This window comes from Burkholderia cenocepacia, assembly GCF_014211915.1.
GTDB classification, from domain to species: domain Bacteria; phylum Pseudomonadota; class Gammaproteobacteria; order Burkholderiales; family Burkholderiaceae; genus Burkholderia; species Burkholderia orbicola.
On sequence record NZ_CP060040.1, the window covers coordinates 288,358 to 345,234 of the forward strand.

At 67.0% G+C, this 56,877-nt stretch carries 49 protein-coding genes and 1 pseudogene (1 of these 50 only partly in view); 32 read left to right on the forward strand and 18 right to left on the reverse strand.

Annotated features, from left to right (window positions below; all coding sequences use genetic code 11):
• Positions 1–151: 151 nt before the first annotated feature.
• The 5 genes from SY91_RS17865 to SY91_RS17885 form a co-directional block, all read right to left on the reverse strand.
• Complete coding sequence (locus SY91_RS17865) at positions 152–763, reverse strand: ankyrin repeat domain-containing protein (protein ID WP_023474439.1); 612 nt, start codon at positions 761–763, stop codon at positions 152–154.
• Positions 764–842: 79 nt separating this feature from the next.
• Entirely contained in the window at positions 843–2,378 is a 1,536-nt protein-coding gene (locus SY91_RS17870; RefSeq protein ID WP_023474440.1) for a catalase, read from the reverse strand.
• Between the two features lie 234 nt (positions 2,379–2,612).
• Complete coding sequence (locus SY91_RS17875) at positions 2,613–4,100, reverse strand: efflux transporter outer membrane subunit (protein ID WP_185921288.1); 1,488 nt, start codon at positions 4,098–4,100, stop codon at positions 2,613–2,615.
• Positions 4,101–4,113: 13 nt separating this feature from the next.
• The gene (locus SY91_RS17880) at positions 4,114–5,700 is read right to left on the reverse strand and encodes an MDR family MFS transporter (RefSeq protein WP_023474442.1); all 1,587 of its coding nucleotides are present in this window, start codon (positions 5,698–5,700) and stop codon (positions 4,114–4,116) included.
• The gene (locus SY91_RS17885) at positions 5,693–6,817 is read right to left on the reverse strand and encodes an HlyD family secretion protein (protein ID WP_023474443.1); all 1,125 of its coding nucleotides are present in this window, start codon (positions 6,815–6,817) and stop codon (positions 5,693–5,695) included. Before SY91_RS17885 ends, SY91_RS17880 begins: the two co-directional genes overlap by 8 nt.
• Before the next feature lie 91 nt (positions 6,818–6,908).
• On the opposite strand from SY91_RS17885, the gene SY91_RS17890 reads away from it, so the two are divergent.
• Positions 6,909–7,745, forward strand: a complete 837-nt coding sequence (locus SY91_RS17890; protein WP_034175292.1) for a CerR family C-terminal domain-containing protein — start codon at positions 6,909–6,911, stop codon at positions 7,743–7,745.
• Between the two features lie 33 nt (positions 7,746–7,778).
• On the opposite strand, the pseudogene SY91_RS17895 reads toward SY91_RS17890, so the two are convergent.
• Together SY91_RS17895 and SY91_RS17900 are read right to left on the reverse strand one after the other, a co-directional pair.
• Positions 7,779–10,246, reverse strand: a pseudogene (locus SY91_RS17895) (mechanosensitive ion channel family protein).
• A gap of 270 nt (positions 10,247–10,516) precedes the next feature.
• A complete protein-coding gene (locus SY91_RS17900; RefSeq protein WP_011548127.1) occupies positions 10,517–11,476 on the reverse strand; it encodes an LLM class oxidoreductase in 960 nt (319 codons plus the stop codon).
• Positions 11,477–12,692: 1,216 nt separating this feature from the next.
• Here SY91_RS17900 and SY91_RS17905 point away from each other — a divergent pair.
• The 4 genes from SY91_RS17905 (at position 12,693) to SY91_RS17920 (ending at position 16,300) form a co-directional block, all read left to right on the forward strand.
• Positions 12,693–13,607, forward strand: coding sequence for an NAD-dependent protein deacetylase (locus SY91_RS17905; protein WP_043886335.1), 915 nt, complete (start codon positions 12,693–12,695; stop codon positions 13,605–13,607).
• Positions 13,604–14,245, forward strand: a complete 642-nt coding sequence (locus SY91_RS17910; RefSeq protein ID WP_006479383.1) for a DUF938 domain-containing protein — start codon at positions 13,604–13,606, stop codon at positions 14,243–14,245. Before SY91_RS17905 ends, SY91_RS17910 begins: the two co-directional genes overlap by 4 nt.
• A 97-nt stretch (positions 14,246–14,342) precedes the next feature.
• Entirely contained in the window at positions 14,343–15,755 is a 1,413-nt protein-coding gene (gndA, locus tag SY91_RS17915) for an NADP-dependent phosphogluconate dehydrogenase (protein ID WP_006479382.1), read from the forward strand.
• A gap of 200 nt (positions 15,756–15,955) precedes the next feature.
• Positions 15,956–16,300 (forward strand): DUF4148 domain-containing protein, encoded by a 345-nt coding sequence (locus SY91_RS17920; protein WP_011548125.1) that lies wholly within the window; start codon positions 15,956–15,958, stop codon positions 16,298–16,300.
• A gap of 109 nt (positions 16,301–16,409) precedes the next feature.
• Here SY91_RS17920 and SY91_RS17925 read toward each other — a convergent pair whose 3' ends face one another.
• A complete protein-coding gene (locus tag SY91_RS17925) occupies positions 16,410–16,730 on the reverse strand; it encodes a hypothetical protein (protein ID WP_011694691.1) in 321 nt (106 codons plus the stop codon).
• Positions 16,731–17,140: 410 nt separating this feature from the next.
• On the opposite strand from SY91_RS17925, the gene SY91_RS17930 reads away from it, so the two are divergent.
• Positions 17,141–17,875: a peptidoglycan DD-metalloendopeptidase family protein gene (locus SY91_RS17930; protein ID WP_023474446.1), complete on the forward strand. Its 735-nt coding sequence runs from the start codon at positions 17,141–17,143 to the stop codon at positions 17,873–17,875.
• 65 nt (positions 17,876–17,940) lie between these two features.
• Here the strand turns inward: SY91_RS17930 and SY91_RS17935 are convergent, their stop codons facing one another.
• Positions 17,941–18,579 carry a Pr6Pr family membrane protein gene (locus SY91_RS17935; RefSeq protein ID WP_043886336.1) on the reverse strand — a complete coding sequence of 213 codons (639 nt, stop codon included), beginning with the start codon at positions 18,577–18,579 and terminating at the stop codon, positions 17,941–17,943.
• 226 nt (positions 18,580–18,805) lie between these two features.
• On the opposite strand from SY91_RS17935, the gene SY91_RS17940 reads away from it, so the two are divergent.
• From SY91_RS17940 to SY91_RS17960, 5 genes are all read left to right on the forward strand, one after another.
• A complete protein-coding gene (locus SY91_RS17940; RefSeq protein ID WP_006479377.1) occupies positions 18,806–19,342 on the forward strand; it encodes a cytochrome b in 537 nt (178 codons plus the stop codon).
• A 155-nt stretch (positions 19,343–19,497) separates the two neighbouring features.
• Positions 19,498–19,866 carry a DUF2946 domain-containing protein gene (locus SY91_RS17945; protein WP_023474448.1) on the forward strand — a complete coding sequence of 123 codons (369 nt, stop codon included), beginning with the start codon at positions 19,498–19,500 and terminating at the stop codon, positions 19,864–19,866.
• An 84-nt stretch (positions 19,867–19,950) separates the two neighbouring features.
• Entirely contained in the window at positions 19,951–22,083 is a 2,133-nt protein-coding gene (locus SY91_RS17950) for a TonB-dependent copper receptor (protein WP_043886331.1), read from the forward strand.
• A 220-nt stretch (positions 22,084–22,303) separates the two neighbouring features.
• The gene (locus SY91_RS17955) at positions 22,304–23,398 is read left to right on the forward strand and encodes a triacylglycerol lipase (protein ID WP_043886332.1); all 1,095 of its coding nucleotides are present in this window, start codon (positions 22,304–22,306) and stop codon (positions 23,396–23,398) included.
• Between the two features lie 3 nt (positions 23,399–23,401).
• Positions 23,402–24,436 carry a lipase secretion chaperone gene (locus SY91_RS17960; RefSeq protein WP_023474452.1) on the forward strand — a complete coding sequence of 345 codons (1,035 nt, stop codon included), beginning with the start codon at positions 23,402–23,404 and terminating at the stop codon, positions 24,434–24,436.
• A gap of 30 nt (positions 24,437–24,466) precedes the next feature.
• Here the strand turns inward: SY91_RS17960 and SY91_RS17965 are convergent, their stop codons facing one another.
• Complete coding sequence (locus SY91_RS17965) at positions 24,467–25,990, reverse strand: PLP-dependent aminotransferase family protein (protein ID WP_023474453.1); 1,524 nt, start codon at positions 25,988–25,990, stop codon at positions 24,467–24,469.
• Positions 25,991–26,097: 107 nt separating this feature from the next.
• Between SY91_RS17965 and SY91_RS17970 the strand changes: the two genes are divergently transcribed.
• The 5 genes from SY91_RS17970 (at position 26,098) to SY91_RS17990 (ending at position 32,367) form a co-directional block, all read left to right on the forward strand.
• A complete protein-coding gene (locus tag SY91_RS17970; protein WP_006479371.1) occupies positions 26,098–27,210 on the forward strand; it encodes an ABC transporter ATP-binding protein in 1,113 nt (370 codons plus the stop codon).
• 77 nt (positions 27,211–27,287) lie between these two features.
• Positions 27,288–28,334 carry an ABC transporter substrate-binding protein gene (locus SY91_RS17975; RefSeq protein ID WP_011548116.1) on the forward strand — a complete coding sequence of 349 codons (1,047 nt, stop codon included), beginning with the start codon at positions 27,288–27,290 and terminating at the stop codon, positions 28,332–28,334.
• A 111-nt stretch (positions 28,335–28,445) separates the two neighbouring features.
• A complete protein-coding gene (locus SY91_RS17980) occupies positions 28,446–29,702 on the forward strand; it encodes an ABC transporter permease (protein WP_011548115.1) in 1,257 nt (418 codons plus the stop codon).
• 37 nt (positions 29,703–29,739) lie between these two features.
• Complete coding sequence (locus SY91_RS17985; RefSeq protein WP_006479368.1) at positions 29,740–30,576, forward strand: ABC transporter permease; 837 nt, start codon at positions 29,740–29,742, stop codon at positions 30,574–30,576.
• A gap of 372 nt (positions 30,577–30,948) precedes the next feature.
• Complete coding sequence (locus SY91_RS17990) at positions 30,949–32,367, forward strand: MFS transporter (protein WP_012338487.1); 1,419 nt, start codon at positions 30,949–30,951, stop codon at positions 32,365–32,367.
• Between the two features lie 64 nt (positions 32,368–32,431).
• Here the strand turns inward: SY91_RS17990 and SY91_RS17995 are convergent, their stop codons facing one another.
• The gene (locus SY91_RS17995) at positions 32,432–34,165 is read right to left on the reverse strand and encodes a protease pro-enzyme activation domain-containing protein (protein WP_006479366.1); all 1,734 of its coding nucleotides are present in this window, start codon (positions 34,163–34,165) and stop codon (positions 32,432–32,434) included.
• 646 nt (positions 34,166–34,811) lie between these two features.
• Here SY91_RS17995 and SY91_RS18000 point away from each other — a divergent pair.
• Genes SY91_RS18000 through SY91_RS18010 form a run of 3 tightly spaced genes read left to right on the forward strand, consistent with a single transcriptional unit; the run spans position 34,812 to position 36,006 of the window.
• Positions 34,812–35,135, forward strand: a complete 324-nt coding sequence (locus tag SY91_RS18000) for an ArsR/SmtB family transcription factor (protein WP_023474459.1) — start codon at positions 34,812–34,814, stop codon at positions 35,133–35,135.
• Entirely contained in the window at positions 35,135–35,566 is a 432-nt protein-coding gene (locus SY91_RS18005) for an SRPBCC domain-containing protein (RefSeq protein WP_006479364.1), read from the forward strand. Before SY91_RS18000 ends, SY91_RS18005 begins: the two co-directional genes overlap by 1 nt.
• Entirely contained in the window at positions 35,563–36,006 is a 444-nt protein-coding gene (locus SY91_RS18010; RefSeq protein ID WP_006479363.1) for a DUF1801 domain-containing protein, read from the forward strand. Before SY91_RS18005 ends, SY91_RS18010 begins: the two co-directional genes overlap by 4 nt.
• Positions 36,007–36,183: 177 nt before the next feature.
• Here SY91_RS18010 and acnA read toward each other — a convergent pair whose 3' ends face one another.
• From acnA to SY91_RS18035, 5 genes are all read right to left on the reverse strand, one after another.
• A complete protein-coding gene (gene acnA, locus SY91_RS18015) occupies positions 36,184–38,901 on the reverse strand; it encodes an aconitate hydratase AcnA (protein WP_023474460.1) in 2,718 nt (905 codons plus the stop codon).
• A gap of 52 nt (positions 38,902–38,953) precedes the next feature.
• On the reverse strand, positions 38,954–40,405 hold the full coding sequence (locus SY91_RS18020) for a bifunctional 2-methylcitrate dehydratase/aconitate hydratase (RefSeq protein ID WP_023474461.1): 1,452 nt from the start codon (positions 40,403–40,405) through the stop codon (positions 38,954–38,956).
• Positions 40,406–40,424: 19 nt separating this feature from the next.
• Positions 40,425–40,940, reverse strand: coding sequence for a hypothetical protein (locus SY91_RS18025; RefSeq protein ID WP_006479359.1), 516 nt, complete (start codon positions 40,938–40,940; stop codon positions 40,425–40,427).
• A 230-nt stretch (positions 40,941–41,170) separates the two neighbouring features.
• A complete protein-coding gene (locus SY91_RS18030; RefSeq protein WP_023474462.1) occupies positions 41,171–42,178 on the reverse strand; it encodes an HpcH/HpaI aldolase/citrate lyase family protein in 1,008 nt (335 codons plus the stop codon).
• Between the two features lie 185 nt (positions 42,179–42,363).
• Positions 42,364–43,350, reverse strand: a complete 987-nt coding sequence (locus SY91_RS18035; protein ID WP_006479357.1) for a malate dehydrogenase — start codon at positions 43,348–43,350, stop codon at positions 42,364–42,366.
• 288 nt (positions 43,351–43,638) lie between these two features.
• Here SY91_RS18035 and SY91_RS18040 point away from each other — a divergent pair, with 288 nt between their 5' ends.
• The 7 genes from SY91_RS18040 to gltA all read left to right on the forward strand — a co-directional run bounded on the left by SY91_RS18040 (position 43,639) and on the right by gltA (position 49,571).
• Positions 43,639–44,463 (forward strand): GntR family transcriptional regulator, encoded by an 825-nt coding sequence (locus SY91_RS18040; protein ID WP_006479356.1) that lies wholly within the window; start codon positions 43,639–43,641, stop codon positions 44,461–44,463.
• Between the two features lie 168 nt (positions 44,464–44,631).
• Positions 44,632–45,048: a succinate dehydrogenase, cytochrome b556 subunit gene (gene sdhC / locus SY91_RS18045; RefSeq protein ID WP_023474464.1), complete on the forward strand. Its 417-nt coding sequence runs from the start codon at positions 44,632–44,634 to the stop codon at positions 45,046–45,048.
• A 4-nt stretch (positions 45,049–45,052) separates the two neighbouring features.
• Positions 45,053–45,421 carry a succinate dehydrogenase, hydrophobic membrane anchor protein gene (sdhD, locus tag SY91_RS18050; RefSeq protein WP_006487767.1) on the forward strand — a complete coding sequence of 123 codons (369 nt, stop codon included), beginning with the start codon at positions 45,053–45,055 and terminating at the stop codon, positions 45,419–45,421.
• Between the two features lie 3 nt (positions 45,422–45,424).
• A complete protein-coding gene (gene sdhA / locus SY91_RS18055) occupies positions 45,425–47,200 on the forward strand; it encodes a succinate dehydrogenase flavoprotein subunit (RefSeq protein ID WP_006479353.1) in 1,776 nt (591 codons plus the stop codon).
• 22 nt (positions 47,201–47,222) lie between these two features.
• Entirely contained in the window at positions 47,223–47,924 is a 702-nt protein-coding gene (locus SY91_RS18060) for a succinate dehydrogenase iron-sulfur subunit (protein WP_006479352.1), read from the forward strand.
• Between the two features lie 6 nt (positions 47,925–47,930).
• Entirely contained in the window at positions 47,931–48,203 is a 273-nt protein-coding gene (locus tag SY91_RS18065; RefSeq protein WP_011548107.1) for a succinate dehydrogenase assembly factor 2, read from the forward strand.
• 66 nt (positions 48,204–48,269) lie between these two features.
• Positions 48,270–49,571, forward strand: coding sequence for a citrate synthase (gene gltA, locus SY91_RS18070; protein ID WP_006479350.1), 1,302 nt, complete (start codon positions 48,270–48,272; stop codon positions 49,569–49,571).
• Between the two features lie 71 nt (positions 49,572–49,642).
• Here gltA and SY91_RS18075 read toward each other — a convergent pair whose 3' ends face one another.
• On the reverse strand, positions 49,643–50,638 hold the full coding sequence (locus SY91_RS18075; RefSeq protein WP_023474465.1) for a helix-turn-helix domain-containing protein: 996 nt from the start codon (positions 50,636–50,638) through the stop codon (positions 49,643–49,645).
• A gap of 70 nt (positions 50,639–50,708) precedes the next feature.
• Between SY91_RS18075 and SY91_RS18080 the strand changes: the two genes are divergently transcribed.
• From SY91_RS18080 to SY91_RS18100, 5 genes are all read left to right on the forward strand, one after another.
• Positions 50,709–51,098, forward strand: coding sequence for a VOC family protein (locus SY91_RS18080; RefSeq protein ID WP_023474466.1), 390 nt, complete (start codon positions 50,709–50,711; stop codon positions 51,096–51,098).
• A gap of 110 nt (positions 51,099–51,208) precedes the next feature.
• Entirely contained in the window at positions 51,209–52,459 is a 1,251-nt protein-coding gene (locus SY91_RS18085; RefSeq protein WP_023474467.1) for a DUF1479 domain-containing protein, read from the forward strand.
• 208 nt (positions 52,460–52,667) lie between these two features.
• Positions 52,668–53,426, forward strand: coding sequence for a dimethylarginine dimethylaminohydrolase family protein (locus SY91_RS18090; protein WP_023474468.1), 759 nt, complete (start codon positions 52,668–52,670; stop codon positions 53,424–53,426).
• Between the two features lie 97 nt (positions 53,427–53,523).
• Complete coding sequence (locus SY91_RS18095; protein WP_023474469.1) at positions 53,524–53,988, forward strand: Lrp/AsnC family transcriptional regulator; 465 nt, start codon at positions 53,524–53,526, stop codon at positions 53,986–53,988.
• 102 nt (positions 53,989–54,090) lie between these two features.
• Positions 54,091–55,653, forward strand: a complete 1,563-nt coding sequence (locus tag SY91_RS18100; protein ID WP_043886333.1) for an amino acid permease — start codon at positions 54,091–54,093, stop codon at positions 55,651–55,653.
• Between the two features lie 52 nt (positions 55,654–55,705).
• Here the strand turns inward: SY91_RS18100 and SY91_RS18105 are convergent, their stop codons facing one another.
• On the reverse strand, positions 55,706–56,431 hold the full coding sequence (locus SY91_RS18105) for a glutathione S-transferase (RefSeq protein WP_034174868.1): 726 nt from the start codon (positions 56,429–56,431) through the stop codon (positions 55,706–55,708).
• A gap of 264 nt (positions 56,432–56,695) precedes the next feature.
• On the opposite strand from SY91_RS18105, the gene SY91_RS18110 reads away from it, so the two are divergent.
• A protein-coding gene (locus SY91_RS18110) for a TetR/AcrR family transcriptional regulator (RefSeq protein ID WP_006479342.1) crosses the window boundary here: on the forward strand, positions 56,696–56,877 show its 5' portion. It continues 424 nt past the right edge of the window; 182 of the gene's 606 nt are visible here — the first part of the coding sequence; its start codon is at positions 56,696–56,698; its stop codon lies beyond the right edge, outside the window.

Genomic DNA, 56,877 nt, shown 5'->3' on the forward strand with positions numbered 1-56,877 from the left:
AGGAACTGCACGACGAGGCGCGGTGCGTCTGCAGCTGGCTGGCCATGACGGGGCCGCTGGGCGCACACGTGCACGACATGGCGCCGGCATCGCGCGATGGCGACGCGGATCGGGTCAGCGAATGGGGCGCGCCATTTGACGCGCGGGCGCGCTACGGTTTGGCGCCGGCATTTCGCAGTGCGTCCGCGGCATACGTGTTGTCGTGCGTCAGCGCGAGTTGAAGCAGTGACTGGCCGCGCCGGTCGACATGGTTCGGATTCGCGCCATGCGCGACGAGCAGCGGAATCAGCTCGAAGCGGTTGAACAGCGTCGCGAATCCCAGCGCGGTTTCGCCGGCGCCGTTCGTCTGGTCGATCGGGCAGCGCGTGTCGATCAGGCGTCGCGCGATATCGGGCTCGTTCCGGAAGAGGGCGCCCATCAGCGCGGTGTTGCCGTGACGATCGCCGACGCACGCATCGGCGCCGACCGACAACAGGTAGTCGAGCGCCGCGGGCTGGCCGTCGTACGACGCGAGGATCACGGCCGTATAGCCGTGGCTGTCGGTGGCGTCGACCGGATAGCCGGCATCGTGCAACGCGCGCAGGATATCGACGCGGCCGACGCGCGCGGCGTCGAACCAGTCGCCGTCATAGCGGCGCAGCTCGGCAGGGGCGGCCTTGCCGTACGTCGGCTGGTCGGGCAGGTGCGCGCAGCCGGCGAGCGCGGCCAGCGCGAGCGCCGCCACGGCCGCACGGATCGTGTGGGGGAAGCGTTCGGATCGCATGAGGGTGTCCTGATGAAGTGGCCGGGCCGACGTGCGCGGCGCGTGTCGCACACGTCGGCAGCGACCGGAGTCGCGGGGATCAGTTGTCGCTCAGCTTCGCCGCGAGCGACTGCACTTGCTGGACGTTCGCGTGAACGGCCTGCGCGAGCCGCGTACCGTAATCGGCGTCCGCCTTGTAGAAGTACGACAGCATCGCGTACTGGTTCTGCGCATTCTTCACCTGGCCGAGGTCGCCGGACAGCGCGGTGACGAGGTCGTCCTTGTCCTGCTGCGACAGGCTGCGGTAGTACTCGCCCGCCTGACGGAACGGCAGCTTCTTGCGTATCGCTTCCTGTTGCGTCGTGCCGCTGAGCGCCATGCGGACCGACTTGTACTGCGGGTCCTGCGCGAGTTCGTTCAGCGTCGACGGTTCGTAATTCACCTCGCCCTTGCGGTCGCCGGCGTTCATCTTGCCGTCCTGGTTGTTGTTGACGACCGGCACGACCGGGCGATTGATCGGCAGATCCATGTAGTTCGCGCCGAGCCGGTACATCTGCGTGTCGGCGTACGCGAACAGGCGATCCTGCAGCATCCGGTCCTCGGACGGCTCGATCCCCGGCACGAGCCGCGACGGCGCGAACGCCGATTCCTCGGTCGACTGGAAGTAGTTGTCGGGCACGCGATTGAGCGTCATCGTGCCGATCTTGCGTTCAGGCACGCCGGTCCACACCTTCGTATCGTCGAGCGCGTCGAAGTCGAAGCGGTTCAGATCCTTCGGCGTGAGCACCTGCACGTACAGGTCCCACTTCGGGAAATCGCCCTGTTTGAGCGCGCCGTACAGGTCGTTCGTCATCAGGTTCCAGTCGCGGCCGATCGACGCCGGGATTTCTTGCGGGCGCAGGCCGTGTACGCCTTGCTGGCTCTTCCAGTGGAACTTCACGTAGTGCACGTCGCCTTGCGCATTGACGAACTTGAACGCATGCACCGCGAAGCCGTCCATGCGGCGATACGAATCGGGCATGCCCTCGTCCGTGTACAGCCGCGTCAGCATGTGGGTCGCTTCGGGCGTGTGCGCGAAGAAGTCGAACGCGAGGTTCGGGTCCTGCACGCCGGTCACGGCGCTCGGCTTGTTCGCGTGCACGAAGTCGGGGAACTTGATGCCGTCGCGAATGAAGAACACCGGCCAGTTGATGCCGACCATGTCCCAGTTGCCCTGCTGCGTATAGAACTTCACCGCGAAGCCGCGCGGGTCGCGCGCCTGCTCGGGCGAGCCGCGATAGCCCATCACGGTGGAGAAGCGCACGAATACGGGGGTGCGGGTGCCCGGCGTGAAGACTTTCGCTTTCGTCAGGTCGGAGATGTCGGCGCTCGGCACGAACTCGCCGAATGCGCCGGTGCCGCGCGCATGCACGACGCGCTCGGGAATGCGTTCGCGGTCGAAGCGCTGCAGTTTCTCGATGAGCGCGGAATCCTGCAGCAGCACCGGGCCGGCGGGGCCGGCCGTCTGCGAATTCTGGTTGTCGCCGACGGGCGCGCCGGTGTCCCGCGTGAGTTCGGCGGCGTACGGAGAGGCGGAGAGTGCAACGCAGATTGCGGCGACTGCGTGCCGCAGCACGCGATGGGAGGATGAGGACATGACGATGGAACTCCTTGATCCGATCGGTGGTGGGGAAACCGACTGAATTAGAAGAGATCGTCAGACGATTGGCTAATTGATATTCGATATGTTTTCGATAGCCGTGGGATCGATGCGGCGCGAGCCCGTTCGTTGCGCAAGAACCGAAGCGGGATTGTTGCGCGCGCAATGAGTTATTGCTGGATTGTTTCAACGAGCATGATGCATCGGTCGCGCATGATTTGCGGCGGTGCGTCAACCGGCGCTTGCCTGCCAGCCGAGCCCGAGACTCTTCTGCACCGACACGTAGTTCTTGATCAGTTCGGCCTGTCCGGCGATCACGTTCTGCTGCGCGGCGAGCGCTTCACGTTGCGTATCGAGCAGGTCGATCATCGACGCGACACCCGCGCGATAGCGCTGGTCCATCAGCGCGCGCGAATGCACGGCCGACGTCTGCACCTTCGTCAATGCGACGACGTGCTCGCGCTGATGTCCGTAACGCTGCAACGCGGTGTTGGCATCCTGTAATGCACCGAGCACGGCCTTCTGATAATTCGCCTCCGCTTCATCGCGCGACGCTTCTGCCGCGCGTACCGCGCCACGCGTGCGTCCGAAGTCGAGAATGTTCCATTGCAGGTACGGCGCACCGACCCACGTGAAATTCTGCTTGCGGAACAGGTGGCCGGGGTCCGTCGCGCTGAAGCCGAGATCGCCGAGCAACGTCACCTTCGGAAAATAGTCGGCGACATGCTCGCCGATCTGCGCATTGCTGGACGCAAGCCGGCGTTCGGCCGCGCGAATATCGGGGCGCTGTTTCAGCAGCGTGGCCGGATCGCCGATCGCGACGCTGGCGGGCAGCGTCGGCAATGCCGCGTCCGCGGTCGACAGCGCCGCATCGAGTGCGCCCGGCGCGCGGCCCGTCAGGATCGCGAGCCGGTCGAGCGATTCGGTCACCTGGGCATCGAGCGGGATCAGCGACGCGCGCGTGTTCTCGACCTGCGTCGTCAGTCGCTCGATGTCGGCATCGGCCGCGACGCCGCGCGCGCGGCGCTGCTGCGTGAGTTCGAGCATCTGCTGCTGCAGTTGCGCGGTGCGCTTCGACAACGCAAGTCGTTGCTGCTGGTCGCGCAGGTCGACATACGCATTCGCGACTTCGGCCGCGATCGACACCTGCGTGTCGGCGAGATCGGCATCGACCGCTTCGGCCTGGGCGGATGCGGCTTCGACCGCGCGGCGCGTGCCGCCGAACAGGTCGATTTCCCAGGTCGCGTCGAAGCCCGCCGAATAGAGTTGCAGCGGCCCCGAGCCACCGAGCGACGGTGACGTGCCGCCCGATTGCTCCGAGCCGTTCGACGGCAGCAGCGAGCCGAGCGCGCTGACGTCCGGCTCGCGCATGCGGATGGCCGCGACGGTGGCCGACGATTTCGGCATCTGCGCGGCGCGCTGTTGCGAGAGCTGCGCGCGTGCCGCGCGCAAGCGGGCCTGCGCCGCGTGCAGATCGGGGTTGTACACGAGCGCGGCGACGATCAGCGCGTCGAGCTGGCGATCGTTCAGCGCATGCCACCACGCGCCCGGCGCGGGCAAGGCGGTGTCGACGCCGGTGGCCGGCGCACGCACGAAGGTCGATGCATCGGGCGCGGCGGGCGCGCCGCGGTAGTCGGGGCCGACCGTGCAGCCGGCGAGCAGGCACGCGGCCGCGCACAGGGTGAGCGCGGAGCGGCGGGGCAGGGAGAAGGGTTTCATCGCGTATGACGGGTCAATGGCCGGACGACATCGGTTGCGGCCCGCGCGGCGTTCTCAGCAGCAGCGCGAGCGGCACGCAGGCGAGCAGCGCGAGGCCCAGCAGATAGAAGGTTTCGGAATAGGTCATCACGACGGCCTGGATCTGGATCTGCTGCGCCAGCTGGCCGAGCGCGCGCAGGTTCGAATACGCGAGATCGCCGGTGTGCGCGAACCAGTTGGCCGCATAGGCCGACAGGCGATCCTGCCCGATCAGCGAGTTCGCGGTCACCGATTCGCGCAGCGCGGCCGTATGGAAGGTCGTGCGCCGGTCGATCACGGTGCCGATGATCGCGAGCCCGATCGAGCCGCCGAGGTTGCGCGCCATGTTGTAGAGTCCGGCCGCATCGCCCGAGTCTTCGCGCGCGACGGCCGCCATCGACGCCTGGTTGAGCGGCATCATCGCGAGCATCTGCGCGAGGCCGCGGATCAGTTGCGACCATACGAAATCGTGGCCCACGCTCTGTGCGGTCAGGCTGATGTCGAGCATGCAGCTCAGGCAGAACAGCAGCAGCCCCGCGATCACGAGGATGCGGAAATCGACCTTGCCGAGCAGGCGCGGCAGGATCGGCATCACGAGAAAGGCCGGCAGCCCCGACAGCAGCATGATCGCACCGGCCTGTTCCGCGTTGTAGCCGGCGACGATCGCGAGGAACTGCGGCAGCAGGTAGGACACGCCGTACAGCCCGGCGCCGACCGCGGACACGATCACGATCACGCTCGCGTAGCGCGGGTTGCGCATCAGCGACAGCCGCATGATCGGCCGCTTCGCGAAGCGCTGCGACAGCGCGATCAGGACCATCCCGACGAACGACACGATGCTCAGCGTGACGATCATCTGCGATTCGAACCAGCGTTCGCGCTGGCCTTCCTCGAGCACGACGGTCAGCGAGCTCAGGCCGATCGCGAGGCCGAAGATGCCGAGCCAGTCCGCGTTGAAGAATGCGCTCCATTGCGGGCGGTCCGACGGCAGCCCGAACACCAGCAGCGCCATCAGGAGCAGGCACACGGGCAGGTTCAGGAAGAAGCACCAGCTCCAGTTCACGTTTTCCGCGAGCCAACCGCCGAGCACGGGGCCGAACAGCGGCCCGAGCAGCACGATCAGGCCGAACAGCGTCATTCCGACCGGCAACTGCGACAACGGCAGGCGCGTGCGGATGATCGTCTGCGCGGTCGGAATCAGCGCGCCGCCGGTGAAGCCCTGGCCGATCCGGCCCGCGATCATCATCGGCAGCGAATGCGACCAGCCGCACATCATCGAGAATGCGATGAACAGCGCGGAGTTCGTCAGCAGGAAATTGCGCAGCCCGAACACGCGCGTGAGCCAGGCGGCGAGCGGGATCATCACGATTTCCGACATCAGGTAGCCGGTCGAGATCCATGTGCCTTCGGTGCCGGTCGCGCCGATTTCGCCCTGGATCTGCGGCAGCGCGGAATTCGTGATCGAGATGTCGAGCGTCGCCATCAGCGCGCCGAGCGCGCCGGCCGCGACCGCGATCCAGTCGGTCACGCTCGCGCGGCCTTCACGCGGCGGCAGGGGGATCGTGGCGGGCGTATCAGCCATGATGCTGCTCGTCGCGGGCCGAGCGCGTATCGACGTCGACCGTCACCGACAGCCCGGGCAGCAGCATGCGTTGCGCGCGGGCGTTCGCGGCGAGACGGATGCGCACCGGCACGCGCTGGACGATCTTCGTGAAGTTGCCGGTCGCGTTCTCGGGCGGCAGCAGCGCGAACTGCGCGCCGGTGCCGGGCGCGAAGCTGTCGACGACGCCGGACAGCGGGCCGTCCGGCAGCGCATCGACATGCAGCTCGACGGGCTGGCCGATGCGCATGTTGCCGATCTGCGTTTCCTTGAAGTTCGCGACGAGGTAGATCGAATCGACCGGCACGACGGTCAGCAGGCGCGTGCCGGGCTGCACGTATTGCCCGACGCGCACCGTGCGATCGCCGACGCGGCCCGCGAGCGTGCTGCGCACGATCGTGTTGTCGAGGTCGAGCTGCGCCTGCGCGGCGCTGGCCTGCGCGGCCTCGAGCTGCGCACGCGCCTGCTGAAGCTGGGCGGTGAACGATGCGATCTGCGTGCGAGCGGCGGCGATCGACGCGTTGTTCGCGGCGAGTGTCGCCGCCGCCTGGTCGCGCGTGCTTTTCAGGTCGGCCACGCGTTCGTGCGTTTCGGCGCCGGTCGCCGCGAGCGGCGCATAGCGCGTGTACTCGTCACTTGCGTGCTGCGCGTTGATGCGCGACACCTTCGCCTGCGCGTCGGCCTGCTCGAGATTCGCGCGCTGCTGGCTGATGTCGGCTTCGGCGCGCGCGATATCGGCGCGGCGGGCATCGACGGTCGCCAGCGCTTGCGCGAGCGCCACCTGGTACTGACGGACGTCGAGCCGCACGAGCGGATCGCCGGCCTTCACGGGCTGGTTGTCGCGCACGTAGACGTCGGTCACGTAGCCGGCGACCTTCGGCGCGGCGGTCATGCTGTCCGCCTGCAGGTACGCGTCGTTGGTGCTTTCGATGAAGCGGCCGACCGTCCACCAGCGGCCGAGCCAGACCGTGCCGCCGACGGCCGCGAGCACGGCGGCCACGAGCAGGATGCGCCGCCTCGTTCCGCCGTTGCCGTTGCGCGGCGTTGTTCCGTTTTCCTGACGATCTGCTTTCTGTGGCGGGTCTTGTGGCGTCGACATTCGGGATCCAAATTATTCCAAGTGGAAGAATTATTCCAGTTGATAAAATTGTGTCAAGTAGAATGTGGATCGATCGAATGACGAGGAAGGCATGAACGAAGCGAAGAAGCTGCGCCGCACGTCGGCGGGCGGCTACGCGCGCGGCGACGAGACGCGCCAGCGGATCATCGAGGCGGCGATCGAACTGTTCGGCGAACGCGGGTTCGCGGGGGCGTCGACGCGCGAGATCGCCGCGATGGCGGGCGTGAACGCGCCGGCGCTCCAGTACTACTTCGAGAACAAGGAAGGGGTGTACCGCGCGTGCGTCGAGACGATCGCCGAGCACGGCTGGCAAGTGTTCGCGCCGGCGGTCGGCCATGCGCGGGCGATGCTCGACGGCCATGCGAGCGTCGATGCGCTGATCGATGCGTTCGTCGGGCTGCTGCGCGCGCTGTCGGACCGGATGTTCACCGCGCCGAAGACGATGAACCAGCGGATGTTCTTCGCGCGCGAGCAGGGCGGCCAGGAGCCGGCGAGCGCGAGCGAGATCCTGATGACGCGCATGCGCAAGCCGCTGAACGACGTGAGCGCGGAATTGATCGGCCGCATCACGGGGCGACCGGCCGACGATCCCGTCACGCGGTTGCGCGCGCTGAGCCTGTTCGGCCAGATCACGGTGTTCCACGTCGCGCAGCGTTCGGCGCTGCAGTTGCTCGAATGGGAGGCGTTCGAAGGCGAGCGCGCGGCGCTGGTGACCGACACGATTGCCGACCAGACGCGCGTGCTGCTCGAGCAATGGCATGCGCAGCGCGATGCGGGTGCCGCCGGCGCGGAATCGGCTGCGAAGCGCGCGCAGGGTGCCGCGGCGAAACGACGTGCGGCGAAGCCGGGGGCGGTACCGCCCGCCGCGAAAAGCACGACGCGCGTGAAGAAGCCCGCCGCGCGTTGAGCGCGGCGGGTCACCGGCCGCGGGCGATCGCGATCAGCCCGGCTTGCGCTCCGCTTCGTCGGGCGATGGCGGCCGGGCTGTCGTCTCGGCGGTATTCCGCGTGTCGGGGCGCGGGTCGTTTTCCTCGCTGCCGACCGGCCGCGATCCGTCCGCATAGGCGACGACACTGCGCTGCGGATTGGCAATCCGGATTCCGCGTTCGCGGAACGTCTCCGCGATCCGTCGGTTGAATTCGCGCTGCACGCCCCAGCGCGCCGAGTCCGTACATTGCATCTGCCCGGCCAGCGCGAGCGCCGCGCCGTCGACCTGGTCGATACCCCAGTAGCTGAAGTCCGACAGGATGCCGTCGTGGTATTTCGGATCGTCGCGCAACGCGGCGCCGATTTCCTTCAGCGTCGCGATCGCGCGCTCGATGTCCTCGCCGTACGCGATGCTCACCTTGACGGCCGCGTTGCCGAGCCCGCGATTCGTGTTGTTGACGGTCGTCACCGAGCTGAACGGGATCGTGTACAGCGATCCGTCGCCGGCGCGCAGCCGCACCGTGCGGATCGACAGGTATTCGACCGTGCCCGACACGCCGGCGAGCGTGACCCAGTCGCCGACCTGCATCGCGTTCTCCATCAGCAGGAAGATCCCGGTGATGAAATCCTGCACGAGCTTCTGCGACCCGAAACCGAGCGCGACGCCGAAGATGCTGGCGCCGGCCAGCAGCGGGCCGACGTTGACGCCGAGCTCGCTGAGGCCCGTCAGCACGACGACGAGCGCGATCATCACGAACAGCAGCGAGCGCAGCATCGGCAGCAGCGTGCGCAGGCGCGCGGCGCGCACCAGGTTGCCTTCGCGCGTCCAGCGCTGCAGCCGGCGCTCGATCGCGATGTTGGCTGCCTCCCACACGACGAGCGCGACGATCGCCGCGATCGCGATCGTCACCAGCGCGGACGCGAGCCGGTGGCCGATCGTGCCCGTCTCGAACGCGCGGAAGATCGGCACGCCCCAGATCTGCAGCAGCAGCACGACGGTCACGACGCCGATCGCCCCCGACACGATCTGGCGCAGCAGCGGGTAGTAGCGGTACGCGTGCAGATGAACGAGCGTGCGGTCGTCGTCGCGGCGCTGGAACAGCCGCGCGAGCGCGCCGAACACGACGATTGACACCATCCGCATCGCGATCATCACGGCGATCGAGCGGCCGCCGAGCGTGATCAGCACGCGATAGCCGTTGTGGACGTCGAGCGCCCACACGAACCACAGTGCCATCACGACGAAGACCGACACGGGCGCCCACGCGTCCGCGAGCGCGTTGCCGACGACCGTGAAGGCCGGACGATCCGCGCCGGCGGCACGAATCCGTGCCGCGACCGGCCGGCGACACTGCAGGATCAGCACCGAAATCATCACGTGCCCGACGAGGGCGACGGCCTTCAGCAGCGCGACATGGCCGGCTTCGCTCAGGCCGAAGTTCGCGGCGATCTCGACGGCCGCCGTGCACGCGCCGACCACGATCACGATCCGTGCGATCGAGCGTTGCACGAAATCGGCCCATGCGTCGCTGATATGCAGCAGCCGCAACTGCCGCGCATCGGGCTGGAAGAACAGCCGGCTGACGATCGTGATGAGCCGGCAGATCACGTAGGTGTCGATCAACGCTTCGAGCGCGGCTTCGATCGGCGTGTCTGCTTCGACGAGCAACGACATCGTCAGGCTCGCGACGCCGACGAACACGAGTAGCGGCACCGCGCGCAGCGCGAGACTGACGAGTGCGCGCGGCATCCGCTGCAGCAGCGTGGTGTGCCGGCGGGCGTGGCCTCGGCTTTGCGAGGATGCGGGGTGGCGCCTGCGGTGTCCGGGGCTGCGGTGTCGGGTGGGGTGGACGTATCGGGCGGCGGCGTGGGGGCCGCGTCCGGTGCGGCGGAATCGGACGCGGTGTGCTGCGACGTGTCGGCGCGGCGCGCGGCGACTGCCGCCAGCGCGCGTCGCAGCAGCCGCTTCGCGAGCCATTCGACGACGAGCGCTGGCAGGAGTACCGCCACGAGGATGCCGAGCGTGCGCGTGAGATCCGCACGCTGGTCGGCGCTGACGAGCTTGTCGTGCCACCAGCTTCCCACCGAACCGATATCGAGCAGCGAGCGCAGCGATTCCTGCAGCGCGTTGCCGATCTGAGTGGCCCAGCGCGATCCCTGGCGGACGAGCATCGAGGCGAGCCCGTTCGACGTGAGCGCGGCCGGCGCCGCGGCGGCCGATGCGCCGCTGGCCGCAGGCGCTGCGCTTGCCGGCACGGCGGGTGCGCTCAATGCGCCGACGGCCGCGATTGCGCGCAGCGTCGTTTCGACTTGCGCGCGATCGCGCGGGTTTTCGAGCACGTTCAGTGCCTGCCGCGCCTCTTGTGGCGTCAGTGTGGGCGCGGCGCCGGAGGCAGCCGACGCGGCGGCCGGAGCGGGAGCGGCCGCGTGGGCGGCCGAGACGACGGCGGCGAGCAGCCAGCCGAGGAGGATATGTCGCATGGAGTGGGCATGCGGGTGCGTCTCGTCACGCGGCCCGCGAGGCTGAATGATGGACGGAAGTTAACATGATTGCGATCGCGACCGAATAGTTCCGTCGCCGGCTATTCGGATCAGGCATGAGCGACGCGACGCAGGCGTCCCGTGTTCCCGATCGTAAGGCGTCTGTAACGCGTGCTTTCCGATGCCGATGGGCGAAGCGTCACCCGATGAGCGTTCGTCCGGTCTCGTTCCACGCTGGCATCACGTCAGGTGAATTCGGATTCCTATGAATCAGGCCGGATCGTCGTGAAATGCCGGCAAGACGTGCGCCGCGATTTCTTCGATGACGTCGCGCACGGGCCGGTCCGATCCGGGGTTCAGCGTGACATGGTGCGTTCCCGCCGTGCGCATGTCCCGCAGGATATCGGCCAACGCATGGCGCCCGGTTGCATAACCGAGCGGCAGCGCGGTGGCGGGCGTATCGGGATGTGCGGCGAGGTCGAGCCGCATCGATACGCCGAACGCGCGAAATTGCGGCGACGCGAGCCGGTCGACCGCCGCGCGCCACATCGAATAGCGGGCGCGCTGCGTATCCGGATCGCGGTGATAGGTCATCCAGCCGATCGAATGGCGGGCAATCCAGTCGACGCTCTGTCCGCCCGAGCCGACCGCAAGCATCGGCACCGCGTCGCCGTCGCGCGGCAGCAGCGTGAATTCGGGCGCATCGGGCGGCGCCTGGTCGGGCAGCACGCGCGACGGCGCGCCGAGCGCGGCCGCGACGACGTCCCAGTGCGCGCGATAGCGGTCGCGCCGGGTTTCCGCGTCGACGCCGAACGCCGCATATTCGGGCGGCCGGTCGCCGGAGCCGAGCCCGAGGATGAAGCGTCCGCCCGACAGCGTCGCGACCGACAGCGCGCCTTTCGCGATATGCAACGGATGGCGCAGCGGCAATACGATCGCGCCGCTGGCGAGCGCGATCCGGCGGGTGCGCGACGCCAGTGCGCCGAGCAGCACCCACGGGTCGAGATGGCCGACCGGGTCCGGATAGTCGGCGCTGTTCAGCGGCACGTCGCGAATCCACAGCGCGCGAAAGCCGAGCGAATCGGCCAGTGCCGCGAGTTCGAGTTGTTCGTCGAAGTCCGCGACGATATGGCCGCTGCGAAGCAGCGGAAGGGTGAGGCCGATCGACAGCCGCCCGTCAGCAAAGACACGCTGCGCGACGTCGGGGCGGGCGGGAACGGTTGGGGGCATGGCGAATCCTTGAAGGCGAGGCAGGGCGAACGCACAGTGTTCCGTGTCCGAATGCTAGCGTGTTTGCGCGATGCCCGAGCGGGACGGCGCCGCGCTGCGCTAAACGACCTGCGGCGTCGTGCCACGCAACACGAGCCCCCGCGTGACGCCACGCGTCGCGATGCGCGGTGGTCGCGGTCGGTGCCGTAGAACGGCATGCGTGTGCGAAGCGACGGCGAGTGTGATCACGGCGAGGGTGGGTTCGGGGCGGGCGGCGGCGAGCCGCGGGAAAGGGCAAGGCCGGCGCACGCATCCGGTCGAGGCGCGTCGCCAGCTGTGAGGCGATTGTAAGGCGACTGCCCGTCCCACGCAGAGCCGACGCGACGATGCCAATTGGTCTGGCGGCGCGTTTCAGTTTCGAAACGTTCGCGCTTTCTGACGGGGTGCGATGGCTACCCGCGGCCCGGCATGTGCCCGCGAGGCCTTGCGGCGTGAAGCATGGTGCGCTCCTTGCATGGTTGTATGGGCCGTGAGCGCGATCGCGGGTGTTGTCGACCCGGCAATCGCTTCAGTGGGTCGGATGTATCGGAGACGGGGACAAGAGAATGAAAAAAGACCGAAACGCAACGCAGCGTGTTGCAAACATGAATCGCCGACCTGCCCGGGTATTCGCTTCGCCATTGATTGCGGCGACGTGAGCGAGCGGCTTTCCGTTCCATCCGAGCAATCGGGTTCGTTCTGAACGACGACGTGCAGCCGTGACGCACGAGGCCGACCCGTGCCGGTCGGCCGTCGGGGATGCACCACGAACGCGGCGGATGGCCCCTGGCCTGGATCCCGGAATCGTCATGCCATGGCGCAACGCATGGCGCCGCGCGGCGAATGCGTTTGCATGCCGCGCATCGTGTCGGCGTGACGAGCCAGCGGCACAGGACCGGGCCGGGACAGCCGGTGACGCGCCGATGTGCGCGGCAGCGAGGAACACGTGGAGTCCGGGGAGCGTCCGTCGATCGCGGCATGACGGACGTCGCAACATTGTGCTGTCAGTTGATCCACTACCCCGATGGATCAATTGTTGAAGCGCCCGTCGCCGAGCGGCGACGGGCGTCTTTTTGCGTGCGACGGCTTGCCGTGGCGGCGGCCCGCCCGATCGCACGGCGTTCTGTATCATGTGCTGGCGTGCCTGGCTGCCCGTGCGGGCGCACGGCCTGCCGGCGCGACCGATCACGTTGCCAACATGAACGACAAAGCCTTGCCCGATCCCTCCCTCGCCGACGCCGATCCGGCCGCGCTCGATGCGCTGCAGACCTTCGTCGAGCGTCATCCGCGCCTGCTCGTGCTGACCGGCGCGGGCATCAGCACCGATTCCGGCATTCCCGGTTATCGCGACCGCAACGGCCAATGGATGCGCTCGCCGCCGATCCAGCTCCAGGAATTCCTCGGTTCCGATGCCGCGCGGCGCCGCTACTGGGCGCGCAGCATGATCGGCTGGCCGGTCGTCGGCCGCGCGCGGCCGAACGGGTCGCATGTCGCGCTGGCGCGGCTCGGCGACGCAGGGCGAATCGAGCGCCTCGTCACGCAGAACGTCGACGGCCTGCATCAGCGCGCGGGCAGCGACGACGTGATCGAACTGCACGGCGGCATCAACGGCGTGACCTGCCTCGAATGCGGCGCGCATCACGCGCGGGCGACGATTCAGACCGTGCTCGAAGCCGACAATTCCGAACTGCTGGGCGCGCAGGCCGAGCCCGCCGCGGACGGCGACGCGCATCTGGAATGGGCCGCGCTCGATACGTTCCGCGTTCCGGCGTGCCCCGCGTGCGGCGGCTTGCTGAAGCCTGCGGTGGTGTTCTTCGGCGAGAACGTGCCGCGCGAGCGCGTGGCGCTGGCGTCGCAGGCGCTCGATGCGGCCGACGCGCTGCTCGTCGTCGGCTCGTCGCTGATGGTGTATTCCGGTTACCGCTTCTGCGTGTGGGCGCAGGCGCAGCACAAGCCGGTTGCCGCACTCAATCTCGGCCATACGCGCGCCGACCCGATGCTGACGCTGAAGGTCGAGGCGCACTGCGCGCCCGCGCTCGACGCACTCGTGGCGCGGCTGGGGCTCGGGCGCAACAGCGCCAGCACCAGCGACACGACGGAGCATGCATCGTGACCGGCGCCGCTGCTTCGCCCGATCCGTCCGAGCGGCTGTCCGCGCCGGCGGCCGAACGCAATCGCGGGCCGATCCTCGACGTGCTGCGCCGTGTGCTGCCGGCGAGCGGCAGCGTGCTCGAAATCGCGAGCGGCACCGGGCAGCACGTCGTTCACTTCGCGCAAGCGTTGCCGGGCCTGCACTGGCAGCCGAGCGATCCCGATGCGCAGGCGCGGCGTTCGATCGCCGCGTGGGTCGCGCATGCGGGCCTCGCGAACGTCGCCGGGCCGCTGGCGTTCGACGTGCGCGACGCGCCGTGGCCGGTCGCGGCGCTCGACGCGATCGTCTGCATCAACATGATCCATATCTCGCCGTGGGCCTGTACCGACGCGCTGTTCGCGGGCGCGTCGCGCGTGCTGCGTCCGGGCGGCGTGCTGTTCCTGTACGGTCCGTACCGTCGCGAAGGCCGGCATACGGCGCCGTCGAACGAAGCGTTCGACCGGCAGTTGCGCAGCCGCGACCCGTCGTGGGGCGTGCGCGATCTCGAAACCGTGGTCGCGCTCGGGCTCGACCTCGGCCTCGACTGCAGCGAGGTCGTCGAGATGCCGGCGAACAACCTGAGCGTCGTGTTCCGGCGCCTGCCGCACGCGGAGCAATGACACGCAAGCGGGCAGCGCGGCCGGGTTTCCTCTATCCTTTCGCCTGTGCGCGCGGCCCGGCTCGGGTCGCGCCCCGTTTTTTCCGGAGAATTGACTAATGGGCAAACAAGCAATCGGTGTGATCGGGCTCGCGGTGATGGGCCGCAATCTCGCACTCAATATCGAGAGCCGCGGTTACGCGGTGTCGGTGTTCAACCGCAGCCGCGAGAAAACCGACGAACTGATCGCCGAATTCCCCGGCCGCAATCTCGTGCCGACCTATACGCTCGAGGAATTCGTCGCGTCGCTCGAAACGCCGCGCCGGATCCTGATGATGGTGAAGGCCGGGGAAGCGACCGATGCGACGATCGCCTCGCTCAAGCCGCTGCTCGAGAAGGGCGACGTGCTGATCGACGGCGGCAACACGCATTTCACCGACACGATCCGCCGCAACCAGGAACTCGCGCAGTCGGGCCTGCATTTCATCGGCACCGGCGTGTCGGGCGGCGAAGAGGGCGCACTGCGTGGCCCGTCGATCATGCCTGGCGGCCAGCGCGACGCGTACGATCTCGTCGAGCCGATCCTCAAGCAGATCGCCGCGAAGGCGCCGTCGGACGGCGAGCCGTGCGTCGCGTACATGGGTCCGGACGGTGCGGGCCACTACGTGAAGATGGTCCACAACGGCATCGAATACGGCGACATGCAACTGATCGCCGAGAGCTATTCGGTGCTGAAGGACGTCGCGGGCCTGACCAACGACGAACTCGGCGCGGTGTACACCGAATGGAACCAGGGCGAGCTCGACAGCTACCTGATCGAGATCACGTCGAAGATCTTCGGCAAGAAGGACGAAGAAACCGGCAAGCACCTCGTCGACGTGATCCTCGATCGCGCCGCGCAGAAGGGCACCGGCAAGTGGACGAGCCAGAACGCGCTGGATCTCGGCGTGCCGCTGCCGCTGATCACGGAGTCGGTGTTCGCCCGCGTGCTGTCGTCGCTGAAGACGGAGCGCGTCGCGGCCAGCAAGATCCTGTCGGGCCCGGCCGCCGCGCCGTTCGACGGCGATCGCGCCGCGTTCGTCGAAGCGGTGCGCCGCGCGCTGTACCTGAGCAAGGTGATCTCGTACGCGCAGGGCTTCGCGCAACTGCGCACGGCGTCGGAAGAATACGGCTGGAACCTCGATCTCGGGACGATCGCGAAGATCTTCCGCGCGGGCTGCATCATCCGCGCGCGCTTCCTGCAGAAGATCACCGACGCGTATGCGAAGGATCCGGCGCTCGCGAACCTGCTGCTCGACCCGTACTTCAAGGACATCGCCGCGAACTACCAGACGGCGCTGCGCGATGTGGTGGTGGCCGCGGTGAAGGCCGGCGTGCCGGTCCCGGCGTTCGCATCGGCGGTCGCGTACTTCGACAGCTACCGTTCCGAGCGGCTGCCGGCGAACCTCGTGCAGGCGCAGCGCGACTTCTTCGGCGCGCACACGTTCGAGCGCACCGACAAGCCGGGCAGCTTCCACGCGAACTGGTCGTAACCGGCTGGGCGAGGCGGCATTGTTGCGAAAATCTATTCTTTGAATAGGGTTTTTCTATCCCGGATGCCGACATTGTTGGCTCCGGGGAAACAGTGTTTTCGTTCTTTCATGGTTTTCCCTAGGTGCTGCCGGGACTAAACTCTGTTCCATCGCTGCAGACATGGTGTGTGCGGCGAAGCAAAAAAATCCCGGAGGTAATCATGAAATCGCTGATCGCAACGTTCGCTGCTGCTGCTGTCCTCGCCGTCCCCGCCGTCTCGTTCGCCCAACAGAACGCGCCCGTCACCCGTGCCCAGGTGAAGGCCGAACTGGTTCAGCTGCAACAGGCTGGCTACAAGCTGGGCAGCGACCGGACCAACTACCCGGAAGGCATCCAGGCTGCTGAAGCGCGCGTAAACCCGCAACAGAACGTCGCCGCTGCCGATACGACCGGCTACGGTGCGCAACCGGCCGCCGGCCAGGAATCGGGCGCCCCGGCTGCGGCCAAGACCGGCTGGCAAGTCAAGCGCGTCTCGGACGGCGCACCGGTCTACAAGGGTCGTTAATGGTACGGCCGCGCTGGCGACCGCATCCGACCCCCTGTAGTACGAAGCCCGTTGTTCCGCTATGCGGAACAACGGGCTTTTTCATTGGCGGCGCGCCAAGCGCCGGCGTTCAGTGCAGCGGGCGTCGGCCGCGCCCGATATCGCGGAACAGCGCTTCGGCCGGCTCCAGTACCTGCAGCCACGTTTCGTCGTAACCGCTCAGCGTGTCGAGCGCGTCGCGCAGCCGTTCGATCGCGAGGACCGGCAGCTCGACGCTGTGGCGCGTGGCGCCGGTCAGGTGCGTGACGCTCGCCAGCTGAACGAGCGCGTCGGCCGCTTCGGCGACGTCGGTCGCGAACAACAGGTGCCGGTTGAGCAATTCGACCAGACCGCTGGAACCGGCGAAATCGTCGGCGTCGAGCTGCACGGAGAGAAACGTCGCGTTATTCATTGTCATGCTCCTCGTTGTCGTTGGATCGCGCTGCGCATCACCGAGTATAGGCGGCGATCGAAGCGGACAATATGACGGGGCCGATACGGCAGGCGCGGCGACCGCGCCCGTGAACTCCCCAAAGCGCCCGCCTGGCACGGCTCGCCGGCGATTGGCGTGCCCAGGCGACGCCGCAAGATTGTTTCCGGCCCGGGCAACTGTCGGGGCCTTGACCGCGACAAATGGTATCTTTGCCGATCGGAACGACGCGAAAAAGGGGCCGGTGAGCTCATTCGCGCCGATGTTCCGCTGTGGAAACTGACGGCCGCGCGAGCGGTCGGATACTGGTTGATCCGGCCGTCGGGCCGGACATCGTGCGTCGCGCGCCGGGGGGCGGCGGGCGGCGCGACGACGCAAATCCGGGAGGACCCTTGAGAGAAACTATTCCCATCCACGACGCGCTCACGCGCTGGCTGCCGCAGGCGGCGCTCGTTGCCGCGGCCATCGCGCTGACGGGCTGCACGATGACGCCGTGGACCGACAGCTGGCAACCCGCGCGCCAATCGGCGCCCACGTCGGCCGCGACGCCGGGCGTGATTGCCGGCTATTACCGCGTGAACCCGGGCGATACGCTGGCGGGCATCGCGAACGCCTACGGGCAGCGCGTGCAGGACGTGGCCAGCTGGAACCACATGGCGCCCACGGACGCCGTGTCGCCGGGCCAGGTCCTGCGGGTCGCGCCGCCGCCGGCGGCGACCTCGTACGGGCAGCCGCCCGCGGCAGCCGCCCAGCCGGGTTCGCTCGCATGGCCGGCCACGGGCGTCGTGGCGACACCGTTCTCGGCCGGCAAGACGCGCGGCCTCGTGATCGCCGCATCCGGGCCCGACCATTCGGTGCGGGCCGCGGCAAACGGGCGGGTGGTGTACGCCGGCTCCGGCGTCAAGGCGTACGGTCCGCTCGTGATCCTGAAGCACGACAACGGGCTCATCACGGCCTACGGGCACAACGGCAAGCTGCTCGTCAACGAAGGCGACGCGGTGCGCCAGGGCCAGCCGGTCGCCGAAATGGGCACTGACGCGAGCGGTCGTTCGACGTTCGAGTTCGAAGTCCGCCAGAACGGCAAGGTCGTCGATCCGATGAACTTCCTGCCGCGCAACGGCGGCTGATCGTTGTCAGCGCCACGTGTGCGCCGGGCGGCGCACACGTTCCCGCTCACTTCATTTTTTCACCTTCATCCTTCCTTAAGCGTCGCGCTGCCAGACTGTCTCGCATGATTGCCGAGCCAGCGAATGCCCAGTGCGACCGCCGCCGCGCCGAGCGCGATCAGCGAACACTGGATCGCGACGGGCAGGTAGCCGTGCGGACGCGGATCGACGAACGGGTAGGGATACCAGTCCTCCACCGCGCCGCGCACCAGCGTATAGCCGAGATAGACGACCGGAAAGCCGAGCCACGCGAACGCACTGCGGCGCGGAATCGGCGAGCGCGGTTCGACGTACAGCCAGTCGCACAGCATCACGAGCGGCACGATCCGGTGCAGTACCCAGTTGTTGAACGCCGGCGTGACGTGGCGCACCGCATCGAGCCGCGCGAGCAGGAGTTCGTAGACGATCGCGGTGATCAGCACGTACAGCACCGCCGCGCCGCGCATCGATTCGTAGCGCGGCGAGCCGGGGCGCGCGATGCGCCACAGCCCCGCGGCCAGCATCGCGGCCGCGTAGAGGCTGCTCAGTTGCGTGAAGTAGCTGAGGTAGTTGCCGAGATGGAAGGTCGGCAGGCACCAGTAGTCGGCGACGCTGTGCAGCGTGGTGGACACCGCGAGCAATGCGGCGATCAGCCGATAGGCTGCAACGAAGAACGCTTTGCTCATGATGCCCGCGCGCCGTCGCACCAAAGCTTCATCGTGCCACAGCCGCCCGGGCGCGCGATGCGGATTTTCCATAGGCGGACCGCGTGCGGCGCGCGTCGACGATTCGTCGGATATTTGATCGCGCCGTGCAAAACCGGCCGCCCCTGCGGCTACAATCGTCACAGCCTTGCCGGGCGCGGCCGGTTGCAGCTGGCGCCCCCTCCCCGCATACAACACGAGACGAAGCATGAAAAACATCCTCGCGAAACAGACGCGCTACAGCTCGCCCGCGATCTTCTTCCACTGGGCCATCTTCCTGCTGGTCGCGCTGGCCTACCTGGCCATCGAGATTCGCGGACCGAAGGGTAGCGACAGCCGGGCGTTCTGGATGAACGTGCATCTGATGGCCGGGACGTTCGTCCTCGTGCTGTCGGTGCTGCGCGTGCTGTGGCGGGTCGTCAGCCGCGTGCCGGAAGCGATTCCGCAAGCCACGCTGCTGCGCTGGCTGTCTAAGCTCGCGCATGTCGCGCTCTACGTGTTCATCATCGCGCAGCCGCTGCTCGGCATCATGATGGTCAACATGGGCGGCAAGCCGGTGTCGCTCGACTGGCTCGGCGTGTCGTTCACGCTGTTCGGCCCCGACAAGGCGCTGCGGCCGACGATCAAGGAAGCGCACGAGCTGATCGGCAACGCGTTCTATTTCGTGATCGGCCTGCATGCGCTGGCCGCGCTCTACCATCACTTCATCCGGCGCGACGACGTGCTGCGGCGCATGGCGCCCTGATCGTCCGGCTCCGGACGCGCACGGAAGGCGAGGGCGCATGGTTGTGTTGACAACCATGCGCCCTCGCTTCGTTTACCGTCGCCCGCACTGGCCATCGCGTTGAACATTCTGTAACATCTCGGCTGCTTTTACATTCCGCTTACTCGTCGCCGCACATGCTGCACCGACATCGTCACCTGACTGCCTGGCTTGGCCTGCTCGCGATCTGGATCGCGATCGCGGCGCCGCTGGTGTCGCAGTGGCGTATCGCGCAGGCGGCCGTGCCCGAGGCGATCGTCTGTAGTACCGAGCATGGTGCGCATCGTTCGTCGGATATGGGCGGCATGCACGATCATGCGCTGCATCTCGACGCGTGCGGCTACTGCGGCTTCTTCGCTCATAGCCCGGCCATCGGCGCGCCTGCCGCCACGTCGGTCGCCTTCATTCCCGTCGTTTCCGTTTCCGCCGTCGCGTCGCCTGCCGTCGCGGCGCGCGGCGACCGCTATCCGCGCGCCTATCCGCGCGCACCGCCCGAGCGCGCCTGACGCGTTTCCCGCCGTTCCTATTTTCCGCCGATATCCGTGCGGCCCGTCGCGGCCGCGTGGAGGGCGTCACTCGGGCTTTCGATCATGACCAATTTCCTGTTGCGTGCGCCGCGGGCGCCACGCAATGCCGGTGCGCGGCCTCTGCCGCGCGTACTGAAACTCACCGTTCCTGCGCTGGCTGTCGGCGCGCTGGCCGCTAGCGCTGCCGCAGCCGAAACCACGCCGGCGGCCGGTGCGCCGTCGGGCGATGCGGCGATGCTGTTGCCGCCCGTCGAAGTCGTCGCGTCGCCGCTGTCGACGCCGCTCGTCGTCGTCACCGATCCGAAGGCGCCGCGCCAGCCGCTGCCCGCCAGCGACGGCGCCGATTACCTGAAGACGATTCCCGGCTTCACGTCGATCCGCAGCGGCGGCACGAACGGCGATCCCGTGCTGCGCGGGATGTTCGGTTCGCGGCTGAACATCCTGGCGAACGGAATGCCGACGCTCGGCGCGTGTCCGAACCGGATGGATGCGCCGACCTCGTACATCGCGCCGGAAAGCTATGACAATGTCACCGTCGTGAAAGGGCCGCAGACCGTGCTGTACGGTTCGGGCGCGTCGGCCGGCACCGTGCTGTTCGAGCGCGTGACGCCGCGTTTCGAGCGCCCCGGCATGCGCTTCGACGGCAGTCTCGTCGGCGGGTCGTTCGGCCGCAACGACCAGAACATCGACCTGACCGCCGGCACGCCTGATGCCTATGGCCGCGTGACCGCGAACCACGCGCATTCGCAGGACTACAAGGACGGCAACGGCAACACCGTGCCGTCGCAGTGGGACAAATGGAACGCCGATGCGGCGCTCGGCTGGACGCCCGACGACCATACGCGACTCGAGCTGACCGCCGGCACCGGCGACGGCTATGCGCGCTACGCGGGTCGCGGGATGGACGGCGCGCATTTCCGCCGCGAGACGTTCGGCCTGTCGTTCGACAAGCGGCATCTCGGCGACGTGCTCGACCGGATCGAGGCGCGCGTGTACTACAACGAAGCCGATCACGTGATGGACAACACTACGTTGCGGCAGCCCGACCCGACGAGCAGCATGCCGATGCGCATGGCCGCGGACGTACGGCGCCGCACGGTCGGCGCGCGTGCCGCCGCGACGTTCCGCTTCGGCGACGACTTCAAGCTCGTCACGGGCGTCGATGCGCAATCGAACCGGCTCGATTCGCGTGCGTCGATGGGGCAGCAGAACTACCGCGACCAGCCGTGGGATGCGCAGGCGGCCATGTGGAACGCGGGCGTGTTCAGCGAGCTGACGTGGTATGCGAGCGACGTCTCGCGTGTGATCGGCGGCGCGCGCATCGACTATGCGAGCGCACGCGACAAGCGCGCGATGAAGAGCGGGATGATGACGAGCAAGCCGAACCCGACTTTCGACGACGATCGGACGAAGGTGCTGCCGAGCGGCTTCGTGCGCTACGAGCGCGATCTCGCGTCGCTACCCGTCACGTGGTACGCGGGGATCGGCCACGCGGAGCGTTATCCGGACTACTGGGAACTGTTCTCCGCGACGCGCGGGCCGGCCGGTTCGGTCAATGCGTTCTCGGCGGTGCAGCCGGAGAAGACCACCCAGCTCGATATCGGCGCGCAATACAAGAGCGACCGGTTCGATGCATGGGTGTCGGCGTACGCGGGCTACGTCCAGGACTTCATCCTGTTCAACTATGCGGCCGGCATGATGGGCCCGACCACGCAGGCAACCAACGTCAACGCGCAGATCATGGGCGGCGAAGCCGGCGTGTCGTGGCGGCCGGTCGCGCCGCTGCGCGTCGAGATGTCGCTCGCGTATGCGTGGGGGCGCAACGTGGCGAGCGGCGATCCGCTGCCGCAGATGCCGCCGCTCGAAGCGCGCATTGGCCTCGAATACACGCGCGGCGCGTGGTCGGCGGGCGGCCTGTGGCGCATCGTTGCGCCGCAGCATCGCTACGCGCTGAACGAGGGCAACGTGGTCGGCAAGGACTTCGGCCCGAGCGCCGGATTCGGCGTGCTGTCGCTGCATACGCAATACAACGTCAGCAAGACCGTGCAGATCTCGGTCGGCGTCGACAACGTACTGAACAAGGCTTACACCGAGCATCTGAACCTCGCCGGCAACGCGGGTTTCGGCTATCCGGCGAACGCGCCGGTGATGGAGCCGGGGCGTACCGCGTGGATGCGCGTGAGCGCGAAGCTGTAGCCTGCAGCGCGTGTGTGCATCGCAGCATGCGCGCGCTTGAGTGCCGCACCGCCCGAACGGGCGGCGCGCGTCAACCGATTAGAGAACCGTATCTAGTCGGGGCGCAAACGTTCACGAGTCGTGCTTCACTCCCGCTTCGACACCCGCCGTGCGCGCGATGCGGCGTGCGTGTCGATCCGGTGTCATTCGCACCGGCAGCACAATAATCAGGAGAACATGCATGGTCAGATCGATGCGTTCCAGGGTAATGGCAGGGGCAGTGGCATGCGCGATGAGCGTCGCGCCGTTCGCGGGGACGACCGCGCTGATGACGCTCGCGACGACGCACACGGCGATGGCGGCAACCGCGCCCGCCGACAACTATGCGGCGACGCGCTATCCGATCATTCTCGTGCACGGGCTGACCGGCACCGACAAGTACGCGGGCGTACTCGAGTACTGGTACGGCATCCAGGAAAACCTGCAGCAGCATGGCGCGACCGTCTACGTCGCGAATCTGTCGGGCTTCCAGAGCGACGACGGCCCGAACGGGCGCGGCGAACAGCTGCTGGCCTACGTGAAGACGGTGCTCGCCGCGACCGGTGCGACCAAGGTCAATCTCGTCGGTCACAGCCAGGGCGGGCTGACGTCGCGCTATGTCGCGGCCGTCGCGCCCGATCTCGTCGCGTCGGTGACGACGATCGGCACGCCGCATCGCGGCTCCGAGTTCGCCGACTTCGTGCAGGGCGTGCTCGCATACGATCCGACCGGCTTGTCGTCGACGGTGATCGCCGCGTTCGTCAATGTGTTCGGTATCCTGACGAGCAGCAGCCACAACACGAACCAGGACGCCCTCGCCGCACTGAAGACGCTGACGACCGCGCAGGCCGCCACCTACAACCAGAACTATCCGAGCGCGGGCCTCGGCGCCCCCGGAAGCTGCCAGACCGGCGCGCCGACGGAAACCGTCGGCGGCAACACGCATCTGCTGTATTCATGGGCCGGCACGGCGATCCAGCCGACGTTTTCCGCGCTCGGCGTGACGGGCGCGACGGACACGAGCACGATTCCGCTCGTCGATCCGGCGAACGTGCTCGACCTGTCGACACTCGCGCTGCTTGGCACGGGCACGGTGATGATCAACCGCGCCTCGGGCCAGAACGACGGACTCGTGTCGAAGTGCAGCGCGCTGTACGGCAAGGTGCTGAGCACGAGTTACAAGTGGAACCACATCGACGAGATCAACCAGTTGCTCGGTGTGCGCGGCGCCTATGCGGAAGATCCGGTTGCGGTGATCCGCACGCATGCGAACCGCTTGAAGCTTGCGGGCGTGTGATCGATGGCGGCACGTGAAGGACATGCGCCGCTGGCGCGGCGCGCTGCGATCTATGGTGTCGTGGGGCTGGCGGCGATCGCCGGCGTCGCGATCTGGAGCGGCGCCGGACCGCATCGCGGCACGGGCGCCGCGGGTGACGCGCCGGATGCGGCCGCGGTGGGCAGTGTGGCGGCTGCCGCACCGCAGGCCGCCGTGCCGGCGGGCGCGGGCCTGCCGCCGTCGCTGGCCGGCTCTAGCGCACCGCGCTTGCCGCTCGATGCAGGCGGCCATCTGGCGAAGTCGCGTGCGGTACGCGATTTCTTCGACTATTGCCTGACCGCGCGGAGCGACCTGAGCGCGGCCGCGCTCGATGCGTTCGTCGTGCGCGAGATCGCCGCTCAGCTCGACGGCACGGTCGCGCAGGTGGAGGCGCTCGACGTGTGGCACCGCTATCGCGCGTATCTCGATGCGCTCGCGACATTGCGCGATGCGGGTGCGGTCGACAAGTCCGACCTCGCCGCGTTGCAGTTCGCGCTCGATCAGCGCGCGTCGATCGCGTACCGCACGCTCGGCGACTGGAGTCAGCCGTTCTTCGGCGTGGAGCAGTGGCGGCAGCGCTATGACCTCGCACGATTGAAGATCACTCAGGATCGCTCACTGACGGATGCGCAGAAGGCCGAGCGGCTCGCGGCGCTCGAACAGCAGATGCCGGCCGACGAACGCGCTGCGCAGCAGCGGGTGGACCGGCAGCGTGCCGCGATCGACCAGATCGCGCAATTGCAGAAGAGCGGCGCGACGCCCGACGCGATGCGCGCGCAACTGACGCAGACGCTCGGCCCCGAGGCCGCCGCGCGCGTCGCGCAGATGCAGCAGGACGATGCGTCGTGGCAGAGCCGTTACGCGGATTATGCGACGCAGCGTGCGCAGATCGAATCGGCCGGCCTGTCGCCGCAGGATCGCGACGCACAGATTGCCGCATTGCGGCAGCGTGTGTTCACGAAGCCCGGCGAAGCCGTGCGCGCGGCATCGCTCGATCGCGGCGCGGGCAGCGCGCATTGACGAAGCGGGCGCCGCCGTGTGCGGCGCGCTTCACGCCGCGCGCGTGATGTTTCGCGGCAGATGTTGCTCGATGGTATCGGCGAGCGTGTCGAACGCGGGGCGGATGCCTTCGTGCGCGACGCAGGCATAGCCGAGCAGCAAACCCTGCCGCGCGGTGTCGAGGTTGCTGTAGTAGCTGGTGAGCGGGCGCACGATCACGCCGGCGTCGAATGCGCTCTGCGTGACCGCGCGGTCGTCGCACGCGTCGGGCAGGCCGAGCACCAGATGCAGGCCGGCCTCGTCGCCCATCACCGGCAGCGCGTCGCCGAAGCGCGCGCGGATCGCGTCGATCATCAGTTGTCGGCGCTCGCCGTACAGCGTGCGCATTCGTCTGACGTGCGAAGTGAGGTGGCCGTCCATGATGAATTCGGCGAGCACGGCCTGCTGCATCAGCTGGCCTTCGCGATACAGCTCCGACAGCCCGGTGCGGAACGTGTCGACCAGATGCTCGGGCACGACCATGTAGCCCATCCGCAACCCGGGGAACAGCATCTTGCCGAGACTGCCGACGTAGATCACGCGGCCGCCGTCGTCGAGCCCCTGCAGCGACGCGAGCGGGCGGCTGCCGTAGCGGAATTCGCTGTCGTAGTCGTCCTCGATGATCCAGCAGCGGTGCTGGCGCGCATATTCGAGCAGCATGCGGCGCCGCGCGAGGCTCATCACCATCCCGAGCGGGTACTGGTGCGACGGCGTGACGAGCACGAGCCGCGGCGGATGCTGCATGTCGCTCGCGCGCGGATCGAGCCCTTCCTGGTCGACCGGCACCGGCGCCAGCGTGAGGCCGGCTGCCTGCAGCACGCTGCGCACGCCCCAGTAGCACGGCTCCTCGACCCACGCGCGATCGCCGATGTCGGACAGCAGCCGCACCGCGAGATCGATCGACTGATGGATACCGGTCGTGATGATCACCTGGTCAGGCGAGCATTTGACCGAGCGCGCGACGCGCAGGTAATCGGCGAGTGCGCGCCGCAGCGGCCGGTAGCCGCCGCCCGGCGCATAGGTCAGCAGCTCCGGATTGGCCTCCTTCCACAGCCGTGCCTGCAGGCGGCTCCACGTGCGGCTCGGGAATTCCGACACGTCCGGCACGCCTGGCATGAACGCCCCCCACTGGCGCCGCGAGACGCCCGCATGCTCGACCAGTTGCCGGCCGCGCATCGACAGGCTGCCCTGCGCGTCGGGCAGCGGCGGTTCGTCGGCCGCCGCCGGCGGCGGCGGGGCGCCCGGTACGCGGATCGCGGCGGCGTCCGGTCGCGTGTCGGCCACGTAGGTGCCGCTGCCAGTGGTCGTCAGCACGTAGCCTTCGGCGGTCAGCTGGTCGTACACGTGCAGCACGGTATTGCGCGCGATCGACAGGTCGCCCGCGAGCGTGCGCGAACTCGGGAGCTTTGTTCCTGGCCCCAATTCCCCCGTCAGAATCGCCTGCTGCATCAGCTGCAGCAGTTGCCGGTACATCGGCTCGGACGAGCTGCGGTCCAGACGGGCGGACAGCCAGTCGGCGACGATCACGGTATCCAAAGTGGTCCTACTAGGAATATTGAAATGGTTCCCTAGTATAGAACCGTGCGCGCCGTATAGTGGCTCGCATCTCAAAATCAATTGGCGCGGAACCAGGGGACAGCACGATGAAGTCCGATGATGTGATCGTCAGCTTTCGCGGCGTGCGGAAGACCTACGACGGCGAGACGCTGGTCGTCAAATCGCTCGACCTCGACATCCAGCGCGGGGAATTCCTGACGCTGCTCGGGCCGTCCGGCTCGGGCAAGACCACCTGCCTGATGATGCTGGCCGGCTTCGAATTCCCGACCGGCGGCGAAATCCGCCTCGACGGCGAGTTGCTGAACAGCGTGCCGCCGCACAAGCGCAACATCGGCATGGTGTTCCAGAACTACGCGCTGTTTCCGCACCTGACGGTCGAGCAGAACGTCGGGTATCCGCTGACGGTGCGCAAGCTGCCCGCCGCCGAGCGCGCGGAGCGCGTCGCGCACGCGCTGAAGATGGTGCAGATGGAGCGCTTCGCGAAACGCTATCCGGCGCAACTGTCGGGCGGCCAGCAGCAGCGCATCGCGCTGGCCCGTGCGCTCGTGTTCGAGCCGAAGCTGGTGCTGATGGACGAGCCGCTCGGCGCGCTCGACAAGCAGTTGCGCGAACACATGCAGTACGAACTGAAGGCGCTGCACGAGAAGCTCGGCGTGACCTTCGTGTACGTGACGCACGATCAGGGCGAGGCGCTGACGATGTCCGATCGCGTCGCCGTGTTCGACAAGGGCATCGTGCAGCAGCTCGACACCGTCGACCGCCTGTACGAATCGCCGTGCAACGAATTCGTCGCGAACTTCATCGGCGACAGCAACCGGCTGCGCGGCACCATCGCACGCGTCGACGGCGAATTCTGCGAATTCCGGCTCGACGACGGCACGAAGCTCGTCGGCCGCCATATCGGCGAAGCCGCCGAGGGCGCATCGGCCGTCGCGTGCATCCGCCCGGAGCGCATGAGTCTCGCCGCGCACGGCGTGAACGGTGCGAACGGTGCGAACGGCGCCGCCGCCAATTGCGTGAGCGGCGAGGCGCGCAGCCTCATCTATTTCGGCGATCACGTGCGCATGCGCTGCGCACTGCCGGGCCAGGACGAATGTTTCGTGAAGGTGCCGCTCGGCACCGGCGCGCTCGACGCGTTCTCGCCCGGCGCCCCGGTCTCGCTTGCGTTCTCGCCCGAACACCTGCGCGTGTTCGCGTGAGCATGGTTTACCCCGGTTTTTCGCAGCACGTCGTCAACAACAAAGCCCACTTCCACCACGAGAGGAGAGGAACCATCATGAAACGAGCAAGCTTTACCGCGCGCCGCACGGCGCTCGCGCTGGCCCTGGTCGCATTCGGCGCATCGGCCACCGCTGCCGAGCTCACGGTCGTCAACTTCGGCGGCGCGAACGGCGACGCACAGAAGGTCGCGTTCAACCAGCCGTTCGAGAAGGCGACCGGCAACAAGGTCACGGCCGTCGAATACAACGGCGAGCAGGCGAAGGTGAAGGCGATGGTCGAGGCGAAGCACGTCAACTGGGACGTGGTGGAAGTCGAATCGGGCGACCTGAACCGCGGCTGCGACGAAGGGCTGTACGAGAAGCTCGACTGGTCGAAGATCGCGAAGAAATCCGACCTGATTCCGGAATCGCCGCAGGTGTGCGGCGTCGGCTTCTTCGTGTGGTCGACGGCGCTGTCGTACAACGCGGACAAGCTGAAGTCGGCGCCCACCGGCTGGGCCGATTTCTGGAACGTGAAGAAATTCCCCGGCAAGCGCGGGATGCGCAAGGGCGCGCGCTACAACCTCGAATTCGCGCTGATGGCCGACGGCGTCGCGACGAAGGACGTCTACAAGGTGCTCGGCACGAAGGCCGGCCAGGATCGCGCGTTCAAGAAGCTCGACGAGCTGAAGCCGTACATCCAGTGGTGGGAAGCAGGCGCGCAGCCGCCGCAGTTCCTCGTCGCCGGCGACGTCGTGATGTCGACCGCGTACAACGGCCGCATCGACGCCGCGCAGAAGGAAGGCAAGAACCTGAAGGTCGTGTGGAACGGCAGCATCTACGACCTCGACTACTGGGCGATTCCGAAGGGTTCGCCGAACAAGGCGCTGGCCGAGCAGTACATCGCGTACTCGCTGACGCCGAAGCCGCAGCAGGCGTATGCGCAGCACATCGCGTACGGTCCGGCGAACATCGCGGCGATCAAGGCGCTCGACGCGAAGACGCTCGCGAACCTGCCGAACTCGCCGGCCAACGGCAAGAACGCGGTGCTGGAGGACATCGGCTTCTGGACCGACCACAGCGACGAGCTCGAACAGCGCTTCGCCGCATGGGCAACGAAGTAACCGGTCAGGCATCCTCACGGGTGTCGTGATGCAACCGGCCGCGCGACGCGTCGATCGCGTCGCGCGGCATTCCGCCGGCACGTGTCCGGCCGGAGAGACCAGTTGAATACGATGACGATCGCGCCTTCCTCGCCGTCGACCGCGGCGCTCAAGCGCGAGCTGAAGGCCGCCGAGGCCCGCAAGCGCACGATGGCGCTGCTGCTGGTCGCGCCGCTCGCGATTTTCCTGCTGCTGATTTTCGTCGTGCCGATCGGCACGCTGCTCACGCGTGCGGTGCAGAACCCGGAGATCGCGACCGCGTTGCCGAACACGGTCGCCGCGTTGTCGGGCTGGGACCGCAAGACGCCACCGGCGGACGCCGCGTATGTCGCGCTCGCGGCCGACATGACGAAGGTGGCCGACAGCGAGGCGATGGGCGCGCTCGCGCGGCGCCTGAACACCGAGATTCCCGGCTATCGCTCGCTCGTCGCGAAGACGGCGCGCGCGATGCCGCTGAAGGGCGACAATGACGCGGCGCTGACGCCCGCGCAGACGCGCGCCAAATTCATCGACCTCGATGCGCGCTGGGGCGACGTCGCGTACTGGCAGTCGATCGCGAAGAACGGCAGCCAGGTGTCGCCGTTCTACCTGCTCGCCGCGCTCGATCACAAGCAGGACGGCTTCGGTCACATCGTGCAGGCCGATCCCGACCAGTCGATCTATCTCGCGATCTTCGGGCGCACGTTCGTGATCGGCATCGCCGTCACGCTGTTCGCGCTGCTGCTCGGCTATCCGCTCGCGTACTGGATCTCGACGCTGTCGGAACGGCGCGCGAACCTCGTGATGATCCTCGTGCTGATTCCGTTCTGGACGTCGGTGCTCGTGCGCGTCGCCGCGTGGATCGTGCTGCTGCAGAGCGAAGGGCTCATCAACACGGCGCTGATCGGCAGCGGGCTGATCTCGCATCCGCTGACGCTGCTGTTCAACCGCGTCGGCGTGTACATCTCGATGACGCACATCCTGCTGCCGTTCATGATCCTGCCGCTCTACAGCGTGATGAAGTCGATTCCGCCGACCTACCAGCGCGCGGCCGTGTCGCTCGGCAGCCATCCGTTCGCCGCGTTCTGGCGCGTGTACGTGCCGCAGACCTATCCGGGCGTCGGTGCGGGCGCGCTGCTCGTGTTCATCCTCGCGATCGGCTATTACATCACGCCCGCGCTGCTCGGCGGGCCGAACGACCAGATGGTCAGCTATTACGTCGCGTACTTCACCAACGTGACGATCAACTGGGGCATGGCGTGTGCGCTCGGCGGGCTGCTGCTCGCGGCGACGCTCGTGCTGTATGCGGTATACGGGCGCTTCACGCGCACCAACGTGAGCCTCGGCTGAGCGCCGGGCACAGGGAAACGGGAAGGGGATGCCGACCATGAAACTCGCCAGGCCGCTGTTCGCGCCGCACATGTCGTTCGTCGAGCGCGCGTGGTACGTCGCGTTGCGCGTGCTCGTCGTGCTGACGCTGCTGTACCTGATCCTGCCGGTGCTCGCGATCGTGCCGCTGTCGTTCTCGTCGAGCACGTTCCTCGTGTATCCGATTCCGGGTTTCTCGCTGCGCTGGTACGAGAACCTGATCGCATCCGACGAGTGGCGCATGGCCGCGAAGAACAGCTTCATCGTCGCGCCGTCGGCGACCGTCGTCGCGACCGTGCTCGGCACGCTCGCGGCCATCGGCCTGACGAAAGCCGATTTCCGCGGCAAGGGGCTGCTGATGGCCGTGCTGCTGTCGCCGATGATCGTGCCCGTCGTCGTGGTCGGCGTCGGCATGTACCTGTTCTTCGCGCCGCTCGGGCTCGCGAATACCTACACGGGGCTGATCGCCGCGCATGCGGCGCTCGGCGTGCCGTTCGTCGTGACGACGGTGGCCGCGACGCTGCAGGGCTTCAACCAGAACCTCGTACGGGCAAGCCTGTCGCTCGGCGCGAACCCGGTCACGACGTTCTTCCGCGTGACGCTGCCGGTGATCGCGCCGGGCGTGATGTCGGGCGCGCTGTTCGCATTCGCGACGTCGTTCGACGAAGTGGTCGTCACGCTGTTCCTCGCCGGCGCGGACCAGACGACGCTGCCGCGCCAGATGTTCACGGGCATCCGCGAGAACATCAGCCCGACGATCGCGGCGCTCGCCACGATCCTGATCATTTTCTCGACGAGCCTGCTGCTCGCGCTCGAATGGCTGCGCGGCCGCAATGCGCGGCGTGCGGTGACCTGACCTGACGACGCGGTGGCGCGACGGCGGCGCACGCGTGCCACGCATCGGCGCATTGCCGATGCGTGATGTCGCCGGCAGACGCGGCCGGGCCGGCTGCCGGCGCCGACACGACGAAGCTGGGCGCGAGCCCGAAAGGCTGCCCGGCAATCGCCGGATCGTCGATCGTTGTGCGCATCGACGACGCCGCGCGCAAGGCACGGCATCCCGCAAGCTTTCGTTTCGCTGACTGACGGCGCGGCCGTCTGCACGTTCGGTGCGGCTCTGCAACAATACGGCTCGCGGTGTCGCGCGTTCCGTTCTTGCCGCACGGAGCGCTCGTCGCCGCGCCGCTCAATCCGCGACGCCGCGCGTCGCCCGTCAGCCGAGCCCATCTTGTCCGAATTCGCTTCCCCCGCCGGCGCGCACGAGCCGGCCGTCAACTGGCGCGCGATGTCCGCCGTGCTGCTGGCCGTCGCGCTCGCCACCCTCGACACCGCGATCGCGAACACCGCGCTGCCCGCGATCGCCGCCGACCTGCATGCGTCGCCGGCCGCGTCCGTGTGGATCATCAACGCGTACCAGCTCGCGATGGTCGCGACGCTGCTGCCGTTCGCGTCGCTCGGCGACATCGTCGGTCACAAGCGCGTGTATGTCGCCGGGCTGGCGGTGTTCACGCTGGCGTCGCTCGGTTGTTCGCTCGCGTCGACGCTGCCGATGCTGACGGCCGCGCGCATCGTGCAGGGCTTCGGTGCGAGCGCGATCATGAGCGTCAACGTCGCGCTGATTCGCGGCCTGTTTCCCGCGCACCGGCTCGGGCGCGGCGTCGGCTTCAACGCGCTCGTCGTCGGCGTGTCGTTCGCGGTGGGGCCGACGATCGCGTCGCTGATCCTGTCGGTGGCCGCGTGGCCGTGGCTGTTCGCGGTGAACGTGCCGCTCGGCGTGTTCGCGCTTGCAGTCGCGATTCCGTCGCTGCCGCAGACGGCGCGCGGCAAGCATGCGTTCGATCCGGTGGCCGCGCTGTTCAACGTGATCACGTTCGCGTCGCTGATCTTCGCGCTCGGCGAATTCGCGCAGCGTGGGCCGCTCTCGGTCGTGTTCGCGGCTGCTGCGGTGGCATTCTCGTTCGGCTGGCTGCTGATCCGCCGCCAGGCCGGGCACCCGGCGCCGATGCTGCCAGTCGACCTGTTCCGCCGGCCCGTGTTCACGCTGTCCGCGCTGACCGCCGTCTGCGCGTTCGCCGCGCAGGGGCTCGCGTTCGTGTCGCTGCCGTTCTATTTCGAAACCGTCCTGCATCGCAGTGCTGTTGAAACGGGGTTCCTGATGACGCCGTGGTCGGCGATCGTCGCGCTCGCCGCGCCGATCGCGGGGCGGCTGTCGGATCGTTATCCGCCCGGGCTGCTCGGCGCGATCGGCCTTGCATTGCTGAGCGCGGGCATGGTGTCGCTCGCCGCGCTGCCGGTGTCGCCGGGCGTCGTCGACATCGGCTGGCGGATGATGCTGTGCGGCGCGGGCTTCGGTTTCTTCCAGTCGCCGAACCTGAAGGCGCTGATGTCGAGCGCGCCGCCGGAGCGCAGCGGCGGCGCGAGCGGGATCATCGCGACCGCGCGGCTGATCGGGCAGGCGACGGGCGCGGCGCTCGTTGCGCTATCGTTCGGGATCGCGGGGCGCCACGGACCGACGCTTGCGTTGATGCTCGGTGCGGGTTTCGCGGGCGCGGCGAGCGTCGCGAGCGGGCTGCGGCTGTTCGCGCCGTCGCATCGGGCCGGCGCGCCGGTCGTGTCGGAGCCCGTGAAGGAGCCGGCGACGGAGTAGGGCACGGGATGTTCACGACCGGCGCGCGGCAAGCCATCGCCGCGCGCCGGTCTTCACGCTTCGCTCAGAACCCGCCCGACTTGATCAGCTGGTTGAGGTTCGCGATGTTCAGGCTGCCGAAGCCGGTCGTCAGATCCCAGCCGGTGCCGGCCTTGTAGCCATACCCCTGATAGCCGTTGTTGCCCGACACGACGTCGTAGCGCACGAGCGACGGATGCGACGGAATGTCCGCATAGAAGTTGCTGGCCGGGAAGCCGAGGCCTGTACCGTTCGCCGCGAGCAGGCGTGCCCAGAAGCCTGTGAAGATCGGTGCGGCGAGGCTCGTGCCGCCGATCTGCTGCAACTGGCCGTAGTTGTAGATGTACGCGCCCGTGCTTTGCGCGGCATCGAACGCGACGTCCGGCAACTGGCGATTGCTGCCCGACTGCCATGACGGCGCGGGCAGGATCGTGCTGACGCCGCCGCCTGTCGCCCACAGCTTGCCGTTCGAATCGAGCCCTTCGTTCCACACCGTCTCGTTCGAGAACGCGCCCGCCGACGTCGTATAGAGCGTCGTGCCGCCGATCGCGAGCACATGCGGCGACGAAGCCGGCCACGATACCGTGTAGTTCGAGCCGTCCGGATAGCCGCGGTTGTTGCACTCGTACACGCCTTCGTCGCCCGACGATACCGAGAACGTCTGGCCCTGCGCGGCGGCCGTCGTGAAGATCTGCTCCTCCGCGTCGAGCGTGCCGTCCGCGTTCGCATCGGTTTCGCACCAGCCGAGCGACACGTTGATCACCTTCGCGGTGTTGTCCGACACCGCGCGGTTGAACGCCTGTGTGAGGCCCGTGTTGCCGGCGGCGTTCAGGTCCGCCATGTAGAACACCAGCTTGCCGACCTGGCCGCCGGCCGAGCCGACGATCGACTGGCTGTCGAGATCCCATTCGCCCTGGCCGTCCTGGTCGTCGGTGTAGCTGCCGCCCGTGCCGTTGGTCTTGACGGTCTGCGTGGAAACCGTGCCGTAGCCGTTGCTCGACGTGAACTGCTTCAGGTCCTGCAGCGTCTGCGACACGCCGCCGATCGTGATGATGCCGACGGTCACGCCGGCTGCGGTCGGTACGCCGGTCGCGTTGTAGAGGCCCGGGAATTCCTTCGGATAGTGGCCTGTGGCCGTGCCGGCCGCGAGCGCCTGCGGTTTCGCCACGTTGCCGATGCGCAGCAGCGGCCGCGCACGCGCGACACTTTGCAGCCCGAGCACCGAGCCGACGACGTCGCCGAGTGCGCGCGGCACCTGCGCGGTCGACGTGTTGGCGAAGCCTGAACGGCCTGCGTACTCGAAGTGCACGAGCGACGTGTTGAAGGCCGTCTTCACCGTGCCGGCCGTGCCGCTGGCGGAGATCAGCAGCCGGTTCGGCGCGACCTCGACGTTCGTGAAGCCGCTCTTGTGCAGATAGTCGACGACCGACCGCACCTGCGCATCGGTCGGCGCGTAGTTCGCGAGGAACTGTTCATGCGTCAGGTACTGGCGGTAATGCGCGCTGCCGGGCCGGTTCACGTCGCGCGCCAGCTGCTTGAGCTGCGCGGCGTTGCGCAGCTTCAGGCTGACGACGACGTTGGTCGTCTCGCCGGCCGCGAGTTCGAGCGACGGCGCCGCACTGCGCGCCATCAACTGCGGGCCGGTCAGAAAGGCTTTCGTATGGGTATCGACCCAATCCGTCGCCGCATGCGCCGCAACGGCGGCGAACACGAGCGGTGCCACGCACGCCAGACGGCGGGGCGACGGAAGGGGAAGGGCAAACCAGGCGTTCCTTTTCATCGGGAGTCCTTTTTAGGAGAGGCGACGTTACTGGAACCCCCGGCCCTTGTGGGGCCGCGAGCGGTGACGAGCGTAGGGCGTCGGTGGCGTTCGGGTAGCTGCCATTTTCCATAGCTGTCAGTTCTGACAATGGGACGCATGAGTGCGCGCGCGGCGTCGTACATGTTGACGATGGCGAGGCCGGCGGGCGGAACCGGTTCGCGGTACGACGGTGCGGCGACGCGCGTCGCTCACACGCACGAGTCGTTCGTTGCAGCGTTGGAATGTGCGCGTTCGTGGAGGTGAGGACCGCGTGGATGCATGACGTTTGCGTGTCAATGGCGGCACGCCGTATCGCACTATGTGGTCATTGGAAGCAACCCGTCAGGAACGGCTTCGTGCAGGCACAAGAACGGGGCAGGCCGACTCCGGACGTTTCCCGAACTGTGGAACGGCGCGTCGGGCAGTCTTGCAGGCTGCTTTCGGATCGCGCGTCACAATCGCCGATTAGAAGAAATGCTCGAATCCGGCGCGGGCGCGGGCCGGTGCGACGCACGCACCCGTGGCGCGAGATCGAACGACGTCGTTCGCGAAATCCCGCCTTGACGTGCGGCGATCAGCAGCTATCCTTCAATCCATAACCATCGAGTTATGGATTGTGCCAGACATGCAGAACACCCACGACACGCTTTTCCGGACACTCGCCGATCCCACGCGCCGCGCGCTTTTCGAGCGGCTGTGCGCGGAGGGCGAGCTGACGGTTGCCGCGCTGACCGCCCACGCGGGCGTGTCGCAGCCGGCCGTGTCGAAGCACCTTGGCGTACTGAAGCAGGCCGGGCTCGTGAACGACCGTCACGAAGGCCGGCAGACGCACTACAGCGCGCAGCCGCAGGCGCTGGCCCCGTTGATCGACTGGACGAGCCAGATGGCGGGCTTCTGGCAGAGCCGGTTCGATGCCCTCGAAGATCTGCTCAAAAGGATGGATCAGTAATGAACCAAGCCACTACCGAAACGCGCTCCGTCGTCGTCGACCGGGAACTGCCGCATCCGCCGGAGAAGATCTGGCGCGCGCTCACGCAACCGCACCTGATCGAGGCGTGGCTGATGAAGAGCGACTTCGAGCCCGTCGCGGGCCGTGCGTTCAGCTTCCGCGCGGACTGGGGCTCGGTCGACTGTACGGTCCTCGCGATCGAGCCGCACCGCACGCTGTCCTATACGTGGGCGGCCCACGGCCTCGAAAGCGTCGTGACGTGGACGCTTACGCCGACGCCGGCCGGCACGCACCTGCGCATGGAGCAGGCGGGCTTCCGTACGGATCAGGAACAGGCCTACCGCGGTGCGCAGCACGGCTGGGTGCGGTTCTTCGATTCGCTCGAACAGGTGCTGGCGCACCCCGACGAAGGCACGGAGGCCCGCTCATGAGCGCAGCATCGGACCCGACCCCGTCGGAGCGTATCGATGCGCTGATCGCCGGCATCGTCGACTGGCGCGGCAAGACGTTCGCCGAGCTCCGGCAGACGATTCTCGCGGCGGACGACAGCATCGTCGAGGAATGGAAGTGGATGGGCAGCCCCGTGTGGTCGTGCGACGGGATGATCGCGGTCGCGAACGCGCACAAGGGCAAGGTGAAGCTGACGTTCATGCACGGCGCGAAATTGCCCGATCCCGACCAGCTGTTCAACGACGGCCTCGAAGGCAATGCGCGGCGCGCGATCGATTTCTTCGAAGGCGACAAGCTCGACAAGCGGGCGTTGAAGCACCTCGTGCGCGCGGCGATCGAATACAACCGCACCCATCTGAAGAAGAACGCGCGGGCGGGTTCCTCCGCGGGCGCGAAGGTGCGAAGCAGCAAGGCGGCGTGACGCGCGAGCCGGATGCCGGCCGGTGACATCCCGCGAAAGCGTGGCGCCGCCGTGCGGTCGACGCTACGCCGCGGGCCCACCGAGCGACAGACGAAAAAAAGCCCGACACGAGGTCGGGCATCCAAATCGGCCGCAACCGCCCGCGAGGCGGCTGCGGCACCTGCAACAGCCGCGCGCTTACGCTGCGAGCAGCGAGCGCAGCACGAACGGCAGAATCCCGCCGTGCTTGTAGTAGTCGACTTCGATCGGCGTATCGATGCGCAGCAGCACCGGCACGCGCTGCGTTTCGCCGTTCTTGCGATGGATCACGAGCGTGACGTCCTGCTGCGGCTTGAAGTCGTCGCCAAGGCCTTCGATGTCGTACGTCTCTTCACCGGTGATGCCGAGCGACTGGACGCTGTCCGCGCCCTTGAACTGCAGCGGCAGCACGCCCATGCCGACCAGGTTCGAGCGGTGGATGCGCTCGAAGCTGCGTGCGATCACGGCCTTCACGCCGAGCAGCTGCGTGCCCTTCGCGGCCCAGTCGCGCGACGAGCCCGTGCCGTACTCTTCGCCCGCGAACACGACGGTCGGCGTGCCGGCTGCGACGTACTGCATCGCTGCGTCGTAGATCGACTGCTGTTCGCCGCTCGGCTGGTGGATCGTCAGGCCGCCTTCGACGCGCGTGCCGTCCGCCTTCGGCGGGATCATCAGGTTCTTGATCCGGACGTTCGCGAACGTGCCGCGCATCATCACGTCATGGTTGCCGCGGCGCGAGCCGTAGCTGTTGAAGTCGGCCTTCTGCACGCCGTTTTCCTTCAGCCACTTGCCTGCCGGCGAGTCTTCCTTGATCGAGCCTGCCGGGCTGATGTGGTCGGTCGTGACCGAGTCGCCGAAGATGCCCAGTGCGCGCGCGCCCTTGACCGTCGGGATCGATGCAGCCGGCTCCATCGAGAAGTCGTTGCCGAAGAACGGCGGCTCGGCGATGTACGTCGACTTCGGCCAGTCGTAGACCTCGCCCGATTCGCCCTCGATCTTGCTCCAGAGGTCGCCCTTCTTGGTCAGCTTCGAGTAGTTGTCCTCGAATTTCTTCGGATCGAGCGCGAACTTGAGCAGCGCGTGGATTTCGTCGCTCGTCGGCCAGATGTCGCCGAGGTAGATGTCACGGCCGCCCTTGCCCTTGCCGACCGGCTCGGTCATCAGGTCACGCGTGATGTTGCCGGCGATCGCGTACGCGACGACCAGCGGCGGCGACGCGAGGAAGTTCGCGCGGATGTTCGGGTGGATACGCGCTTCGAAGTTACGGTTGCCGGACAGCACGGCCGCCGCGACGATGTCGTTCTTCGTGATCGCCTCGTTCAGTTCCGGCGTCAGGTCGCCCGCGTTGCCGATACAGGTCGTGCAGCCGTACGCCGCGACTTCGAAGCCGAGCTTCGACAGGTAGGGCAGCAGGCCCGTCTTCGTCAGGTATTCGGTGACGATGCGCGATCCCGGCGCGAGCGAGGTCTTGATCTTCGGGTCGACCGTGAGGCCGGCCTCGACCGCCTTCTTCGCGAGCAGGCCGGCGGCCAGCAGCACGCTCGGGTTCGACGTGTTCGTGCACGACGTGATCGCGGCGATCAGCACGTCGCCGTTCTTCACGTCGACGCCGTTGCTCGTCGTGTATTGCGTGTTCAGGTCGTCCGCCTTCTTCGCGAAGCCGTTTTCGGCAACCGGCTTCGAGAACAGGTCGGTGAACGTCGACTTGACGTGGCCGATCTCGATGCGGTCCTGCGGGCGCTTCGGGCCGGCCAGCGACGGCGCGACCGTCGCGAGGTCGAGCGTCACCGTCTTCGTGTAGTCGATGTCGCCGGCCTTCGGGATGCCGAACAGGTTCTGCGCCTTGAAGTAGTTTTCGAACGCGGCGATTTCGGCCTTCGTGCGGCCCGTGCCTTCGAAGTAGTCGATCGTCTTTTCGTCGACCGGGAAGAAGCCCATCGTCGCGCCGTATTCCGGCGCCATGTTGCCGATCGTCGCGCGGTCCGGCAGCGACAGCGAGCGCGTGCCTTCGCCGAAGAATTCGACGAACTTGCCGACGACCTTCTCCTTGCGCAGCATTTCGGTGATCGTCAGCACCAGGTCGGTGGCCGTCACGCCTTCGCGCAGCTTGCCCTTCAGCTCGACGCCGACGACGTCCGGCGTCAGGAAGTACACCGGCTGGCCGAGCATGCCGGCTTCCGCCTCGATGCCGCCCACGCCCCAGCCGACCACGCCGATGCCGTTGATCATCGTCGTGTGGCTGTCCGTGCCGACGAGGGTGTCCGGGTAGTACACGGTGTCGCCGCCGTCGGTCTTCTTGTGGACGCCGCGCGCGAGGTATTCGAGGTTCACCTGGTGGACGATGCCCACGCCCGGCGGCACGACCTTGAACGTGTCGAACGCCTGCATGCCCCACTTCATGAACTGGTAGCGCTCGTTGTTGCGCTGGAATTCCAGCTTCATGTTCAGGTCGAGCGCGTCCTTCTGGCGGAAGTAGTCGATCTGGACCGAGTGATCGACGACGAGATCGACCGGGACCAGCGGTTCGATCTTCTTCGGGTTCTTGCCCGTGCGTTCGGCGACGCCGCGCATGGCCGCGATGTCGGCGAGCAGCGGTACGCCCGTGAAATCCTGCAGCACGACGCGCGACACGACGAACGGAATCTCGTCGACGCGCTTCGCGGTCGGCTTCCAGTTCGCGAGCTGCTCGATGTGCTCTTCGGTGATCTTCTTGCCGTCGTAGTTGCGCAGCACGGACTCGAGCACGATGCGGATCGACACCGGCAGGCGTTCGATCTTCGTCTTCAGTTCCTTGCCGAGCTGCGGCAGCGAGTAGAACTTGCCTTTGCCGGAACCGCTGTCGAATTCCTTGAGGGTCTTGTGGAGATTGTGGGCCATGGTGATTTTCCTGGGTTTAAGGCTAGGAAACTACGTGTCCTGTAAATGACGGCTATATCACGTACAAGTCGACGTACTCATCGACCGGCATCGCTTCGAGCTTTGCCTGGTCCAGCGACACGTCGAGAATCGCTTGTTGCTGCTTGGCCGGAAAGCGACGGGCGAGGTTGGTCCTGAACTTCTCGACCAGGAGCGGAACGCCTTCGGCGCGCCGCCGCCGATGGCCGAGCGGATACTCGACCGCCACTTCGGCAAGCTTCGATCCGTCCGTGAACGCGATCGTCAGCGCATTCGCGATCGATCGCTTGTCCGGATCGTGGTAATCCTTCGTGAACTGCGGATCCTCGACGCACACGGTTTTCGCGCGCAGCGCGTCGATGCGCGGGTCCGCCGCGGCCGCGTCTTCATAGTCGGCCGCGGTCAGCCGGCCGAACAGCAGCGGCACGGCGACCATGTACTGGATGCAGTGGTCGCGGTCGGCCGGATTGGCGAGCGGGCCCTGCTTGTCGATGATGCGGATCGCGGCCGCGTGCGTGCGGATCGTGATCCGGCTGATGTCGTCGGTCGTGCGGCCCGCCGCGGCGAGCTGCGCGTGCAGCTGCAGCGCGGCCTCGGCGGCCGTCTGCGCATGAAATTCGGCGGGGAATGCGATCTTGAACAGCACGTTTTCCATCACGTACGTGCCGTACGGGCGCTGGAAGCGGAACGGCTTGCCGTCGAACAGCACGTCGTAGAAGCCCCAGGTTTTGGCGGTGAGCGCCGACGGATAGCCCATTTCACCCGTTTTCGCGATCAGCGCGAGGCGCACCGCGCGGGACGTCGCATCGCCGGCCGCCCACGATTTGCGCGAACCGGTGTTCGGCGCATGGCGGTACGTACGCAGCGCGTGGCCGTCGACGAATGCGTTGGAGACCGCGTTGATCAGCTCGTCGCGCGTGAGCCCGAGCAGGCGCCCGACGACGGCCGTCGATGCGACCTTCACGAGCAGCACGTGGTCGAGCCCGACCGCGTTGAACGAGTTCTCGAGCGCGAGGCAGCCCTGGATCTCGTGGGCCTGGATCATCGCGACCAGCACGTCGCGCATCGCGAGCGGCTTCCGGCCGGCCGCGCGGGCCGTGCGGGAGAGCCAGTCGGCCGTCGCCAGGATCCCGCCGAGGTTGTCGGACGGATGACCCCATTCGGCGGCGAGCCAGGTGTCGTTGAAGTCCAGCCAGCGGATCATCGCGCCGATGTCGAACGCGGCCTGGACGGGATCCAGCTGGAAGGACGTGCCTGGCACCTTCGCGCCGTTCGGCACGATCGTGCCGGGCACGACGGGGCCGAGCAGCTTGGTGCAGGCAGGGTAGGACAGCGCCTCGAGTCCGCATCCGAGCGTGTCGATCAGGCAATGACGCGCCGTCTCCAGCGCGAGCGCGCTGTCGATGCCGGTGTTCAGCACGTAGTCGACGATGTCGACGAGTACCGAATCCGGCGCGGGGCGGACGTTGGAGACCGGGGCGGACATCGAGGGGCCGGGGGGACGCTTAGTTCGCGGCCGGCTTCAGCTCGTTCGACTGCGTCGGCGCTGCGTTGCCCTGTGCCATTTCCGGCGTCACGCATTCGTCCGCGAGACGCTCGCCGCCGTTCGCGTCGGAGAACAGCATCGCCTTGGTCGGGATCACGACCAGCTTGAAGCCGGCTGCCGGATCGTAGAACGTGTCGGCGCCCGTCGTCGTGGCCTGACGCGGCAGCTTGTAGTTCTTCTTCGCCCAGTGAACCGTGACGACCTGGTCGCGCTTCATGTCGCCGGCGAGGTCGAACGACAGGCCTTCCTTACAGGCCCACTTGACCGCGCCGTCCGGTACCGGATCGACCTTGGCGGCTGCGCGCGCCTGCGCCTTCTTGCTGCGCGGGATGATGCGCTTGGCCGGCGCCGGGCGCTTGGCCGTGGCCTTCTTCGCGGTCGTGGTGGCCGTACCCTGGGCAAACGCGCTCGGAGCCGACACCAGCATCGTGGCGGACAAGGCGCCGATGGCGGTAGCGATCAGGAGTTTCTTCATGGAGTCAGAACCTTTCGATAATCAGTTGACAAGGGCCGGCAATCGAAACTGCCGGCCGGGTTGAAACTGCACGCGCCCCGAAAGCGCGCAGCGGCCGCTATTTTCACCTATTTGGCCGCGCATATATCAGGTTTTCGGGCTCCGTTACGTTTTTTGTCGTTTCGCAAACCTCTGTCCGGCTTGCGTCCCGGCGAATGCATGAAACGCGTGTATCGGCCGGCGGCGCGCCCTCAAGGCGCGGCGCCCGCGGCGGCCGGGCCGAACAGCGGCGCGGCCTCGTCCGGTACGGGCTGGCCGGTGGCCCGCGCACGGCGCAGCACCGACCAGTAATAACGGTAACTCGCGCGATCGTGCAGCGTATCATCGTGGCGCGTCGGGCCCCAGTCGGCGGCCTGCGCGGCGAGCAGGATCTCGGCGGCCAGCGTGACTTCGTCGGTGCGCGGCGCGAAGGCGTCGACGATCGGGCGGATCTGCGCGGGATGGATGCTCCACATCCGCGTGAAAGCGAATTCGTCGCGCGCGCGGCGTGCATCGCCGGCGACGACGCCCATGTCGCGCACCTCGGTCGTCACGTTGTGCGACGGCGTCTTGCCGTGCGCATGACAGGCCGCGGCGATTTCCAGCTTCGCGCGGCGCACGAGCGGGTGGTCGAACTGGCCGGGCGAGCGCATCGCGGAATCGGGGATCGCGCCGTGGTGCGCGGAGACGAAATCCATCAGCCCGAAGCTCAGTGTGCCGACCGTTGGCAGTGCGGCGAGAGCGGCCGCCTGCGCGAGCGCGCCGTGCGTCTCGATCAGCACGTCGACCGGGATCGGCTGCGCGATGCCCAGTTCGCGGCGCGTGCCTTCGATGAACGCGGTCATTTCGGCCGCGTCGGCGGCGTTCGCGATCTTCGGCAGCGTGATGTAGGCGGGTGCGCGCGACGCACGCAGCACGATGCGCACGTCGTCGCGCCAGTGCGGGTGGGAAAAGTCGTGGATACGGACGCCGACGCGGCCGAAGCGGTTCTCGGCGCTGCCGAGCAGGTCGGCGACGAGCGCCGCGTGGGCGGCTTCCTGGCCGACGGTCGCACCGTCCTCGCAGTCGAGCGTGAGGTCGAACACCGGGCCCAGCTCGGCCTGCAGCGCGAGCGACTTGCGCATCAGCTTCTCGCTGCCCGCGTAGTGATCGCAGCAGGGCAGGATCGCGGGCGGGGACGCCCCGTCGTACAGCACTTGTGCAGGAGTGAGCGCGGCCATCTCGTCTACGTCAGGGGAGCGTGTCAACGTGGAGAAAATCGGATTCGGGCAGGTTCTGGGCCGGTGCGCGGCGGGCGCGGGGCGGCAAAACGTGCGCGGATCGGATCGGCCGGCACGGGCCGGCGGCATGCCGGCCCGTGCCGCAGCCGGGCGCCCCGAAGGCCGCCCGGCACGATGCGTGATGCTTAGTTCTTCAGCAGGTGGGCGACGCCATCGCGCTCTTCGAGCAGCTCGGCCAGCGTGCCGTCCATCTTCTCGCGCGAGAACGCGTCGATTTCCAGGCCTTCGACGCGCTTGTATTCGCCGTTTTCGCAGGTGACCGGCACGCCGTAGATGATGTCTTCGGGAATGCCGTACGAGCCGTCCGACGGGATGCCCATCGTGACCCACTTGCCGTTCGTACCGAGCACCCAGTCACGGACGTGGTCGATCGCCGCGTTGGCTGCCGACGCCGCCGACGACAGGCCGCGCGCTTCGATGATCGCCGCGCCGCGCTTGCCGACGGTCGGGATGAACGTGTCGCGGTTCCACACGTCGTCGTTGATCAGCTTCAGCAGCGATTCGCCTTCGGCCGTCGCGAAGCGGAAATCCGGGTACATCGTCGGCGAGTGGTTGCCCCACACGGCGAGCTTCTCGATCGACGCGACCGGCTTGCCCGACTTCGCGGCGAGCTGCGACAGCGCGCGGTTGTGGTCGAGGCGCAGCATCGCCGTGAAGTTCTTCTTCGGCAGATCCGGCGCCGACTTCATCGCGATGTACGCGTTCGTGTTCGCCGGGTTGCCGACGACCAGCACCTTCACGTCGCGGCTCGCGACTTCGTTCAGCGCAGCGCCCTGAACCGTGAAGATTTCGGCGTTTGCCGACAGCAGGTCCTTGCGCTCCATGCCCTTCGAGCGCGGACGTGCGCCGACCAGCAGCGCGACGTCTGCATCCTTGAATGCAACCTTCGGATCGTCGGTGATCACGACGCCGGCGAGCAGCGGGAACGCGCAGTCGTCGAGTTCCATCACGACGCCCTTGACGGCGCCTTGGGCTTGCGGGAGGTCGAGCAGTTGCAGGATGACCGGCTGGTCCTTGCCGAGCAGGTCGCCGTTCGCGATGCGGAACAGCAGGGAGTAAGCGATTTGACCTGCGGCGCCGGTGACGGCAACGCGCTTTGCGGGCTTAGCCATTGAAAATCTCCAGGACGGGTGAAGCGTTGGACGCGAGCGAAAACGCCATTCTATGCGCGTTGTGCGTAGCGTTGCATTGAAGCAGGGCGGAGGACTCGCGATGGCAGACGCGGTGAACCTGGAGACGGCCGTGGCACGTAGCCGGGGACGCGCTGTTGCACCCGCGAACCCTTGCTCGACCGGGAGTGTAGGAGCCGTCAGGCGCAAAGTCAAACGGTATCATATGTCTTATATAAGACAGATGTTTTGCGGAAATTGAGTGGACGGAAAAGTGCGGTTTGTGATGAAATGCGCGCCATGACATCGAACCAGGCGAACACCGCGAATCAGACCGGCGCAGGCGGCCCAGGGCAGCCGGGCGCGGGCGATCCCGCAGCCTCGCCCGCGGCCTCCGCGTCGCCGACGTTCAGCCCGTTATACCAGCAGATCAAGTCATTGATCACGCAAAGTCTCGAATCCGGCGAATGGAAGCCGGGCGAGATCATCCCCAGCGAAGTGGAGCTCGCGGCCCGATACAAGGTCAGCCAGGGCACCGTGCGCAAGGCGATCGACGAACTGGCCGCCGAAAACCTCGTGGTCCGGCGGCAGGGCAAGGGCACTTTTGTTGCAACGCACAATGAGGATCGCGCGCAGTTCCGCTTCCTGCGTCTCCTGGCCGATGACGGTGCCGAGCACCCGCACGTGAGCCGCCTGCTCGAATGCCGGCGCCTGCGTGCGCCGGCGGAGATCGCGCGGCAGCTCGACCTGAAGCCCGCCGATCCCGTCGTGCAGGTGCGCCGCCTGCTGGAATTCGACAGCGAAGTGACGGTGCTCGACGAGATCTGGCTGCCGGGCGCGATGTTCCGCGGGCTCACGTTCGAGCGGCTGAGCGAGTACAAGGGGCCGCTCTACGCGATGTTCGAGACGGAGTTCGGTACGCGGATGATCCGCGCGACGGAGAAGATCCGCGCGGTGGCGGCGGACCCGGCGGTGGCCGATCTGCTGCACGTGCCGGCGGGGTTCCCGTTGCTGTCGGTCGAGCGCGTGTCCTATACGTACGGGGACCGGCCGGTGGAAGTGCGTCGCGGCTGGTATGTCACAACCGGGTACTACTATCAGAATGACTTGAGCTGACGACGTTCGGCTCAGCCGCGTGCATTCGCGTTTCCCACGCTCGCGAAGCACGTTTCGGGCCGCCTTTGTTCTTGTTCGCGCAATTATCCAGAGCAGACTTTCGCTGCAGCGCGATATAAAAAGGCGCTAAAATCGCGGATTAGTGTGACAACATAGTAGGGGTCTAGCATGACTGACGCAGTAAGAAAGCCGAGGCCGGAATACCGGAACATCGGAATCGGCGACATCACGTTGAAATATCGCATGCCGCTGGCCGCGATATTGTCGATTCTCCATCGTATCAGCGGCGCGCTGCTGTTCCTGTTCCTGCCGTTCCTGCTGTTCCTCTTCGACCAGAGCCTCACCTCCGAGCTCAGCTTCGAAGTCTTCAAGGCTTTCCTCTCCAACATCGTCGTCAAGCTGATCGTCCTCGCGTTGTCGTGGGCCTTCTTCCACCATTTCTGCGCCGGCATTCGCCACCTGCTGATGGACGTCAACCACGACGCCGTCACGAAGGAAGGCGGCAAGCGGACGGCAGTCGTCGTCTTTGTCGTCTCGATCGCGCTGACGATCGCCATGGCACTCAAACTGTTCGGAGCATTCTAAGAAAATGGCAGCCAACAACCGAATCGGCTCGAAGCGCCTCGTCGTCGGCGCACACTACGGCCTGCGCGACTGGCTCGCGCAGCGCGTCACCGCCACGATCATGGCGGTCTACACGGTCATTCTGCTCGTCCTGTTCTTCGGCGCGCACGATTTTTCGTACGAAGGCTGGGCATCGATCTTCGCCGCGCAATGGATGAAGCTCGCGACCTTCGTGATGCTGCTTTCCCTCTTCTACCACGCATGGGTCGGCGTGCGCGACATCTGGATGGACTACGTGAAGCCCGTCGGTGTGCGCCTGCTGCTGCAATCGCTGACCATCGTCTGGCTGCTCGCATGTGCGGGCTACGCCGCGCAGATTCTCTGGAGAGTGTAAAGAATGGCTGCAATCAAAACTTCCCTCCCGCGCCGCAAGTTCGACGTCGTGATCGTCGGCGCAGGCGGCTCCGGCTTGCGCGCAGCGCTGCAACTGTCGCGCGCGGGCCTGTCGGTCGGCGTGCTGTCGAAGGTGTTCCCGACGCGTTCGCACACGGTGGCCGCGCAGGGCGGTATCGGCGCGTCGCTCGGCAACATGAGCGAAGACAACTGGCACTACCACTTCTACGACACGATCAAGGGCTCCGACTGGCTCGGCGACCAGGACGCGATCGAGTTCATGTGCCGTGAAGCGCCGAACGTCGTGTACGAACTCGAGCACTTCGGCATGCCGTTCGACCGCAACGCGGACGGCACGATCTACCAGCGCCCGTTCGGCGGCCATACCGCGAACTACGGCGAGAAGCCGGTCCAGCGCGCTTGCGCGGCCGCCGACCGTACCGGTCACGCGCTGCTGCACACGCTGTACCAGCAGAACGTCGAAGCGAAGACGCAGTTCTTCGTCGAATGGATGGCGCTCGACCTGATCCGCGACGCGGACGGCGACGTACTCGGCGTGACGGCCCTCGAGATGGAGACGGGCGACGTCTACATCATGGAAGGCAAGACCACGCTGTTCGCGACGGGCGGCGCAGGCCGGATCTTCGCGGCATCGACGAACGCGTTCATCAACACCGGCGACGGCCTCGGCATGGCGGCGCGCTCGGGCATCGCGTTGCAGGACATGGAGTTCTGGCAGTTCCACCCGACCGGCGTGGCCGGCGCGGGCGTGCTGATCACCGAAGGCGTGCGCGGCGAAGGCGGTATCCTGCGCAACGCGAACGGCGAGCGCTTCATGGAGCGCTACGCGCCGACGCTGAAGGATCTGGCGCCGCGTGACTTCGTGTCGCGTTCGATGGACCAGGAAATCAAGGAAGGTCGCGGCGTCGGTCCGAACAAGGATCACGTGCTGCTCGACCTGTCGCACATCGGCGCCGAGACGATCATGAAGCGTCTGCCGTCGATCCGCGAAATCGCGCTGAAGTTCGCGAACGTCGACGCGATCAAGGAACCGATCCCGGTCGTCCCGACGATCCACTACCAGATGGGCGGCATCCCGACCAACATCCACGGTCAGGTCGTCGGCACGTCGCGCGATCACAAGGAACCGGTCAACGGCTTCTACGCAGTGGGCGAATGCTCGTGCGTGTCGGTGCACGGCGCGAATCGTCTGGGCACGAACTCGCTGCTGGACCTCGTGGTGTTCGGCCGTGCGGCCGGCAACCACATCGTCGAGCACGTGAAGAACCAGAAGGAACACAAGCCGCTGCCGGCTGACGCAGGCGAATTCTCGCTGGCGCGCCTGGCGAAGCTCGAGAAGTCGAGCTCGGGCGAGTACACGCAGGACGTCGCGAACGACATCCGCGCGACGATGCAGAAGCATGCAGGCGTGTTCCGCACGTCGGCGCTGCTGAAGGAAGGCGTCGCTCAGATGGCCGACCTGAAGGCGCGCGTGGAAAACATCCACCTGAAGGACAAGTCGAAGGTGTTCAACACCGCGCGCGTCGAAGCGCTCGAACTGGAGAACCTGATCGAAGTGGCTCGCGCCACGATGGTGTCGGCCGAAGCGCGCAAGGAAAGCCGCGGTGCACACGCACACAGCGACTACGAACACCGCGACGACGACAACTGGCTGCGCCACACGCTGTGGTACAGCGAAGGCGATCGCCTCGACTACAAGCCGGTTCAAATGAAGCCGCTGACGGTCGAATCCGTGCCGCCGAAGCCGCGCACGTTCTAAGCCGAGTCAAAGGGAATCCGAAATGGCAAAACGCATTTTTGAAGTCTACCGCTACGATCCGGACAAGGACGCAGCGCCGCGCATGCAGACGTACGAGCTCGAGATCCAGCATGAACGCATGCTGCTCGACGCGCTGGTCAAGCTGAAGGCACTGGACGAGACGCTGTCGTTCCGCCGCTCGTGCCGTGAAGGCGTGTGCGGTTCGGACGCGATGAACATCAACGGCAAGAACGGTCTCGCGTGCCTGACGAACCTGAACGACCTGCCGCAGAAGATCGTGCTGCGTCCGCTGCCGGGCCTGCCGGTCGTGCGCGACCTGATCGTCGACATGACGCACTTCTTCAACCAGTACCACTCGATCAAGCCGTACCTGATCAACGACGCGCCGCCGCCGGAGAAGGAACGCCTCCAGTCGCCGGAAGAGCGCGACGAGCTCGACGGCGTGTACGAGTGCATTCTGTGCGCGAGCTGCTCGACGTCGTGCCCGAGCTTCTGGTGGAACCCGGACAAGTTCGTCGGCCCGGCCGGCCTGCTGCAGGCTTACCGCTTCATCGCGGACAGCCGCGACACCGCCACCGGCGAGCGTCTCGACAACCTGGAAGACCCGTACCGTCTGTTCCGTTGCCACACGATCATGAACTGCGTCGACGTTTGCCCGAAGGGCCTGAACCCGACGAAGGCGATCGGCAAGATCAAGGAACTGATGGTTCGTCGCGCGGTATAAAGATTGATGAGCGACGATTCGCATCAATCCGACCCGCACCGCCGCGCGCGCCTTCGCTGGCGCGCGCGACGGGGTCTGCTGGAGAACGACATCGTTTTCGAACGGTTCTTCGGCAGATACGAGCATGACCTCACCGATGCAGACGTAGGCGCGTTGTCGCGCCTGCTCGATCTGAGCGACAACGACCTGATGGACTTGCTCCTCGCGCGCAAGGAACCAGAGGGCGACCTAGACAGCCCGGACATTCACCGGCTGTTGGAGATGCTGCGCAACGTGTAACGCCAAGGTGTAACGCGCTGTGCCCGTTATCGAATCCCGTTTCTTTATTTCGATTGAGGATGTGCCATGACTCCGTCTGATGTTAAAGCCACGCTATCGTTCAGCGACAACTCGCCGAGCGTCGAACTGCCGATCTACAAGGGCACGATGGGCCCGGACGTGATCGACATCCGCAAGCTGTACGGCCAGACCGGCAAGTTCACTTACGACCCGGGCTTCATGTCGACGGCAGCTTGTAATTCGGCGATCACGTACATCGACGGCGACAAGGGCGAACTGCTGTATCGCGGCTACCCGATCGACAACCTCGCGCAAAACGCGGACTTCCTCGAAAGCTGCTACCTGCTGCTGAAGGGCGAACTGCCGAACGCCGCACAGAAGAAGGAATTCGTCGACACCGTCACGAAGCACACGATGGTGCACGAGCAGATGCACTTCTTCTTCCGCGGCTTCCGTCGCGACGCGCACCCGATGGCGATCCTGGTCGCCGCAGTCGGCGCGCTGTCCGCGTTCTACCACGACTCGCTCGACATCAACGACCCGCGTCACCGCGAAGTGTCGGCGATCCGCATGATCGCGAAGCTGCCGACGCTCGTCGCGATGGCGTACAAGTACAGCATCGGCCAGCCGTTCGTGTATCCGAAGAACTCGCTGTCGTACAGCGCGAACTTCATGCACATGATGTTCTCGAACCCGTGCGAAGAGTACAAGGTCAACGACGTGCTCGTCCGCGCGCTCGACCGTATCCTGATCCTGCACGCCGATCACGAGCAGAACGCATCGACGTCGACGGTCCGCCTGGCCGGTTCGTCGGGCGCGAACCCGTTCGCGTGTATCGCGGCCGGTATCGCGTGTCTGTGGGGCCCGGCGCACGGTGGTGCGAACGAAGCCGCGCTGAACATGCTCGAGCAGATCGGTTCGCCGGACAACATCCCCGAATTCATCAAGCAGGTGAAGGACAAGAATTCGGGCGTGAAGCTGATGGGCTTCGGCCACCGCGTGTACAAGAACTACGATCCGCGTGCGAAGCTGATGCGCGAAACGTGTTACGAAGTGCTGAACGAACTTGGCCTGCACGACGACCCGCTGTTCAAGCTCGCGATGCAGCTCGAGAAGATCGCGCTGGAAGACGAATACTTCGTGTCGCGCAAGCTGTATCCGAACGTCGACTTCTACTCGGGTATCGTCCAGCGCGCGCTGGGCATCCCGACGTCGATGTTCACGTGTATCTTCGCGATGGCACGTACGGTCGGCTGGATCGCACAGTGGAACGAAATGATCGCGGATCCGGAACAGAAGATCGGCCGTCCGCGTCAGCTTTTCGTCGGCGATACGCCGCGCGAAGCGAAGCCGATCGACGCACGTTAAGCCGTGTGCGGCGCGAACGGCCGGCAGGCCGCTCGCGTCCGGCAATCGCCACGCCACGACACCCCGACGGGTCAGCCCGTCGGGGTGTTTTCATTTGGGCGGCGACGTTGGCCCGATCCGGCGCGGTGCTCCAGTGACGGCGGCCGTGTGTCGAGCGCGGGCGCATCGTCGTCGGGCGCATGGCCGTGCTGCTTGAAGAACTGCCGGTACGCGCCGGGCGTCGTGCCGCGCGCGGCGAGGAACTGGCGATTGAAGTTCGCGGTATTCGGAATGCCGCAGCGCGCGGCCACAGTCGCGATCGGCCAGTCGGTGCCGACGAGATGGCGGCACGCGTGCGCGAGCCGCAGCCGCTGCACGTAGCGGCCGACGCTTTCGCCGAGATGCCGGACGAACAGCCGTTGCAGTGTGCGTTCGGACAAGTGCGCGACAGCGGCGAGGGCATCGATGCGCAGCGGTTCGTGGAAATGCCGGTCGATCGCGTCGAGCACACGGTCGAGGCGTTCGGCTTCGGGGGCGGCCGGGTCGGCGGGCGACGGCGCGCCGTGGGCCCGGTCGTACGCCTGCGCGGTGGCGAGCGGTTCGCCGCCTGTTTCCGCGAGATCGGCAAGCGTGTCGAGCGTGGCCGCGAGCCGCACGCGCGGCGACGGATCGAGCAACCGCGGCAGTCGCGCGCGCATCGCGCGGGCCGTCTCCACGTCGAAGTGCAGGCCCGGCACCGCACGCCGCAACAGCGAGCGCAGCGGCGCGTATTCGGGACAGCAGTCGGCCAGCCGCCGCACCCAGTCTCCGTCGAACCAGACGACGAGCGCGACCTCGGGCGCGTCGCGATCGATGCGCGCGTTCGACGACCACGTATGCGGCAGGTTCGGCGGCACGAGCACGAGATCATCGTCCGCGTAACGCGCGACGTGGTCGCCGATGAAGCGCTGGCCGCGGCTGTTGAGCGTCAGCGTCAGCTCGTACTCGGGGTGGCGATGCCATTCGAACGGAATGCGCGCGAGCTGGCGGTGATAGACGCGGATGGAGCAGCCGGACGCAAACGTCACGTGCTCGTATTGCGGTTTCATCGCGGCCTCCGTTGGGGCAGGCAGCGCGTCGTGGCATGATCGGGAGCGATCGTCACCACGGAGCGATGCCATGTTTTCACATGTTTGCGTGGGCGTCAGCGATACGGCGCGCGCCTACGATTTCTACGCGCCGCTGTTCGCGGAACTCGGGCTGCGCCTGAAATTCCGCGAGCCGGACGGCTGGTCGGGCTGGATGCCGGCAGACGCCGAGCGGCCGCTGTTCTTCTTCGGCAAGCCACTCGACGGCCATCCGCCGGAGCCGGGCAACGGCCGCACGATCGCATTCGATGCGCCGACCCGCGCGCACGTCGATCGCTGCCACGCGCTCGCGCTACGGCAGGGCGGCACCTGTGAAGGGCCGCCGGGCCTGCGGCCGCACTATCACCGCGACTACTACGGCGCTTACTTCCGCGATCCGGACGGCAACAAGCTCTGCGTGGTCTGCCATCGTCCAGAGTGACACGCGATTGTCAGGATTGTATTGATCATTGACCGGATAGTGGTGATGGCGACCACGTGCCGGCCGTACGCTGACAGCACATCACGACATGCTTCAGCGAGGAGGAGACGATGCACCTGACGATTGACGATCTGCCCGCCGCGATTCGCGCGGCGAAACGGGCGCTGCGCGCCGACCTGCCCGGTTACACCGCCACGTTCCGCGAAGTGGAGGGCGACATCGCACGGCAGGTCGACGCGATCCGTCGCGCGCACGCGCACGGCCAGGGCGTGATTCCGGTCGTGCCGTTCGCGGATATCGCGAGTGGGCGGGTCGATCCGCACGCGATGGCCGCGATCCGCACGCATGGCGCGGTGGTGATTCGCGGCGTGTTCGATACGCGGCAGGCGCGCGACTGGAACGACGAGATCGGCGCGTATCTGGAGGCGAACCGTTTCACCGAGCGGCTGCATGCACGCGCGGAAGACCGCTATTTCGGCAATCTCGCGTCGGGCAAGCCGCAGATTTACGGCGTCTACTGGTCGAAGCCGCAGGTGGCCGCGCGCCAGTCGCCGGCGCTGACGCAGGCGCGGGTGTTCCTGAACCGTCTGTGGCGGCATGCGGACGGCGCGCGCACCCATTTCGATCCCGATCAGGTGCCCGCGTACGCGGACCGGATTCGCCGCCGGCCGCCCGGTTCGACGTCGCTCGGGCTGTCGCCGCATGTCGACGGCGGCTCCGTCGAGCGCTGGCTCGGCGCGAATTTTCGCCAGGTCTATCGCCACGTGCTGGCCGGCCGCTGGCGCGACTACGATCCGTTCGATGCGGCGTTCCGCCCCGACGTCGAGGAAATTCCGTCGCCGGCCGTGTGTTCGATGTTCCGCACGTTCCAGGGCTGGACCGCGCTGACGCCGCAAGGGCCCGGCGACGGCACGCTGCAGCTGATTCCGGTCGCGAATGCGATGGCCTATGTCGTGCTGCGCGCGCTGCAGGACGACGTCGCCGACGACGACCTGTGCGGCGCGCGCCCCGGCCGCGCGCTGTCGATCCGCCAGGAATGGCACGCACTGCTGCTCGACGCGCTCGTGCCGATCCCGCACATGGAGCCGGGCGACGCGGTGTTCTGGCACGGCGACGTCGTGCATGCGGTCGAGGATGCGCATCGCGGCAGCGGCGACAGCAACGTGATGTACATCGCGGCCGCGCCTGGCTGCGCGAAGAACGATGCGTACCTGCAACGCCAGCGTGCGGCGTTCCTGCGCGGCGACAGCCCGCCCGATTTCCCGGCCGATCATTTCGAGGTCGATTTCGACGGGCGCGCGCAGGCGGGTGAACTCACGGCGCTCGGCCGTGCGCAGATGGGGTTCGAGCCCGACGCGTAAAGCGTGTGAGGCGGGCGAAAACCGCCGTTCGCGAGAGGGCGGGCGGCCGGTCTGCCGAATCCGCTGCGTGACGCGCGCAATTCGACGCAATCGGCTGTCGGCGCCGCCGAAATCGACGCGAATTGCGCAATTTGGCTTCCGATAATGGTCCGGACACAACGCCGCCGGCCCGTGCGCCGCACGGGTGCGGCAGACCATGGAGGAGTCGATGCAATTCACGCAAGCGATCGTTCGCCGCCCCGCGCCGTCCTGCGGCGCGGGTCTGACCACCGCCGAACTCGGCGCGCCCGATTACGACAAGACGCTCACGCAGTTCCACGCATACTGCGACGCGCTGCGCGCGCTCGGCGTCGAGCTGACCGAACTGCCGCCGCTGGATGCGTTTCCCGATTCGCACTTCGTCGAGGACGTCGCGGTCGTCACGCCCGAATTCGCGGTGATCACGCGCCCCGGCGCGCCTGCGCGGCGCGGCGAGACCGTTCATATCGAAGCGGCGCTCGCCGCGCATCGCGACCTGCTGCCGATGCAGCAAGGCCGACTCGACGGCGGCGACGTGATGCAGGTCGGCAAGCGCTTCTTCATCGGCCTGACGAGCCGCACCGACGCGGAAGGCATCGCCGCGTTCGAGTCGCTGGTGTCGCGCCACGGCTACTCGGTCGTCGCGGTGCCGGTCGGCGCCGGCCTGCACCTGAAATCGGTCGTCAACGCGCTCGGCGACGACACGCTGCTCGTGACCGACGCACTGGCCGCGCATCCGGCGTTCGCCGACTATCGCCGGATCGCGATCTCGGCCGCCGACGAATACGCGGGCAACACGCTGCGCGTAAACGGCACGCTTATCACGCCGGCCGGTTACCCGCGCGTGCATGACGCGATCGCGTCGCTCGGGTTGCCGCTGCACGTGATCGACACGAGCGAATTCCGCAAGATGGACGGCGGCCTGACCTGCCTGTCGCTGCGGTTCTAGCCGATTGGCGCGCGGCCGCTTCGGCCGGATAATGTGGCCCCGCGCGGAACGGCAGGCGTTGCGCGCACCAGCCACGACCCGACCGGAGCGAACGCGGATGACCGACAAGAAGATGCAGCTCGACAAGATCGATCTCCGGATCCTCGACATCCTGCGTACCGACGGGCGAATGTCCTACCGGAAGCTGTCGGAACTCGTGAACCTCACGCCGCGGCCATGCCAGGCGCGCGTGGAGCGGCTCGAGGCGCTCGGCGTGATCGAAGGGTATCGCGCGGTGATCAAGGCGCCGCGCACGACCAAGCCGATCGTCGTGATCGCGCAGATCGTGCTGGCCGATCACGGGCGTTCGCAGGCGCCGTTCGAAGAGGAAATGCGCGCGAATCCGGCCGTGCTCGACTGCTGGCTCGTCAGCGGCACGTTCGATTTTCTCGTGCGGCTCGCGTGCGAGGATCTCGACGAGTACCGGCGGATCGCGAACGTGTGGCTGGAAAGCCCGCGGTTCCGGATCGAGAAGATCGTGACGACGGCCGAACTGCAGGCGATCAAGCGCAGTGTCGTGTGATGCGACCGGCCCGGCAGGGCCGGTTTCGATGCGAATGACCGGGGCAATCGATTTGCATTCCAAATCAAATCGGCTGGCCGGACCACAATCAGGGTGAACACTATGGATGCCATGCAAGCGGCGGCGGAGACGGCCGCGCCGTCCGGGACGACGCTGAAGCGCCGTCTGCAGGGCCGCCACATCGCGATGATCGCGATCGGCGGTTCGATCGGCACGGGGCTGTTCGTCGCGTCGGGCGCGTCGGTCGCGCAGGCGGGGCCGGGCGGGGCGATCGCCGCGTATCTCGCGATCGGGATCATGGTCTACTTCGTCGTCACGGGGCTCGGCGAGATGGCCGCACTGATGCCGGTATCGGGCTCGTTCGCGATCTACGGCGAGAAGTACGTCGACGAAGGCTTCGGCGTCGCGCTGGGCTGGACCTACTGGTACAGCTGGGCGGTGACGATCGCGATCGAGCTGGTCGCCGCGCAGATCGTGATGCGCTACTGGTTTCCGTCGGTGCCGGGCGTGTGGTGGGGCGCGGGCTTCCTCGTGCTGGTCTTCCTGCTCAATACGCTGTCGGTGCGCGGCTTCGGCGAATCGGAATACTGGTTCTCGCTGATCAAGGTCGTCACCGTGATCGCGTTCATCGCGGCCGGGCTGCTGATCGCGGCCGGCGTGCTGGGCGACGGGCATACCGGCAGCGGGTATGCCGGCACCGGGCATACCGTCGGCTGGCGCAACTTCACGACCGGCGACGCGCCGTTCGTCGGCGGCGTGCACGCGATGATGAGCGTCGCGCTGATCGCGGGCTTCTCGTTCCTCGGCACCGAGCTGGTCGGCATCACGGCCGGCGAATCGGAAAACCCGCGCAAGACGATTCCGCGCGCGGTGAAGCAGATCTTCTGGCGGATCATGCTGTTCTACGTGCTCGCGATCTTCGTGATCGGCCTGCTCGTGCCGTACACCGATCCGAACCTGCTGAAGAGCGACGTGACCGATGTCGGCGTGAGCCCGTTTACGCTGGTGTTCAGCCACGCGGGGTTCCCGCTCGCCGCCGGCGCGATGAATCTGGTGATCCTGACGGCCGTGTTGTCGGCCGGCAATTCCGGCACCTACGCGGCGACGCGGATGCTGTACAACCTCGCGTCGGAAGGGCGCGCGCCGGCGATGTTCGCGACGCTGTCGCCGGGCGGCGTGCCGCGCAACGCGCTGTACGCGACGATGGCCGTCGGCGGGTTGTGCTTCCTCACGTCGCTGACCAACAACCAGCGCATCTATCTGTGGCTGCTGAATACGGTCGGCATCACCGGCTTCATCGCGTGGCTCGGCATTGCGGTCTGCCATTACCGGTTCCGCAAGGGATTCCTGAAGCAGGGCTATCGGCTCGATCAGCTGCCGTATCGCGCGAAATGGTTTCCGTTCGGGCCGTTGTTCGCGATCGCGATCTGCATCGTCATTTCGCTCGGCCAGGATTACCAGGCGTTTTTCGCGGCACGCATCGACTGGATGGAAGTGCTGTCGATCTATGTGTGGATTCCGCTGTTCGTCGCGATCTGGTGGGCGTATCGCCGCGCGCGCAAGAGCCGGCTCGTGCGCTACGAGGAGATGGACATCGGGCCGTGGCTCACGCGCTCGGTCGAGGCCGTCGACGCGGCCGCCGCGCAGCACGGGCAGCCGCATTGATCCTGCGTGAAATCCGCCCGCGCGCGCACTTTCCGCGGTACGTGCCCGGCCGTTACTTGTCCAGCTCCGGATAGTGCCGGAAGATCCCCATGTCGTTGAACGGGATGCGGCGTTCCGACTCGAGGTAGCGCGCGACCGGCGGATGCTGCGCGACGCGATCGTGCAGCGCGACCAGCGCCGCGACCTTGCGCTCCGCGCGCTTCATCGCTTTCGGGAACGCGTAGCGCAGGCCCTCGATCAACTGGAACATCGTCAGGTCCGCATAGGTGAGCGCGCTGCCGGCGATATAGCCGCTCTTGTGGGGATTCTGTTCGAGCAGGCGATCGAAGTAGCCGAGGAATTTCGGCAGCCGGTTCTCGAGGAAATCGGCGGCGCGCTCGGCTGCTTCCGCTTGCTGGTCCTCGTAGTAGAGGCCGCTGCCGATCGGATGGTGGGTGTCGTGGATCTCGGTGACGAAATCGGCGGCGGTCAGCTGGATCTGGTGCACCCACAGCCGGCCGGCTTCGTCGTCAGGCGCGAGCCCGAGCCGCGCGCCGAGAAACAGCAGGATGTTCGCGGTCTGCCCGACGACCACGTCGCCGGCCTTCAGGAACGGCGGCGCGAACGGCACGCATTCGGCCTTCGCGCTGTCCATCATGCGCATCATGGCCGACACGCCCATTCCGCGCCCCGATTCGCGCGCGACGTCGACGTAATCGGCCTCGGCCGCCTCGAGCGCGAGCCGCACGTATTCGCCGCGGCCCTGGATCTCGGGCCAGTAATAGAGTTCGTATTGCATGCAAGTCTCCTGTCCGGTCGATGCGCCGGGATGCACGCATCGCGATGGCGGGGAGGGCGGCAGCACGCCGCCCGTTGCGAATAGACAGTCTATGAGATCGAGTGCGAAATGCCAGTGGCGCCGCGTGTCATGGGCGGCGTTCGTCGCAGCCATTCGGCCGGTCTCCGGTGAATGACGACCTGCGTCGTGTCGGGGCCACGCATCGTATGCCTGCTGACGGTTCGCATGGCTTGATTCGGAAATGATCATTTCCTATAATGCCGCATGGCTACGAAAATTGCAGCGAACGTTGGCAGGCCGCGAGAGTTCGATATGGATGAAGCGCTGGACGGCTTCATCCGCGTCTTTCGCGAGCGTGGCTATCATGCGACTTCTATCGGCGACCTGTCCCGGGAGACGGGGCTCACCGCCGGCAGTCTTTACAAGGCCTTTGCCGACAAGAACGC

Excerpts from the sequence above, each read along its gene's own strand:
- SY91_RS17865 (WP_023474439.1), bottom strand. The coding sequence starts at position 763 with ATGCGATCCGAACGCTTCCCCCACACGATCCGTGCGGCCGTGGCGGCG.
- SY91_RS17870 (WP_023474440.1), bottom strand. The coding sequence starts at position 2,378 with ATGTCCTCATCCTCCCATCGCGTGCTGCGGCACGCAGTCGCCGCAATC.
- SY91_RS17875 (WP_185921288.1), bottom strand. The coding sequence starts at position 4,100 with ATGAAACCCTTCTCCCTGCCCCGCCGCTCCGCGCTCACCCTGTGCGCG.
- SY91_RS17880 (WP_023474442.1), bottom strand. The coding sequence starts at position 5,700 with ATGGCTGATACGCCCGCCACGATCCCCCTGCCGCCGCGTGAAGGCCGC.
- SY91_RS17885 (WP_023474443.1), bottom strand. The coding sequence starts at position 6,817 with ATGTCGACGCCACAAGACCCGCCACAGAAAGCAGATCGTCAGGAAAAC.
- SY91_RS17890 (WP_034175292.1), top strand. The coding sequence starts at position 6,909 with ATGAACGAAGCGAAGAAGCTGCGCCGCACGTCGGCGGGCGGCTACGCG.
- SY91_RS17900 (WP_011548127.1), bottom strand. The coding sequence starts at position 11,476 with ATGCCCCCAACCGTTCCCGCCCGCCCCGACGTCGCGCAGCGTGTCTTT.
- SY91_RS17905 (WP_043886335.1), top strand. The coding sequence starts at position 12,693 with ATGAACGACAAAGCCTTGCCCGATCCCTCCCTCGCCGACGCCGATCCG.
- gndA (WP_006479382.1), top strand. The coding sequence starts at position 14,343 with ATGGGCAAACAAGCAATCGGTGTGATCGGGCTCGCGGTGATGGGCCGC.
- SY91_RS17920 (WP_011548125.1), top strand. The coding sequence starts at position 15,956 with ATGAAATCGCTGATCGCAACGTTCGCTGCTGCTGCTGTCCTCGCCGTC.
- SY91_RS17925 (WP_011694691.1), bottom strand. The coding sequence starts at position 16,730 with ATGAATAACGCGACGTTTCTCTCCGTGCAGCTCGACGCCGACGATTTC.
- SY91_RS17935 (WP_043886336.1), bottom strand. The coding sequence starts at position 18,579 with ATGAGCAAAGCGTTCTTCGTTGCAGCCTATCGGCTGATCGCCGCATTG.
- SY91_RS17940 (WP_006479377.1), top strand. The coding sequence starts at position 18,806 with ATGAAAAACATCCTCGCGAAACAGACGCGCTACAGCTCGCCCGCGATC.
- SY91_RS17945 (WP_023474448.1), top strand. The coding sequence starts at position 19,498 with ATGCTGCACCGACATCGTCACCTGACTGCCTGGCTTGGCCTGCTCGCG.
- SY91_RS17950 (WP_043886331.1), top strand. The coding sequence starts at position 19,951 with ATGACCAATTTCCTGTTGCGTGCGCCGCGGGCGCCACGCAATGCCGGT.
- SY91_RS17955 (WP_043886332.1), top strand. The coding sequence starts at position 22,304 with ATGGTCAGATCGATGCGTTCCAGGGTAATGGCAGGGGCAGTGGCATGC.
- SY91_RS17960 (WP_023474452.1), top strand. The coding sequence starts at position 23,402 with ATGGCGGCACGTGAAGGACATGCGCCGCTGGCGCGGCGCGCTGCGATC.
- SY91_RS17970 (WP_006479371.1), top strand. The coding sequence starts at position 26,098 with ATGAAGTCCGATGATGTGATCGTCAGCTTTCGCGGCGTGCGGAAGACC.
- SY91_RS17975 (WP_011548116.1), top strand. The coding sequence starts at position 27,288 with ATGAAACGAGCAAGCTTTACCGCGCGCCGCACGGCGCTCGCGCTGGCC.
- SY91_RS17980 (WP_011548115.1), top strand. The coding sequence starts at position 28,446 with ATGACGATCGCGCCTTCCTCGCCGTCGACCGCGGCGCTCAAGCGCGAG.
- SY91_RS17985 (WP_006479368.1), top strand. The coding sequence starts at position 29,740 with ATGAAACTCGCCAGGCCGCTGTTCGCGCCGCACATGTCGTTCGTCGAG.
- SY91_RS17995 (WP_006479366.1), bottom strand. The coding sequence starts at position 34,165 with ATGAAAAGGAACGCCTGGTTTGCCCTTCCCCTTCCGTCGCCCCGCCGT.
- SY91_RS18000 (WP_023474459.1), top strand. The coding sequence starts at position 34,812 with ATGCAGAACACCCACGACACGCTTTTCCGGACACTCGCCGATCCCACG.
- SY91_RS18005 (WP_006479364.1), top strand. The coding sequence starts at position 35,135 with ATGAACCAAGCCACTACCGAAACGCGCTCCGTCGTCGTCGACCGGGAA.
- SY91_RS18010 (WP_006479363.1), top strand. The coding sequence starts at position 35,563 with ATGAGCGCAGCATCGGACCCGACCCCGTCGGAGCGTATCGATGCGCTG.
- acnA (WP_023474460.1), bottom strand. The coding sequence starts at position 38,901 with ATGGCCCACAATCTCCACAAGACCCTCAAGGAATTCGACAGCGGTTCC.
- SY91_RS18020 (WP_023474461.1), bottom strand. The coding sequence starts at position 40,405 with ATGTCCGCCCCGGTCTCCAACGTCCGCCCCGCGCCGGATTCGGTACTC.
- SY91_RS18025 (WP_006479359.1), bottom strand. The coding sequence starts at position 40,940 with ATGAAGAAACTCCTGATCGCTACCGCCATCGGCGCCTTGTCCGCCACG.
- SY91_RS18030 (WP_023474462.1), bottom strand. The coding sequence starts at position 42,178 with ATGGCCGCGCTCACTCCTGCACAAGTGCTGTACGACGGGGCGTCCCCG.
- SY91_RS18035 (WP_006479357.1), bottom strand. The coding sequence starts at position 43,350 with ATGGCTAAGCCCGCAAAGCGCGTTGCCGTCACCGGCGCCGCAGGTCAA.
- SY91_RS18040 (WP_006479356.1), top strand. The coding sequence starts at position 43,639 with ATGCGCGCCATGACATCGAACCAGGCGAACACCGCGAATCAGACCGGC.
- sdhC (WP_023474464.1), top strand. The coding sequence starts at position 44,632 with ATGACTGACGCAGTAAGAAAGCCGAGGCCGGAATACCGGAACATCGGA.
- sdhD (WP_006487767.1), top strand. The coding sequence starts at position 45,053 with ATGGCAGCCAACAACCGAATCGGCTCGAAGCGCCTCGTCGTCGGCGCA.
- sdhA (WP_006479353.1), top strand. The coding sequence starts at position 45,425 with ATGGCTGCAATCAAAACTTCCCTCCCGCGCCGCAAGTTCGACGTCGTG.
- SY91_RS18060 (WP_006479352.1), top strand. The coding sequence starts at position 47,223 with ATGGCAAAACGCATTTTTGAAGTCTACCGCTACGATCCGGACAAGGAC.
- SY91_RS18065 (WP_011548107.1), top strand. The coding sequence starts at position 47,931 with ATGAGCGACGATTCGCATCAATCCGACCCGCACCGCCGCGCGCGCCTT.
- gltA (WP_006479350.1), top strand. The coding sequence starts at position 48,270 with ATGACTCCGTCTGATGTTAAAGCCACGCTATCGTTCAGCGACAACTCG.
- SY91_RS18075 (WP_023474465.1), bottom strand. The coding sequence starts at position 50,638 with ATGAAACCGCAATACGAGCACGTGACGTTTGCGTCCGGCTGCTCCATC.
- SY91_RS18080 (WP_023474466.1), top strand. The coding sequence starts at position 50,709 with ATGTTTTCACATGTTTGCGTGGGCGTCAGCGATACGGCGCGCGCCTAC.
- SY91_RS18085 (WP_023474467.1), top strand. The coding sequence starts at position 51,209 with ATGCACCTGACGATTGACGATCTGCCCGCCGCGATTCGCGCGGCGAAA.
- SY91_RS18090 (WP_023474468.1), top strand. The coding sequence starts at position 52,668 with ATGCAATTCACGCAAGCGATCGTTCGCCGCCCCGCGCCGTCCTGCGGC.
- SY91_RS18095 (WP_023474469.1), top strand. The coding sequence starts at position 53,524 with ATGACCGACAAGAAGATGCAGCTCGACAAGATCGATCTCCGGATCCTC.
- SY91_RS18100 (WP_043886333.1), top strand. The coding sequence starts at position 54,091 with ATGGATGCCATGCAAGCGGCGGCGGAGACGGCCGCGCCGTCCGGGACG.
- SY91_RS18105 (WP_034174868.1), bottom strand. The coding sequence starts at position 56,431 with ATGCAATACGAACTCTATTACTGGCCCGAGATCCAGGGCCGCGGCGAA.